Source organism: Roseovarius sp. MBR-78 (assembly GCF_040547535.1).
Taxonomy (GTDB): Bacteria; Pseudomonadota; Alphaproteobacteria; order Rhodobacterales; family Rhodobacteraceae; genus Roseovarius.
In genome coordinates this window covers 1-56,340 of record NZ_JBEPPX010000005.1, presented here as the reverse complement: position 1 = coordinate 56,340, position 56,340 = coordinate 1, and the positions used below count along the sequence as shown (strand labels likewise).

Genomic DNA, 56,340 nt, shown 5'->3' with positions numbered 1-56,340 from the left:
CGGCGCGCAGAAGCGTCAACTCGCCGCGCAGCCCGTCGGTGCCCAGCGCGAGGCTGAGCCGCGCGCAGTCGGTCAGGATCGCGTCGGGCGTGTCGGTGCCCGCCAGCGCCGCGCGTGCCGTCAGGATCGCGGCGCGCAGGTGCGCATCCTCGGCCCCCCAATGGGCCATGAAAGCGGCGGTATCGGTCTCGAAAGCGTGGCGGCGGCGGATCACCTCGACGCGTTCCTCGATATCGTCGGGCGAGCGCACCTCGACCGAAAGGCCAAAGCGGTCCAGTAGTTGCGGGCGCAACTCGCCCTCCTCCGGGTTGCCGGAGCCAACGAGCACGAAGCGCGCCGGGTGGCGGATCGACAGGCCCTCGCGCTCGACGATATTGACGCCGCTTTGCGCCACGTCGAGCAGCAGATCGACGATGTGATCCTCCAAGAGGTTGACCTCGTCCACGTAGAGATAGCCGCGATTGGCGCGCGCCAGCAGCCCCGGCTCGAACGCCTTTTCGCCGCGCGTCAGCGCCCGCTCGATATCGAGCGCGCCGGTCACGCGGTCCTCGGTCACGCCCAAGGGCAGGTCGATCACCGGGGTGGGGCGCTCGGTCATCGCGGGGTCGGTGACATTTGCCCAATCGGGGCAGTCCTCGGGGTGCTCGGAATTGACCGGGCAGGCGGCGACCTGCCGGATGGGCGGCAGCAGCGCCGCGAGCGCGCGCACGGCGGTGGATTTGCCGGTGCCCCGGTCGCCGAAGACAAGCACGCCGCCAAGGCCCGGATCGATCGCGGTCAGGATCATGGCGCGTTTCATGTCGGATTGTCCGACGATGGCGGAGAAGGGGAAGGCAGAGGTCATGCGGTTTCTTTCAGGTCTGCTAGGGGGTCTTGGCCGTGCCATGTGCCCCGCGCGCCGGTGACGCGGAAGCGGGCGTAAAGCTCTTCGGCGAACCAGTCGCCATCGCGCACGGCGCGGATGGCGCGGGCATGGGGGCCGTCGGCGCGGGCGAATTGCGCCATCGCGGCGGCGGAGGGCCAGATCGAGAAGGTGACCTGGTGCAAAAGCGGCACCTCGCCGATGCCGATCTTGAAGGCGACATGTGGATCATCGCCGATCACCGCGCTGATATCGGGCACGCGCCGCCAGAATCGCAGCGCGCGGGAGGGGCGGACCGTGGCGCGGGTGAGCGCGGCAAGCGGGCCGCTTTTGGTATCGGCACCTGCGTGGAACGGGGCCGCGCCCGCCCATGTGCCGCGCACTGAGACGGGGCGCAGGAACACCGTCCAGTTTTCAAGCGCGCGGGCGTGGTAGCGGGTAAAGGCGGGGGCGGTGACGGTTTGCGCCTCGGCGGTGGCGCGGTCGGGCCACGTGGCGAGGATCGCGTAAACGGCGGTGTTGGGGCGCGGGGTGAACCCCTCGCCAGTGCCCGAGCCGCAAAGTTTCCAGAAGCCGATGCCGGGGGTGGCGGCCAATGCGCGCCGCGCCAGCCCCATCATCGCAAAGGCCCAGAGCCGATGCGCGGTCGGGCCGAAGCGGAAAAAGCTCAGGCTGACGGTCTGGGTCTGGGGTGTAATGGTCCTGCTCCGTCGATTTGCCTGCGTGCAAGTGTGCCACGGCTTGTGTTGTCATGAAAAGCCGTCAATCGCCGATTGTCAACTTAACTTGACAGGTGTAGGCTGATCTCATGTTGACACGTCTTGATCCCGCGCTGAGCCCCGACACCGCCCATCCCGTCACCCCGCACGCGGCGGTGATCGGGGCGGGGCTTGGCGGGCTTGCCTCGGCCATGCGGCTGGGGGCCAAGGGCTATCGCGTGACGGTGTTCGACCGGTTGGATAGCCCCGGCGGGCGCGGCTCGCACCTGATTCGCGACGGCCACCGGTTTGATCTGGGGCCGACGATTGTCACCGTGCCGCAGGGCTTGCGCGATCTCTGGGCCGCGTGCGGGCGCGATTTCGATGCCGATGTGGACCTGCGCGCGCTCGATCCCTTCTACGAGATTCGCTGGCCCGATGGCAGCCGCTTTGCCGCGCGGGCCAAGCCGGAGGCGATGCGCGCCGAGGTGGCGCGGCTCTCTCCCGGTGATCTGGCGGGCTATGACCGGTTCGTGCGCGATGCCGAGGCGCGGTATCGCTTTGGCTTTGTCGAGTTGGGGCGGCGGCCCATGCACCGGCTGTGGGATCTTATCAAGGTGCTGCCGAAATTCGCCTGGCTGCGGGCCGACCGTTCGGTCGCGGCCCATGCCGCGCGGCGGGTGCGCGATCCGCGGTTGCAAATGGCGCTGTCGTTTCATCCGCTCTTTATCGGCGGCGATCCGTTCCACGTCACCTCGATGTATGCGCTGGTCAGCCACCTGGAAAAGGAATTCGGCGTGCATTACGCCATTGGCGGCGTGGCGGCGATTGCCGAGGCGATGACGCGCGTGATCGCCGGGCAGGGCGGCATCGTGCGCCAAAATGCGGAAGTGGATGAAATCCTTGTGAAAGACGGGCGCGCGCGGGGGCTGCGGCTGGTCTCGGGAGAGGTGGTGCCCGCCGACATCGTGGTGTCCAACGCCGATGCAGGCCATACCTATGACCACCTCATGCGCAACCATCAAAAGCGGCGCTGGACGCCCGCGCGGCTGCGGCGGTCGCGCTGGTCGATGGGGCTTTTCGTGTGGTATTTCGGCACCAAGGGCACGGCGGGGATGTGGCCCGAGGCGGGCCATCACACCATCCTCAACGGGCCGCGCTACAAGGGCCTTGTGCGCGACATTTTCATCAAGGGCAGGCTGGCGGATGACATGAGCCTTTACGTGCATCGCCCCTCGGTGACCGATCCGACGGTCGCGCCCGAGGGCGATGACACGTTCTATGTTCTCAGCCCGGTGCCGCATCTGGGCCATGGCGATCCGGTGGACTGGCAGGCCGAGGCCGAGCCCTATCGCCAAAAGGTGCAGAACGTGCTGGAGGATCAATTGCTTCCAGGCCTTGGCGCGCATCTTGGCCCGTCCGAGATATTCACCCCCGAGACGTTCCGTGACCGGTATCTGAGCCCGCATGGCGCGGGGTTCTCCATCGAGCCGCGCATCCTGCAAAGCGCGTGGTTCCGGCCTCATAACCTGAGCGAGGAGGCGCGCGGGCTATACCTCGTGGGGGCGGGCACGCATCCCGGCGCGGGCGTGCCCGGTGTCATCATGAGCGCCGAGGTGTTGGCGCAGGTGGTGCCCGATCCGGTGGTCGCGCGATGATTGCCGCAGGCGACATGGCGCATTGCGTGGCGGCCATCAAGCATGGCTCGCGGTCGTTTCACGCCGCGTCCCGGCTCTTGCCCCGGCGGCTGCGCGATCCGGCGCTGGCGCTCTATGCGTTTTGCAGGCTGGCCGATGACGCGGTGGATTTGCAGGAGCACAAGGCCGAGGCGGTGCTGCGCCTGCACGAGCGGCTTGACCTCGCCTATCGCGGTCGCCCGCGCAACGCGCCTGCCGACCGCGCCTTTGCCGCCGTGATCGCGGATTTCGACATGCCGCGCGCCCTGCCCGAGGCGCTTCTGGAGGGGCTGGCCTGGGATGCCGAGGGGCGGGTTTATCAGGATTTGCAAGGGCTTAGGGCCTATTCGGCGCGGGTGGCGGCGGCGGTGGGGGCGATGATGTGCGTGCTCATGCGCGAGCGCCGCGCCGAGGTGCTGGCGCGGGCCTGTGATCTGGGTGTGGCGATGCAGCTTACCAATATCGCGCGCGATGTGGCCGAGGATGCCGGCGAGGGGCGGCTTTATCTGCCGCTTGACTGGATGACGGCGGAAGGCATTGATCCCGAAGCGTTTCTGGCCCGCCCTGACAGCTCTCCCGAGCTGCGCAGGCTGGTTGCGCGGCTGTTGCGCGAGGCCGATGGTCTCTATACCCGCGCCGAGGCGGGGATCGCGGCGCTGCCGGTCGATTGCCGCCCCGGTATCTATGCCGCGCGGCTCATCTATGCCGGGATCGGCGGCGCGGTGCGGCGTGGCGGCTGCGATCCTTTCGCCGGGCGGGCGCGCACCACGGGGGGGCAGAAACTGGGCTGGCTGGGGCTGGCGGGGCTGCGGGCGGGGGCGAGCATGGTCATGCCCGGCCCGGCGCTGCTATATGCCAAACCATTGCCAGAGAATGATTTTCTGGTCGAGGCGGCGGCTACCGAAGGGCGGGCGACGCGCGATTGGTCGGATACGTTGCACGCGACGCTTGCCAATCTCAAGCACCGCGATGCCGAGCGTCTGGCCGCATTGCAGCGCCGCGCCGATCCGGCTATGTCACGCGCATGATATATGTGATTTTCGCCATTTTCCTCGCCGCCTGTTTCGCCGCCGGATCGACCGGCGGGCTGTTTCCGCCCGGAGACTGGTATGCGCGGCTGAAAAAGCCGTGGTGGACGCCGCCCAACTGGCTGTTTCCTGCGGCGTGGACAATACTTTACCTCTGCATGGCCACCGCCGGGGCGCGCGTGGCGATGAGCCCCGACAACGCGCTGGCAATGGCGCTCTGGGCGTTGCAGATCGCGCTGAACGGGCTGTGGACGCCGGTATTTTTCGGGCTGCGGCGGATGGGCTTGGGCCTTGTGGTGCTGGGCGCGCTGTGGCTGTCGGTGGCAGCGACGCTGGTGGCGCTGTGGCAGGTCGACACGATCGCGGGGCTTTTGTTCGTGCCCTATCTTGTCTGGGTATCGGTGGCGGGCGCGCTGAACCTGTCGGTTCTGCGGCTCAACCCGGACGTGGCGCGCTAGGCTCGTCGAACCGCCAGCGCGCCCGGCGCGGCACCCGCATTGCCAGCATCGGCTTGAGCATCGCCGCGCGAAAGCGGTCGAGGTCGAGCGCCTCGTGGACGCCCACGATATCCTCTCCGTCGATCCGGGTTTGCACCGCCGCGCGGCAATAGAACGGCGCGTCGAGCATCGGCAGCACCTGCCGGGGGATGTGGCCCGGATCGGCGCGGGTTTCGCGTGCCAGCGCCCAGAGGCTGCGGCGGAGCCGCGCCTTGGGGGGCGGGGTGATCTCCTGCGCGCTGCCACCAGCGTCAAAGCGTAGCCCGAGGGCGAGGCTACTGCCATCGCGGCGGGTGGCGTCGTAGAAACAGGTGGCCCCGGCGGCGGTTGGAAAGCGGCCCCATGTCCAGCGGCTGAAATCGGCCTCGAGCGCGCGGGTGCCGAAATTGGCGTCGAAATAGCCGTGGCCGGACCAGTGCCAACCCGGCGCCTCGAGCGCGACGGTGATATCGCAGACCGGGGCGAAGGGCCGCCAGACATGCGCCCCGTCGGGGCTGAGCGCGACCTCGACCCCGGTGATGGCCGCAGGCGTGACGGTGACGCGCCCGCGCACGCGCGACACCATTGGCGGCGCGCCGATCTCGTCGATCTCGACGATGAGCTGGCCATCCTGCCAGCGCATCGAGGAGGGGCCGACAGTGAGGCAATCGGCGCTCTGGCGCAGGGCGCTGCTGCCCCGGTCGGTCATGGTAAAGCGCCCGCCGGGGCCGTAGGTGGCGACGTTGATGCAAACGTGGTTCGCAGGGTCGCGGCGGCCCGACCACGCATACCACGGCGAGAACACCGAGCCGATGAAGCCGATGACCGAGATGGCGCGGGTGCCGTCCTCGCTCAGCCCGTCGAGATACCACCAGGCATAGCCGTCGGGCGGCACGGCGATGTCGAAATTCGGTCGCTCAAGATCGCCTCTGCCGCGTGCCGTGCGGAGAGCGCCGCCATCGGCACCCCCGCCCCCGGATGCGCCCCCCCGCCCGCGAGGTAGAGGCCCGTCACGCCCGTGCGTGCCGTCGGGCGCTGAAAGGCCGCCATCGTGCCATGCGGGCTCTGCCCGTAGAGCGCACCGAGCGAGGCCGGGAAGAGGCGGGCGAACCCCTGCGGCGTGGTCAGGCTTTGCGTCGTCGGTGCGGGGGTGAAGCGCAGGCCGAAGCGGGCCAGTGTCGCGAAGATCCGAGTCGGGCATGGGGACTCCTTGGTCGGGGCTGTGTCCGCCGGGAGGGGCGGGGCGTTGGCGATGATCTCGAAGCGCTCGGGCGCGGGCGGGGCGGTGCCCATCCCGCGATCCATCGCGCAGACATAGAGCGTGGGATCGGGGGCCGTTTCGCCGCGCGCGAGGGCGGCGAATTCGGGGGCCGGGTCGGCGCGGAAAAAGACGTTGTGATGGGCGAGGTCGGGGCCGTTGGCGCGGGCCGCGAAGGCCCAAACCTCGGCCGAGAGGCTGCGCGGCGCGGTGCGCGTGGCGGGCGCAACCTGCGCGCAATCGGGGCCGAGCGCGCCGGTGGCGAGCGCGCGGGGATCACCGTTGAACACCACGTTTGTGCAAGGCAGGTGGCGGCCATCTTCAAGCGTGACGCCGGTGACCGCGCCGTCGGAAATGTCGATGCGCGCGACATGGGTGCCGGTCTCGATCACGGCACCTTGGCGGCGGGCAAGATCGGCGAGGGCTGCCGCGAACATGTGCATTCCGCCCGCGACCGCCCAGACCCCGGCAGACTCGGCGCGCCAGATGAGCGACAGCAGCGCCGGCACGCCCGCAGGCATCCCGCCAACATAGGTGGCGTAGCGTCCGAAGAGTTGCGCGAGGCGCGGATCGTCGAAGCTGTGCCGCAGCAGGGCTGCGAGGCTTTGATGCGGGGCCATGTGGCGCAAGAGGCCGGGATGGGCCATGACGTGGCGCGCGAGGTCGAGGGGCCGGGGCACGGCGGCCTGCATCATCGGCGCGTCGAACCCGTCAAAGAGCGCGCGGGTGCGGGCATCGAAGGCGCGGAACTGTGCCGCCGCGCGGGGGCCTGCGAAATCGGCGATGGCCTCGGCGCTGCGATCCGCGTCATCGTAGAGGTCGAGGCGGCTGCCATCGGGCCAGAAATGCCGCGCCAGCAGCGGTTGGCGGATAAGGGTCAGGTGGTCGTCGAGCCGCTCGCCACATATCTCGAACAGCGCGTCAAAGACGTGGCGCATGGTCAGAACCGTCGGCCCCGCCGCGACCGGCCCCGCATCCGAGGGCAGCGCGCGCATCTTGCCGCCCAAATGGGCGTGGCGCTCGATCACGGTGACGGCCAGCCCGGCATGGGCCAGCCGCGCCGCCGTGGCCAGCCCGCCCACGCCCGCGCCCACGATCACGGTGTGATCGGCGCGGGGCGGGGGGGAGGCGGCGAATGTCATGGGAGGATTGTTGACTCGCGCGCGCAAACTGTCCAGTATGATTTACATATGTAGTGTCATTTATAAATGACAGTGGCGACGCGGGAGGCCCCACATGCCCATTTCAGACCGGATCGAGGCCGCCATTGGCGCGGCGCTGTGCCATGCCTCGGGCGCGCGCGCGCCGCGCCGCCTGTCGGGCGCGCTCACCCATGCCGTGACGCCCGGCGGCGCGCGGATACGGCCCACGATCCTGTTATCGGTGGCGCGCGCCTGTGGCGAGGATCGCCCGGCGCTCTCGGACGCCGCCGCCGCCGCGCTGGAACTCATTCACTGTGCGAGCCTCGTGCATGACGATCTGCCCTGTTTCGACGATGCCGATCTGCGGCGGGGCAAGCCCTCGGTGCATCGCGCCTATTCCGAGCCGCTGGCGGTGCTGGCCGGTGACAGCCTGATCGTGCTGGCCTTTGACGTGCTGAGCCGCGCGGGGGCGGAGGATCCGGGGCGGGCGCTGGCCCTTGTGGGGGTGTTGTCGCGGCAGACCGGGATGCCGCATGGCATTTGCGCGGGGCAGGGCTGGGAGAGCGAGGCGGCGATTGACCTCGCGGCCTATCACCGGGCCAAGACCGGCGCGCTCTTTATCGCCGCCACGCAGATGGGGGCCATCGCCGCCGGACAGGAGCCGGAGCCGTGGCACGATCTGGGCGCGCTGATCGGCGAGGCGTTCCAGGTGGCCGACGATCTGCGCGATGCGCTGCTCGACGAGGCGAGCCTGGGCAAGCCGGTGGGGCAGGACGATCTGCACGGGCGGCCCAATGCGGTGGCAGAGCTGGGTGTTTCGGGGGCGGTGGCGCGGCTGAACGATATCCTGGCCGGGGCCATCGCGTCGATCCCGTCCTGCCCCGGCGAGGCCGCGCTCGCGGCGATGGTGCGCGCGCAGGCCGAGCAGATCATGCCCAAGCTGCCCGCCCGCGCGGCGACGGCCTGACCGGCGTGGCGATGCCGGAGGCAGTGCCGGCCCCGCGCCGCCCGCGCGCGGGGATGGTCGCGCGGCTGCTGGCCAATCCGCGATTTCAGAGCCTTGCGGCGCGCGTGCCGGTCATCCGCAGCATTGCCCGGCGCGATGGGGCGGTGCTGTTCGATCTGGTGCAGGGATTCGTGCAATCGCAGGTGTTGTTCGCGCTGGTGGAGCTGGGCGTGTTGCGGCGGCTCTATCATCAGGGCGCGCAAGAGGCCGGGGCGCTGGCGCGCACCTGCGATGTGCCGCCCGACCGCATGGCCTATCTGGTGCAGGCGGGTGCGGCGCTGGGGCTGCTCAGGCGCCGCCGTGACGGGCGATTCGTGCTGGCGCGGCGCGGTGCGGCGCTGCTGGGGGTGCCGGGGCTGGAGGCGATGATCCGCCATCACCGCGCGTTTTACGCCGATATGGCCGATCCGGTGGCGCTCCTGCGGGGTGAGGGCGAGACCGAGTTGGCGCGGTTCTGGCCTTATGTTTTCGGGGCTGGCAGCGGCATCGCGCCGGAGGTGGCAGAGCGTTATTCCGACCTCATGGCGCAATCCCAAGGGTTGGTGGCCGAGGATGTGTTGCGCATGGTGCCCTTGCGCGGGCTGCGCTGCCTGATGGATGTGGGCGGCGGCTCTGGCGCGTTCATCGCGGCTGTGGCGCGGCGCTACCGGGGCATGGGCCTGCGGCTTTACGATCTGCCCGAGGTGCGCCCCGAGGCCGCGCGGCGGCTGGGCGCGGCGGGGCTGTCGGGGCGGGTCGAGATGCTGGCGGGGTCTTTTCGCGAGGAGGCGCTGCCGGGTGGGGCCGATGCGATCTCGCTCATCCGGGTGCTTTATGACCACGAGGATGACACGGTGCGCGACCTGCTGGCCAAGTGCCACGCGGCGCTGCCGCCGGGCGGGCGGCTGATCGTGGCCGAGCCGATGGCGGGCGGGGCACGGCCCGAGCGCGCGGGCGACGTGTATTTCGCCTTCTACACGATGGCGATGGGCACGGGCCGCGTGCGGTCGGCGGCGCGTATCGCGCAGATGTGCCGCGAGGCGGGATTCGCGCAGGTGAGCATCCCGCGCGCGCCACGCCCCTATATCACCGGCGCACTAAGCTGTGTGAAGCCCGGTTGACAACTTTTACGCGGAAAAGTGTCACGCAAACTTGACACATGTAATTGTCCGGTTACACTGACATCAATCGCTCGCATCACGGCACCCGAATCTATCGGGACGCGGATCGGGCAAGCTGGGAGGCGATCATGGAAACCCGCGCTGTCTTTTTGAACGGTCCCGAGGACCTTCATCTTGGCAGGCTTGCGCTCAAGACGCCGGGGGCGGGGGATATCGTCGTGGAGATCGCGCATTCGGGGATTTCCACCGGCACGGAGAAGCTTTTCTGGACTGGCACGATGCCGCCCTTTCCGGGCATGGGCTATCCGCTGGTGCCCGGCTATGAGGCCGCGGGCGAGGTGGTCGAGGCAGACCCGGCCACCGGCTATCGCCCCGGCGATCATGTTTTCGTGCCGGGGGCGAATTGTTTTGAGGGGGCGCATGGCCTCTTTGGTGGCGCGGCGGCACGGCTGGTGAGCCCTGCCGAGCGCGTGACGCGGATTGATCCCGCGATGGAGGCCGAGGGCGCGCTTTTGGCGCTCGCCGCCACCGCGCGGCACACGATGGCGGGGCTCGACAAGTCCATGCCCGATCTTATCGTCGGTCACGGCGTTCTCGGTCGGCTTCTCGCGCGGCTGGCGATTGCGGCGGGCGCGCCCGCGCCGGTCGTGTGGGAGGTCGAACCCGGTCGGCGCAGCGGGGCCGAGGGCTATCAGGTGATCGCCCCCGAGGACGACCCGCGCCGCGATTATCGCGCAATCTACGATGCCTCGGGCAATGCCGCGATCCTTGACGATCTGATCGGGCGGCTGGCCAAGGGCGGCGAGATCGTGCTGGCGGGATTTTATCCTGCCGGTCTGAGCTTTGCCTTTCCGCCCGCCTTCATGCGCGAGGCGCGGCTGCGGGTGGCGGCAGAATGGACACGAGGGGATCTGGTCGCGGTGCGCGACCTGATCGAGACCGGCGCGCTGTCGCTGGGCGGTCTCATCACCCATCAGGCGCGGGCCGAAGATGCGCCCCAAGCCTATCGCACGGCCTTCGGTGATCCCGACTGTCTCAAGATGATTCTCAACTGGAAGGACGCCGCATGAAAGACGACGTGCCCAATCTCAAGGCATTCGACAAGCGGCTGCGCGACGAGGCGGCCCAGGAGCCGACCCTTGAAGTGCCGCAGGCCCCGCCCACCAAGAAGACGCAGATCATCGCGATCTACGGCAAGGGCGGGATCGGGAAATCCTTCACGCTGGCCAATCTCAGCCACATGATGGCCGAACAGGGCAAGCGCGTGCTGCTCATCGGCTGCGATCCGAAATCGGATACCACCTCGCTGCTATTTGGCGGCAAGGCGTGCCCCACGATCATCGAGACCTCGACGAAAAAGAACCTCGCCGGAGAGCCGGTGAAGATCGGCGACGTGTGTTTCAAGCGCGGCGGTGTTTTCGCGATGGAGCTTGGCGGGCCGGAAGTGGGCCGGGGCTGTGGCGGGCGCGGGATCATCCACGGGTTCGAACTCCTGGAAAAGCTGGGCTTTCACGACTGGGATTTCGATTACGTCTTGCTGGATTTCCTCGGCGACGTGGTTTGCGGGGGCTTTGGCCTGCCGATTGCGCGGGACATGGCGCAGAAGGTCATCCTGGTGGCCTCGAACGATCTGCAATCGCTTTACGTGGCCAACAATGTCTGCTCGGCGGTGGAATATTTCCGCAAGATGGGCGGCAATGTTGGTGTCGCGGGTCTTGTGATCAACAAGGACGACCATTCCGGCGAGGCGCAGGCCTTCGCCAAGGCGGTGGACATCCCGGTTCTGGCCGCGATCCCGCAGGATGACGACCTGCGCAAGAAATCCGCCAATTACCAGATCGTCGGCACCATGCAGAGCCAGTGGGGCGATCTCTTTGCCGGGCTGGCCGAAGCGGTCGGCGTGGCCCCGCCGGTCCGCCCGAACCCGCTCGATCAGGATGGGCTTCTGGCGCTTTTCGACAGCAAGGATACGGGCGGCGATATCGTTCTGGAGCCTGCGACCGATGCCGATATGCGCGGCAAGCATTCCGCGCCCAAGGCCTCGCTGGAGGTGATCTATGACGAGGCATGAGGATGGCGGCGACGGTGGAGGGGGGCTTTCCGCCCCCCGCGCCCCTGCGGAGCGCCCCCCCGAGGATATTTCGGCCAAGGTGAATGAGGGCGATGGCGCGGGCTGTCACGCCAAGGATGAGATGACCGAGGCCGCGCGCAAGGCGGGGCAATCGGACCTGCTTGACCGCTATGCCGCCGATTACCCCAAGGGCCCGCATGACAAGCCGCAAAGCATGTGCCCGGCGTTCGGCTCGCTGCGGGTGGGGCTGCGGATGAAGCGCGTGGCGACGGTGCTGAGCGGGTCTGCCTGCTGTGTTTATGGCCTGACATTCGTGTCGCATTTCTACGGGGCGCGGCGCTCGGTTGGCTATGTGCCGTTCAATTCCGAGAGCCTCGTGACCGGCAAGTTGTTCGAGGATATCCGCGAGAGCGTGCACGAGATGGCCGATCCCGAGCGTTATGACGCGGTGGTGGTGACCAACCTCTGCGTGCCCACGGCAAGCGGTGTGCCGTTGCGGCTGTTGCCCAAGGAAATCAACGGGGTGCGGATCGTGGGCATCGACGTGCCCGGATTCGGTGTGCCGACCCATGCCGAGGCCAAGGATGTGCTGGCCGGCGCGATGCTGAATTATGCGCGCAAGGAGGTCGAGGCGGGGCCGGTGGCGGCACCCGAGGGTGGCGTGTCGGACAGGCCCACGGTGACGCTCTTGGGCGAGATGTTTCCGGCAGACCCGATGATGATCGGGGCGATGCTGGCGCCCATGGGGCTGGCCGTCGGGCCGGTGGTGCCATGCCGCGAATGGCGCGAGCTTTATGCCGCGCTCGATTGCGGGGCGGTGGCGGCGATCCATCCGTTCTACACGGCGGCAGTGCGTGAATTCGAGGCCGCCGGGCGGCCCATCGTGGGCTCTGCACCGGTGGGGCATGACGGCACGGCGGCGTGGCTGGCCGGGATTGGCGAGGCGTTCGGGTTGGCGGCTGACAAGGTGGCGGCGGCGCAGAACGCGTTTTTGCCCGCGATCAAGGCGGCGCTGGCCAAGGCCCCCGTGAAGGGCACGATCACGCTTTCGGGCTATGAGGGCAGCGAGTTGCTGGTGGCGCGGCTGCTGATCGAGAGCGGGGCGCATATCCCATACGTGGGAACGGCTTGCGCGAAATCACCGTGGTCGGCGGCGGATGCCGAATGGCTGGCCGCGAAGGGCGTGAAGGTAAAATTCCGCGCCTCGCTGGAGGATGATTGCGCCGCGATGGAAGCGGTGCAGCCCGACCTCGCCATCGGCACGACGCCGGTGGTGCAAAAGGCCAAGGAGCGCGGCATCCCGGCGCTTTACTTCACCAACCTCATTTCGGCGCGGCCCCTGATGGGACCGGCTGGCGCGGGAAGCCTTGCCGAGGTGGTCAATGCCGCCATGGGAAACAAGGCGCGCATGGGCAAGATGCGAGAATTTTTCGAGGGTGTGGGCACCGGCGATACGGCGGGTGTGTGGGAGGCCGATCCGAATATCCGCGAGGACTTCCGCGCGACGAACCTCAAGAAGATCGAGAAAAAGGCGCGCGCCGCCAAAGCGCAGGAGATGATCTGATGCTGATCCAGGATCATGATCGCGCGGGCGGCTATTGGGGGGCGGTCTATGCCTTCTGCGCCGTCAAGGGATTGCAGGTGGTGATCGACGGCCCCGTGGGCTGCGAGAACCTGCCGGTGACCTCCGTCTTGCATTACACCGACGCGCTGCCCCCGCATGAGTTGCCCATCGTGGTGACGGGGCTGGGCGAGGGCGAGATGGGCGCGGGCACGGAAGAGGCGATGAAACGCGCCTGGGGCACGCTCGATCCGGCGCTGCCCGCCGTGGTTGTCACCGGCTCGATCGCTGAGATGATCGGCGGGGGTGTGACGCCTCAGGGCACCAATATTCAGCGGTTCCTGCCGCGCACCATCGACGAGGATCAATGGCAGTCCGCTGACCGGGCGATGACCTGGATTTTCACCGAGTTCGCCATGACCAAGGGCCGGATGCCGCCCGAGAAGAAGCGCGAAGAGGGCTGCGCGCCCCGCGTCAATATCCTCGGGCCGATGTATGGCACGTTCAACATGCCGTCCGATCTCGCCGAAATCCGGCGTCTGGTCGAGGGGATCGGGGCCGAGGTCAACATGGTGATGCCGATGGGCGCGCATCTCGCGGAGATGCGCAATCTGGTCAACGCGGACGCCAATATCGTGATGTATCGTGAGTTTGGCCGTGGTTTGGCCGAGGTTCTGGGCAAGCCCTATCTGCAAGCGCCGATCGGTGTCGAGTCGACGACGTTGTTTTTGCAAAAGCTTGGCGAGATGCTGGGGCTTGACCCGGAACCGTTCATCGCGCGCGAAAAGCATTCCACGCTGAAACCGGTCTGGGATCTGTGGCGCTCGGTCACGCAGGATTTCTTTGCCACGGCGAATTTCGGCATTGTCGCGAACGAGACCTATACGCGCGGCATCCGCGCCTATCTCGAGGGTGATCTGGGGCTGCCTTGCGCCTTTGCCATCCCGCGTCTTGCGGGCAAGAAGACCAATAACGACGAGGTGCGCGCCCTGATCCACGGCAAGCGCCCGCTGATCCTGATGGGGTCGATCAACGAAAAGATGTATCTGGCCGAGATGAGCGCGGGCCATGGGCCGCGCCCGGCCTTCATCCCCGCAGGATTTCCCGGTGCCGCGATCCGGCGCGCCACGGGCACGCCGATGATGGGCTATGCGGGGGCGACGTATCTATTGCAGGAAGTGTGCAACGGGCTTTTCGATGCGCTGTTCCATATCCTGCCGCTGGGATCGGAGATGGATGCAGGCCCGGCCACGCCCACGCCCTTGCGCCGCGATCTGCCATGGGATGTGGAGGCGAGCGCCGCGCTGGCGCGGATCGTCGAGAGCCATCCCGTGCTGACCCGGATATCGGCGGCCAAGACGCTGCGCGACAGCGCCGAGGAAGCAGCCCTTAACCATGGCGAAGGGCGCGTGACGCTTGCCGCCCTTCACCGCGTGACCCCGAACATACCGTCCGAAAGGGAGGAACTGACCGATGACTGACATGACATCCAGCGCCCCGGTGCGCCGCCGCGCGCCCCGCCGCAGCAGCGCCGAATACCGGGTGTATTTCTTCTGCATCTTCTTTTTCGCGATCCCCTTCGCCGCCGTGCGTTGGGTGCGTGACGTGATCCGTCAGCGCACGCTCAACCTCAACGGGCCGCTGGCGCGCGCCTGGCTTGAGGCGGACCGGATCACGCCGATGATTTTCTCGGTCTGAGGCCCATGGCCCCTGACCGAAATCCGAGACTGCACGCCCGAAAGGGCGGACAGACCCTGAAGGGCCATCCGGCCCCGAGGGACCCGGCCGCGGGGTGCCGCGGCGTCAGCATAACATTCCGGAGGAAAGTTCATGGCTGATAAATCCGACCTGTCGTTCACAGGTCTCACAGACGAGCAGGCCCAGGAACTGCATTCAGTGTATATGAGCGGCCTCTGGCTGTTCTCGCTGGTTGCAGTGGTCGCGCATATCGCGACCTTCATCTGGTTCCCGTGGTTCTGAGGAAAGGGGTAGAAAATGGCTAAGTTTTACAAAATATGGCTGATCTTCGACCCCCGCCGCGTTTTCGTGGCGCAGGGCGTGTTCCTGTTCTTGCTGGCGGTGATGATTCACCTCGTGCTTCTGAGCACCGACGGTTTCAACTGGTTTGAAATCGCGGCCCAGAAATACGGGCGCTGATCGCGCTGTTACCAGAGAAAAGCGCCGCGGGCGGGTTTCTTGCCCGCGGCAAACCACACCAGTCAACAGTCAGGCCCGAGGGGCGCATATGCATGTGCCGGGGCCGCGCAACGCGGAGGCAGAGACATGGCTTTGCTCAGTTTCGAACGCAAATACCGGGTCCGGGGGGGGACGCTCGTCGGCGGTGATCTGTTCGACTTCTGGGTCGGGCCTTTCTACGTCGGCTTTTTCGGGGTGACGACGGCGTTTTTCGCCGTGCTCGGCACCATTCTGATTTTCTGGGGGGCCTCGCAACAGGGCACCTTCAACCCGTGGCTTATCAATATCGCGCCGCCCGACCTGAGCTATGGCCTCGGGCTGGCACCGCTGCTGGAGGGCGGGCTTTGGCAGGTTATCACGATCTGCGCGACCGGCGCTTTCATAAGCTGGGCGCTGCGCGAGGTGGAAATCTGCCGCAAGCTGGGGATGGGCTATCATGTGCCCTTTGCCTTCAGCTTTGCGATTTTGGCCTATGTCACGCTGGTGATCTTTCGCCCGCTCCTGATGGGGGCCTGGGGGCATGGCTTTCCTTACGGCATTTTCAGCCATCTCGATTGGGTGAGCAACACCGGCTATGCCTATCTGCATTTCCATTACAACCCGGCGCATATGCTGGCGGTGACGCTGTTTTTCACCACCACGCTGGCGCTGGCGCTGCATGGCGGGCTGATCCTGTCGGCGGCCAATCCCGAAAAGGGCGAGGAAATGAAGACGCCCGATCACGAGGATACGTTTTTCCGCGATTTCATCGGCTATTCGGTGGGCACGCTGGGGATTCACCGGCTGGGCTTTCTGCTCGCCATCAACGCGGTGTTCTGGTCGGCGGTATGCATCATCATTTCCGGCCCGGTCTGGACCAAGGGCTGGCCCGAATGGTGGAACTGGTGGCTTGATCTGCCGATCTGGCCCTCTCAGGTGGGGATGTGATCCATGATTGAATATCAAAATATCTTTACGCAGGTGCAGGTGCAGGGCAGGCCCGAGATGGGCATGGACGACACCGGCGGGCGCCTGTTGGCCGAACGCGCGGGCACGCCGTTCTTTTCCAAGCTGGCCGGCTGGATGGGCAATGCCCAGATCGGGCCGATCAACCTCGGGATGCTGGGGGTGGTGAGTCTTGCCAGCGGGCTGATGTGGTTCTTTGTCGTGGGGCTGAACATGCTGGCGCAGGTCGGCTGGTCGATCCCCGAGTTTCTGCGACAGCTTTTCTGGCTGGCGCTGGAGCCGCCGGGGCCGGAGCATGGGTTGTCGATGCCGCCGTTGAATGACGGAGGGTGGTATATCATCTCGTCCTTCTTCCTCTTGGTAGCGGTGATGGCCTGGTGGGCGCGCAGCTATCAACTGGCGGCAAGCCACAAGATGGGCAAGCATGTGTTCTGGGCGTTCGGCTCGGCCATTTGGCTCTTTCTGGTGCTGGGCCTCTTCCGGCCCGTGCTGATGGGGTCGTGGTCGGAGGCGGTGCCTTATGGGATCTTCCCGCATCTGGACTGGACCACGGCGTTTTCGATCCGCTACGGCAACCTCTACTACAACCCGTTCCACGCGCTCTCTATCGTGTTCCTCTATGGCTCGGTGCTTTTGTTCGCGATGCACGGGGCGACCATTCTGGCCGTCACCCGCTATGGCGGCGACCGGGAGCTGGAGCAGATCGTCGATCGTGGCACGGCAAGCGAGCGCGCCGCCCTCTTCTGGCGCTGGACCATGGGATTTAATGCCACGATGGAGGGTATCCACCGCTGGGCGTGGTGGTTCGCGGTGCTGACCCCGATCACGGGGGGCATCGGTATCCTGCTAACCGGCACCGTGGTGGATAACTGGTTCATCTGGGCACAGGAGCACAATTTCGCGCCCATGTATGACGGCTCTTACGGCTACGAGGCTTACGGCTCCTACGAAGCCTTTATCGGACAGGGGGAATAAGCCATGTTTCCGAAATGGTTTGACAAATGGAACCGCGAGAACCCGCGTGACATCTACGGCCCCGCCATCGCCATCGGCGTGGTGGGGGGGGCGGTGTTCGCCGCCACGATGCTGGTGGCTTTCGGTCAGCCCTATGCCACCGACAGCCTGCAAACCGGCCCGCGCGGCACCGGCATGTCGCGCCCCGAGTTCAAGGCCGATCTGGCGCGGCCCGATCCCGGCATCGAGGGGTTTCTTGCCAGCACCTCGGCCCCCGTGGTGCCGCAGGGCGGCGAAGAGACCGCCGGGGCGGCACGCGAGAATGTGCCGCCGGGGCTGGAGGATCTGACGGTCGAGAATTACGACCGACTGCTGGCGGCGATGCGCGAATGGACGGGGATACCCGATCTGTTCAACGACATGGCAAGCTATCAGACCAGCGTCGGCTATGTCATGATCGGCATGACCCAGAACCTCAACGAAAACTGGGATGGGCATGTCAACGCCAACAAGCAGGTGGGCGTCACCTGCTATACCTGTCACCAGGGCAAGCCGGTGCCGAGCGGTATCTGGTTTGATCCGGGGCAGGTGTCCGAGACGATGGCCGGATGGGGGGCCGTGCAGAACCGGGCCACCCCCGTCAGCCAATACACTTCGCTGCCGTCAAGCGCGCTCATGGCCTATCTTGTCGAGGGTGAGCCGGTGAACGTCCACAGTCTTGAAAGCCGCGTTGCGGGTGTTCCGGGCAAGGACGATTACGCGTCGATCCAGAAGGCCGAGCAGACCTATTCGCTGATGAACTATTTTGCGAACTCGCTGGGTGTGAATTGTGTGCTCTGCCACAACAGCCGCGCGTTTTACGATCCTGCCCAGGTCACTCCGCAATGGGGCACGGCCTTGCTGGGGCGGCAGATGGTGAACGAGTTGAACAACACCTATATCATGCCCGCCGGTGCGCTCTTGCCGGAAACGCGGCTTGGACCGAACGGTGATGTGCCCAAGGCCGGCTGCACGACCTGCCACAAGGGCTATCAACAGCCCCTGCAAGGCACCAATGTGATCGGTGACTGGCCGGAACTGGCGACCACCGGCGCACCCGATTACGGCAACTGACCAAGACGCAGGGGCGCGCGTGCGTGACGCGCCCCTGCTCCCCTTCTCGCCGCCCTCGCGCGGGTGGCGCTGCGCCACCTGAGAGGAGGCCCCGAGATGACCCATCCCAGACCAGACACCCCCGTTCTTGACCGCGTGGCAGGCCCTTCGGATTTGCGCCGATTGTCGGATAGTGACTTGCGCGCGCTTGCCGATGAGCTGCGCGCCGAGGTGATTTCCGTGGTCTCGGAGACTGGCGGGCATCTGGGATCGTCGCTTGGGGTGGTGGAGCTGAGCGTGGCGCTGCACGCGGTGTTCAACACGCCGATGGACAAGCTCATCTGGGACGTGTCGCACCAATGCTATCCGCACAAGATCCTCACCGGGCGGCGCGACCGGATGCGCACCCTGCGCCAGAAGGACGGGTTGTCGGGTTTCACCAAGCGCAGCGAATCGGCCTATGACCCGTTCGGCGCGGCGCATAGCTCGACCTCGATTAGCGCCGCGCTTGGCTTTACCGTGGCGCGCGACATGGGGCAGGCCACGGGCGACGCCATTGCCGTGATCGGCGACGGGGCGATCAGTGCGGGCATGGCCTATGAGGCGCTGAACAACGCCGGTGCCGAGGGGCGGCGGCTGTTCGTCATTCTCAACGATAACGAGATGAGCATCGCGCCGCCGGTGGGGGCGATGTCGTCCTATCTCAGCCGGATGTATGCCAGCGAGCCGCTGGCGCGCATGTCCTCTCTGGCCGAAGGGTTCGAGGCGGCGCTGCCCGCGCCACTGCGCGAGAGCGCCAAGCGCGCGCGGCAATTGGTGACGGGTCTGACCGGGTCGGGGACGCTCTTCGAGGAATTGGGATTTCAATATGTCGGGCCCATCGACGGGCATGACATGGGCCAGCTTCTGCCGGTGCTGCGCGCGGCGCGGGCGCGGGCGACGGGGCCGGTGCTCATTCATGTCTGCACCGTGAAGGGCAAGGGCTATGCCCCCGCCGAGGGGGCGGCGGACCGGGGCCATGGCGTGTCGAAATTCGACCCCGCCACCGGGGCGCAGGCGAAATCCGCGCCTGCCGCGCCGTCCTATACCGGCGTCTTCGGCAACGCACTGGCCGACGAGGCCGCGCGGGACGAGCGCATCGTCGCGGTGACGGCAGCGATGCCCGATGGCACCGGCGTGGGCAAGATGGCGGACCGCTTTCCGTCCCGTGTCTTTGACGTGGGCATTGCCGAGCAGCATGGCGTGACCTTTGCGGCGGGGATGGCGGCAAGCGGGCTGAAGCCGTTTTGTGCGATCTACTCGACCTTCCTGCAACGCGCTTATGACCAGGTGGTGCATGACGTGGCCTTGCAACGCCTGCCGGTGCGTTTCGCCATTGATCGGGCGGGGCTGGTGGGCGCGGATGGCGCGACCCATGCCGGGGCGTTCGACATCGGATATCTTGGCAACCTGCCAGGTATGACGGTGATGGCCGCCTCGGACGAGGCGGAATTGGTTCACATGGTCGCCACGGCGGCGGCGCATGATGAGGGGCCGATTGCCTTTCGCTATCCGCGAGGGGCGGGGACCGGCGTGGCGCTGCCCGAGCGGGGGCAGGTGCTGGAGATTGGGCGGGGCCGCGTGATCGAGGAGGGGTCCGATGTGGCGATCCTGTCGTTCGGCGCGCATCTCTTTGAGTGTCAGGTGGCCGCCGACATGGTGGCTGACGAGGGCATTTCGGTGACGCTGGCCGATGCACGCTTTGCCAAGCCGCTTGATACCGACCTGCTGATGCAGTTGGTGCGCCATCACCGCGCGATCATCACGGTCGAGCAGGGGGCCGAGGGCGGTTTCGGCTCCCTCGTGCTGCACGAGCTGGCGCGGCGCGGGGCGTTTGACCGGGGGCTGGTGATCCGCAATATATGCCTGCCCGACCGGTTCATCGAGCAGGCAAGCCCTGCCGAGATGTATTCGGACGCCGGCATGACGGCGGGCGATATCGCCGCAAGCCTGCGGGAGGTGATGCAGGTGCGGCGCGGCGACGTGGTGCCGCTCAGCGTGGCGCGGTAGGCGCCGCGCCGGTTTTCATGGATGAGAAGCGATGTGGCGGGAGGTCCTCGGGTCAAGCCCGAGGATGACGGCGTGTGTGGGGTGGGAGGTCCTCGGGTCAGGCCCGAGGACGACGGAGGACTACGCCACCGCGTGGGCCAGCGCGCATTGCCGCCAGAGCGAGCCGAGCGCCTCGACCAGCCGGTCGATATCGGCCTCGCTGTGCAGCGGCCCCGGCGTGAAGCGCAGCCGCTCGGTGCCCTTGGGCACGGTGGGATAGTTGATCGGCTGCACGTAGATGCCAAAGTCGCGCATCAGGATATCGGAGATCATGCGGCATTTGACCGGATCCTTGATCATCACCGGGATGATATGGCTCGGGTTCGGCAGATGCGGGATGCCTGCCGCATCAAGCCGGGCGCGCAGATAGGCCACGCGCGCGCGCTGCAACTGCCGCTCGCTATCCGACTGCTTGAGGTGGCGCATGCTTGCAGTAGCGGCGGCGGCGACGGCGGGGGGCAGGGCGGTGGTGAAGATGAAGCCCGACGCAAAGCTGCGGATGAAATCACAAAGCGCGTGCGAGCCCGCGATATAGCCGCCCATGCAGCCATAGGCCTTGCCCAGCGTGCCCTCGATCAGGGTGATGCGGTGAGCCAGCCCGCGTTCCTCTGACACGCCGCCGCCGCGCGGACCATAGAGGCCCACGGCATGCACCTCGTCGAGATAGGTCATCGCGCCGTGACGCTCGGCTACCTCGACGATCTCCTCCATCGGGCAGATATCGCCATCCATGGAATAAACCGACTCAAATGCCACGATCTTGGGCGTATTGGCGGGCAGGGCGGCCAGTTTGCGGTCAAGGTCTTCGGGGTCGTTATGCTTCCAGATCACCTTTTGCGCGCGCGAATGGCGCATCCCCTCGATCATGCTGGCATGGTTGAGCGCGTCCGACAGGATCACCGCGCCCGGAAGACGGCTGCCCAGCGTCGAGAGTGCCGCCCAGTTCGAGACATAGCCGGAGGTGAAGAGAAGCGCCGCTTGCTTGCCGTGCAGATCGGCGATCTCGCGCTCCAGCACGATATGATCATGGGCGGTGCCCGAGATGTTGCGCGTGCCGCCCGCGCCGGTGCCGCAGCGGTCCACCGCGTCCTTCATCGCCGCGCGCACGCCCTCATGCTGTCCCATGCCGAGATAGTCGTTCGAGCACCAGACGGTGACCTCGTCGGGGGCCTCTGCATCGTGGTTGCGCGCGCGCGGGAAATCGCCGCAGCGGCGCTCCAACTCGGCGAAGATGCGGTAATTGCCCTCGGTTTTCAGCGCGTCAAGCTGTGATGAAAAGAGCGTGTCAAAATCCATGGGGTCCCTCCGGTCTTTTGTCCTGTTTGGGCGCGGGCATCATCCAGCGCCAGAGTTTCGCATCGGGCAATGGCAGAACCATCAGCCAGTGTTCAAGAAGCGCCAGGCCCGTGATCGCCGCCAAGAGCGCGTGGCCTGTGAGCGCGCCCGCATCCCCGGCCGCGATGGCGCGCTCGATCCAGCAGGCGAGCGCCAGGGTGAGGCCGGTCACCGCCACGGCAAACACCCAGCCGGGGCGGCGCAGGCGGAAATGGCTCGCCATGTGGCGCAGATGGGCGGGGATGAATTCCACGTTGATGCGCGGCACGCCCGCGTAAAGATTGAGCTTGGCCGAGACGCGCGCGGCATAGAGCATGGTAAAGGTCCAGAGCCCGGTGGGGTTCGCCGCGCCTGCGCCGGTGGCCCACATGAGGCCCAGCACCGCCACGAGCAGGATCTCGTGAAACGCGAGCGTGCCCCAGGCGCGCACGAACCGCTCCCATTCGGGGACATCCGCAGGGCAGGCATGGGCATTCGGGCCGGTGATGACGCCCAGAAGAAAGGCAAGCTCGATCCAGCCCCAGATCGCCAGCGCCGAGAGGAACGCGCCATAGGCCGCGCCCGCCGATCCCGCGCCAAGCGTGGTCTCATAGCCCCAGATGCCAAGTCCCATCACCGGCAGCGCGGCCACCACCACGGCGCGGCGCGCGGCCTCGCCCCGTCGCTCCATCAGGCGCACCACCACGAGGATCGCCCCGGTGGAGAACCACCAGAGAAACAGCGCCGCAAAGGCCGCGATCCAGGGGCTGTGCACGTCTTGTTCCTTCATCTTGCCGGAAATATCACGGGGGGTGCGGGGGGCTGGCCCCCCGCGCGTATCAGTAAGCGGGTTCCATCCGCGTGCTGGCGGGCACGGAGTGCTTTTTCGCGGGGATGGTCAGCAGGTTGAGGAAGGCCGCCGCCGCGCGGGTCTGTGCGCCGAGGCGCTTGAGCCATGCGCCAGGGCCCGTGCCCGCCCGCGCCTGTGCCAGATCGGCATTGGCCACTTGCAGCCGCTTCAGCCCACGATGCCAGCGCGGGTGCTCGATATCGAGGGTGATGGGGAAAATCTGCTTCGAGATCGCGGAGGTTTTTGTGAAGACTTCGTGCCCATACCAGTCGGGATCGACGCCAAGGGCGGCGTGAAAGGCCGGGCGCTGGTGGTCGCGCACATGCATGGTGGCGTAGACCGCGGTGAGGAAGAACTTGATCCAGAGCACATTGGTGCCCGAGGTCAGTTTCGGGTCTGATTTCATCAACAGGGCAAAGGCCTCGCCATGGCTGAACTCGTCATTGCACCACTCGCGGAACCATTTGAAGATCGGGTGGAAGCGATGTTCGGGATGCGCCTCCAGATGGCGAAAGATGGTGATGTAGCGGGCATAGCCGATCTTTTCGCTGAGGTAAGTGGCGTAATAGATGAATTTGGGCCGGAAATAGGTGTATTTCTTCTTTTGCGTCAGAAAGCCCAGATTGACCGCCACGCCAGCCTCGCGCAGCGCGTCGTTGATGAAGCCTGCGTGGCGGGCCTCGTCGCGGGCCATGAGCTGGAAAAGCTGCGTGATGTCGCGGTTGTTGCCGCGCCGCTTCATCTCCTTGTAGAGGACGCAGCCCGAGAACTCGGCGGTGCAGCTTGAGATCAGGAAGTCGATGAATTCCTTGCGCAGCCCCGGCTCCATCCCGTCCCAATCGACATGGTCCCAGTCCTCGTTCTTCTTGAAATGGCCCTTGTTGGGGTCGCTTTCCATCTGGTCAATCAGGTGGTCCCAATCCTCGCGCACCGGGGTCACGTCGATGGCGTCCATCTCGTCGAAATCGGTGGTGTAGAAGCGCGGGGTCAGAAGCGTGTTCTGCATCGCCACGTCGGTCGCGGCCTTGCTGTCGAATTTCGCCTGCTCTTCCTGGATGGCCAGCCCTTCCTCGGCGGTGGTGGCGTCGGCGGTGTGTTTCAGGGGCATGTTCATAGCGTGACCTCCTCGGAGAATGAGAATTCGCACAGTTCCATCACCTCGAAATCGCCGGTCCACCGGGTCCAGAGGCGCTCGAGCGCGCTTGCGCGGATGATGGTGGCTTGCCGCGCCTCGCGGACCACCTCGCCATAGGGGGCCATGATCTCGGCACCGTGAACCTTGACCTCGTCGCCGGGATGGATGACCGCCCCGTTGTCAAAGCGCACATGCGCGTGCAGGCTGTCGAAGCAATGGCTTACCTCGACGGTGCAGGGGGCGTGTTCCACGTCTCTGGTCAGAAGTCCCATGGCAGTCTTCCTTTCTATTGCGCGAGCAGCCGGACGAAGGCGCGGGCATTGTCCTGCCCGAAGCCCATGAGATCCGCGCCCCAGCCGGTCGAGGGGTCATGGATGGAGACGCGGCCATCGGCGCGGCCGGTGATGATGACGGGGCCGGTAAGGGCCACGCCGTGCTTGGTGCGCTCGCGGTCGAGCACGCGGCCGACACCGGCGAGAAAGCCGCCCTTTTCGGGCGACATCCGCGCGATCAGCGTGCCGTTCGCGTCAAGCACGGTGGCGGCGCCGCTCATCTCGCCCTTGAGGAACACGGTGCGCTCCAGCATCACCTCGGCCTTGGGCGGGGTCGACGTGACCGGGCGGCCCGAATAGACCGCAAGGCTCACCAACGCCAGCACCGAGAGCACCAGCCCCAGCATCGCGCGCACCATGACGCGCGGCACGAGATCGCGGTCGGGCGGTGCCTTGTAGCGGGGGGCGTAGGTGTCGGTCATGGCTCAGGCTCCTATTCGGCGGCGATGGGGGCAGGCGCGGCGCGGCGCGCGATCTGCGGGGTGGCGATCCGCGTCTCGGCGGCCTCAGCCAGCAGGGCCGCGATCTTTTCGGCCTCGGGGATGGCGCGCAGCGCAGGCTGCGTGCGGCGCATCACCCAAGGGCGCACATGCGGCCAGCATACCAGGTAGCTCAGTTGCGTGTCGCCCAGCAGGTCGAGCGCGATGGTGCCGGTGCCGCCGCGCCCGCGCCGGAAATCGGCCTTGGCAATTTGGGTGAAGGGCAGGTTGAGCGTGACGGTCAGCGCGGCACCGATGCGCATGGCGACGCGCCGGTTGGTGATGGTGTAGACGGTGGCGCGCGCCTGCACGTAGCCCACGATCAGCAGCATGGCGATGACGATCGCGCCCATGATGACGAAGGGCAGCGACAACGCCACCGCCTGCATCAGCGGCACCTGGTCGATCACGCTGACAAAGCGCCAGATCGTGAGGATCGCAAAATACCCCGCGACCCAGGGCAGGCTGAGCGAGTCCCAGCTCAGCCAGAAACCATGCGGGCGGCCCTGCCAGAGGATCTGCTCGCCCTCGGGCGGCGTCTCGGGGAGGCCGCGCACCGGCTCGCTTGCGAAATCGTCGTGGCTCATCGTCTTTCCCCCTTATCCCAGTTGCGGCTCGAGCCGCGCCTCGGAGGCGTAAAGCGTGCCGCCGCCATAATAGGCGCTGATCTTTTCTTCCTCCAGCAGGGTCACCTGCCGGGGCGACGCATTCTGCGGCACGCCCGCGAAATGTTTGCCGAAGATCGAGCGCACCTTGACCTTGCCGCCCCAGATACGCGCGAAGGTCATCGGCACCAGCCGCTTGCCGCCGCCATGGCCCTCGTCGAGGGCGATTTCGAGATAGCGGACAAGCTGTTCCGGCTCGTCGATCCACATATCGCTGATTGTGCCGACGGTCGCGCCATCGCCTGCCACCACGGGCATCCCGCGCGGGTCGCGCCCGGCGGAGACGTGGAAGTGATCGGTGGCCGACATCGGCACGATCTTGGGATGCCCGTGGCCGTCAAGCTCGGGGATGTCGCGTCGCGGTGCCCAGGAGGCGGGGCCGACACCATCGGCCATCGCGTCACCCGTCGGCTCGAACGGGAAACCGTTGCCCGCGGCGGTCTTGCGCAGGGCGAGATCCTTGCGCTCGGGGGTCTGGCCCGAGGGCACGGTAACCTCGCCACGCCCGTGGGGCAGGCGGAATGTCTTGTCATCGGGCAGCGGGAACAGGCCCTGATTGGCCGAAGCGTTGCCGTCATCATCCTCGAGCGGGTAGCCCTCGCGCATGTTCTCGCGCTGGATATAGAAGATCAGCAGCGCGAAGAAGCCCCAGAAGAGCCAGAGCGACAGGCTCGCCAGGTCAAAATTTCCAAAGAAGGGTTCGGTCATGTCAGGCTCCTTTTGAGCGAACGGGTATCATGTGGGGAAATCGGCCAGCCCGAGGCGGCCTTGTCCCGGTGCGCCCCTGCCACCCTGCACCCCGTGGCGCACAAGCGGCCCGAGAATGACAAGCGTGACGAAAAGAAACGCGATTTCTATGTGGTAGACGGTGGAATAGCCGGTGGCGGGGGTGGCGAGCGCCTCGCCCCATGTGCCCGACAGCGCAAGGTGGTTGACAAGGTCGCGGACGCCGCCGCCGATGGCGATGGCAAGCCCCGCCGCCGTGGCCTGCGCCGCGCCCCAGGCCCCGAGCGCCAGGCCGTTGCCTGCCGTGCCGCCTGCCGCCAGCGTCATCGCGGCGGTGAGTGTCGAGACGGCGAAAAGCCCCGCGCCAAGCCCGATCAGCGCCGCGCCGCAAAAGAACAGCGTGGGTGCCTGCATCGGCGCGGCAAAGATCACCGTGGCAAAGGCGGCAAGCCCGATCAGCAGCCCGTTCCCGGCCATGCGGTAGGTGTTGGCCCCGCGCAAGAGCGCGCGGCCCGCGATGGCAAAACCCGCCAGCGCCCCCATGGCCCAGACCGCCGTCAGAACCGTGGTGGCCGAAACCGACAGGCCCAGCACCTCGCCGCCATAAGGCTCGAGCAGCACATCCTGCATGTTGAAGGCGAGCGTGCCAAGGAACACCACCGCCAGAAGCCGCCCCGCCGTGCCGCCTGCCATCAGGTCGGCCCAGGCGTCGCGGAATTGGGGGCGCGGGGCGGCGCGTTCGGCGCGGCTCATGGGCGCGAGTTTTTCCTGTTTCCAGAGCGCGATCAGGTTGAGGATGATCCCCACAAGAGCCGCGCCCTGCACCACGCGCACCAGCGTGAAGGGCGCGAAATCGCGCAAAAGCCAGCCGATCACGATGGCCGAGACGGCCATGCCCAAGAGGAACATCACGTAGAGCAGCGCCACCACGCGCGGGCGCGTCTCGTCGGTGGCGCGGTCGCTTGCCAGCGCAAGGCCCGCGGTCTGCGTCATGTGCAGGCCCAGCCCGGTCATGAGAAAGGCCATCGCCGCCAGCACCTCGCCCGCCCATGTCGGGCCGACCGCCTGTTGCCCCGAGAGCACCAGAAGGGCAAAGGGCATGACCGCAAGCCCGCCCATCTGCCAGAGCGATCCGAACCAGAGATATGGAATGCGCTTCCACCCCAGCGCGCTGCGATAGGTGTCAGAGCGAAAGCCCAGAAGCGCGCGGAAGGGCGCGATCAGCACCGGAAGCGCGATCATCGCCGCCACCACGAGCGCGGGCACGGATAATTCAACGATCATCACGCGGTTGAGCGTGCCCAGAAGCAGCACCGTGGCCATGCCGACCGAGACCTGAAAGAGCGACAGCCGCAGGAGTTGGCCCAGCGGCAGGCCCTCGCTTGCAGCATCGGCAAAGGGCAGGACGCGCGTCGTCGCCACCATCAGCCTTGCGTTGATGCGCTTCCAGGTGTGCCCGATCATGGCCGTAGCTCCATCGCCTGAGAGATGTAGAAGCCGCGCGCCACCCGGTCCAAGGGCGCAAGCTGCGCCGCGCTGCCCGCGTCGCGCAGCGCGCGCGCCAGACGGGGGGCGGAATGCGGCACCATGGTGGGCGAGCGGTCGGCGCGCGGGAAAAGCCTGCCTGCGCGCCACATCGCCATCAACAGGGCCGTGCGCGGCGCGACGGTAAAGACCATGCCGTGACGGCTGCGCGAGGCCAGTGCGTCAAGCGCAAGGGCAAGGTCCGGCTCGGCGTAATAGATCAGGCTGTCCATCGCCATGACGTAATCGAACCGCCCAAGGCTCGGATCGAGCATATCGCCCGCGTGAAAGGTCACACGGGGTTTCAGGGGATAAGTCAGCCGTTCGCGCGCGATCTCGACAAGCGCCGGAGAGATATCGCAGGCCAGCACATCGGCCCCGCGCGCCGCCAGTTCCGCGCTCATCTGCCCGGCGCCGCAGCCCGCATCGAGCACCCGCGCGCCGCGCAGGTCAGCAGGCAGGCGCGCCAGCATGGCCGCGCGCATCGTGTCGCGGCCCGCGCGCACGGTCTGGCGGATGCGCGATACAGGCGCATCCGAGGTCAGCCGCGCCCAGACCTGCGTGGCGGTGCGGTCGAAATAGGTCTCGACCCGGTCGCGTGTGGCCTCGTAGCTCATCAATCGAATCCCAGCATTTCGAAAATGTCGCGATCCTCCATCGGCGCGGGGGCAAGCCCTTCGGTGCCGTTCCAGAGCGTTTCGGCAAGGCGCACATATTCCTTGCGGCACTCGATCACGTCCTCGTCGTCGGGCATCTCGAAAAGCGTCTTTTTCTTGAGCCGCGAACGGCGGATGCAATCCCTGTCGGGCATGTGCGAGATCCGGTTGAACCCCACCTCGCGGCAGTAGCGATCCACCTCGTCGGTATCCTTGGAGCGGTTGGCGACACAGCCCGCGAGGCGCACCTTGTAATTGGCCGATTTGGCCTGCACCGCTGCAATGATCCGGTTCATCGCGTAGATCGAATCGAAATCATTGGCGGTGACGATCATCGCCCGGTCGGCATGTTGCAGCGGCGCGGCAAAGCCGCCGCAGACCACATCGCCCAGCACGTCAAAGATCACCACATCGGTATTTTCCAGCATGTGGTGCTGTTTCAGCAGCTTCACCGTCTGCCCCACGACATAGCCGCCGCAGCCGGTGCCCGCAGGCGGCCCGCCCGCCTCGACGCATTGCACGCCGCCCCAGCCAGTCGTGACGAAATCCTCGGGGCGCAGTTCCTCGGCGTGGAAATCCACCTCCTTGAGGATGTCGATGACGGTAGGTTGTAGCTTGCCCGTCAGGGTAAAGGTGCTGTCATGCTTGGGATCACAGCCGATCTGCAACACCCGCTTGCCCATCTGGGCAAAGGCGGCTGAGATGTTCGACGAGGTGGTGGATTTGCCGATCCCGCCCTTGCCATAGACCGAGAACACCTTGGCCCCCTCGATCTTCATCGAGGCGTCCTGATGCACTTGCAGCGAGCCCTCGCCATCCTGTCCGCGCAGCACCGGCGGCGCGGCAACCGATCTGCGGGCCTCGAGCCCGGCGGCCTCGCGCATGTTGGCCCGCGCGGCGGGCGGCTGTTTGATGTCCAGTGGGCTCATGGGTGTCTCCTCCCGGTTCGGGTGGTGCGACCGTCCGTTGGGCGCGTTTCAAGGGTGCGGGGATGGGTCATTCGGCGGCCACCCCCTCCATCCGGTCCTCGAGCGCGTCGGCGGCGGCGTGAAGCGCCGCAAGCGTGGCCGCGTCGGGCTGCCAGTAGGATCGTTCGTGTGCCTCGATCAGGCGGTTGGCCATGCGCGACGAGGCCGCCGGGTTGAGCGCGGCCATGCGCGCGCGCATCTCCTCGTCAAGCACGAAGGTCTCGGACATGCGCTGATAGATCCACGGCTCCACCTGCCCGGTGGTGGCCGACCACCCCAGCGTGTTGGTGAGCGCGCTTTCGATCTGGCGCACGCCCTCGGCCCCGTGTTTCAACAGCCCCTCGTGGAATTTCGGGTTGAGCTGGCGCGAGCGTGTCTCGAGCGAGACCTGTTCGGAGAGGGTGCGCACCTTGCCGGTGCCGCGCGTCGTGTCGGAGATGTAGATCGCCGCCTCCTGCCCGCCGCGCGCGCGGCGAACGGCGCGGGAAATCCCGCCCAGCGTGTCGAAATAGTGATCGACCGTGGTCACGCCAAGCTCGACCGATTCGAGGTTCTGATAGGCGAGGTCCACATCGCGCAGCGCCTGGCCCAGAAGCGCGGTGTTCTGCACCGCCTGACCGTTCACGCCATAGGCAAAGCTCTTGCGCGCCTCGTAGGCGTCGGCCAGCTCGTCCTCATCGCCAAAGGCGGAGCTGTCGACCAGTTGGTTCACATTCGCGCCATAGGTGCCTTCGGCATTGGAAAACACCCGCAGCGCCGCTGTTTCCATGTCGCAGCCCAGGTGCTCGGCATAGGCGAGCGCATGGGCGCGGATGAAGTTCTGCGCGGGGTCTTCCTCGGCGGTGGCGGCCTTGAACGCGGCCTCGGCCAGAAGGCGGGTTTGCAGCGGAAGCAGGTCGCGGAAAATGCCCGAAAGCGTCATCAGCACGTCGATGCGCGGGCGGCCAAGCGCCTCCAGCGGGATGAGATCGGCCCCGGCAAGCCGCCCGAAACTGTCAAAGCGCGGGCGCGCGCCCAAGAGCGCCAGCGCCTGCGCAATCGGCGCGCCGTCGGATTTGATGTTGTCGGACCCCCACAGCACCAGCGCCACCGTGCGCGGCAGGCGGGCATGGGTCTCGAGCAGGCGCGCGGCCTGCGCGGCCCCCTCGCGGCAGGCATGGGCGCTGGGCATGCGGAACGGATCGAACGCGTGGATATTGCGCCCGGTGGGCAGGATGCCGGGAGAGCGGATCAGGTCGCCGCCGGGCACCGGCGGGGTAAAGCCCGCGTCGAGCGCGTGCAGCAGCGCCGGTATCTCGTGATCCTCGGCCAGAAGTTTCGCGGCGCGCGCGCGGCCTGCGGGATCGGTCTCGGCGATCAGGTCGAGATATCCGTTGCGCGCCGCCTCGGCCATCGGCTGGCCCACGATGTGCAGCCCCTCGGGGATAAGCGCCTCTTCGGTCTCGAGCAGGCTGCGCCAGAGCGTATCGGGATCGCCGCCATCGAGATCGACCGCCTGCGCCTGCTCCTTGATGAGCGCGGCAAGCTCGACCCGGTCGGGCGCGTCAGCGGGCGTGGCGCGCCAGCGGGTGAGGCTGTCGCGCAGATCGGCGAGCCCGCGATACAGCCCCGAGGCCGAGAGCGGCGGCGTGAGATGCGTCACCGTCACCGCGCCCGAGCGGCGCTTGGCAAGGCTGGCCTCGGACGGGTTGTTGGCGGCGTAGAGATAGACATTGGGCATGTCGCCGATGAGCCGGTCGGGCCAGCAGCGATTTCCCGGCCCCGATTGCTTGCCCGGCATGAATTCGAGCGCGCCATGCATCCCGAAATGCAGCAATACATCGGCGGAAAAGCTGTGGCGCAGCCAGAGGTAGAACTGGGCAAAGGCATGGGTGGGGGCAAAGCCGCGCTCGAACAAAAGGCGCATCGGGTCGCCCTCGTAGCCAAAGGCCGGTTGCAGCCCGACAAAGACATTGCCGAACTGCGCCCCGAGGATGAACACGCCGCGCCCGTCCGATTGCACGCGGCCCGGTGCCGCGCCCCATTGGCTCTCTATCTCCGAAAGCCACGGGGTGTTTGCCACCATCTCGGCGGCGGGGACATGGGCGGCGATATTGGCCTCTTGCCCGTATTGGGCGGCGTTGCCCTCCAGCACGGTGCGGCGCAGCGCCTCGACCGTCGGTGGCGGCGTGAGATCATAGCCGCGCGCGGCCATCGCGTGCAGCACGTTATGAAGCGAGCGGAACACGTCGAGATAGGCCGCCGTGCCCGCCGCGCCCGCATTGGGCGGAAAGCCGAAAAGCACGATGCCCACCCGGCGCGCGGCGCGTTCTGAGCGGCGCAGCGCCACCTGTTTTGCCACCCGGCCCGCGAGCCGCTCCACCCGCTCGGGGCAGGGGGCCATCACCTTGTCGGTGCCCACGCCCTGGCAGGCCTCGGCGCAGCCGTCGCAGCCCCCCGGCCCGTGCCGCCCGCCAAAGACGCAAGGATCGGTGGCGCCGTCGATCTCGGGCAGGGCGACGAGCATGGTGGTCTCGATCGGGCCAAGCCCCTGCGCGGCCCCCGCCCATTCGCCCAGCGTCTGGAATTCGAGCGGATGCGCGGCGATATAGGGCACGTCGAGTGATTTCAGCACCTCGACGGCGGCGGCGCTGTCGTTATAGGCGGGGCCGCCCACAAGGCTGAACCCGGTGAGCGACAACAGCGCATCGACGCGCGGGCCATCCTCGCCACGAAAGAAGCCGTCGATCGCGGGGCGGCCATCCAGCCCGCCGGCAAAGGCCGGAAGCACCCGCAGGCCCCGCGCCTCGAGCGCGCGGATGACAGCATCGTAATGCGCGGTATCGCCCGAGAGCACATAGCTGCGCATCATCAAGAGGCCCACCGTGCCGCGCGCGCCGCCGGGATGCGGCAGGGCCTTGGGATCGGTGGTGATGCGGGCAGGCAGGTCGGGGTGATAAAGCCCGGTATCGGGATAATCGAGCGGCAGCGCCGCGCCGCCCCCGCGCCAATCGGCATGGCGGCAATAGCGCCCGATGAGAAAGCGCACCATGCCCTCGATATTGTCATCCGACGCGCCAAGCCAGTATTGCATGGTCAAAAACCACGCGCGCAGATCCTGCGCCTTGCCGGGGATCAGCCGCAGGATGCGCGGCAGGCGGCGCAGCATCTTCATCTTGCGCGCGCCATCGTCGGTGCCGCTCTTGCCCGCGCCGCGCAACCGCTTCATCAGGCGCGAGAGCGCGCCATCGGGGCGCGACATATCAAGCGTGCCCATCCGCGTCAGCCGAACGATCTGCGCATCGGCGATCACCCCGATCATGGCGTCGCATCCGGCGCGCCGGGCCTGAAGCGCGGGCAGGATCGCGGCGACATGCTCTTCGAGAAACAAGAGGTTGGCGATGACCATATCGGCGCGGCCAATCGCGGCGCGTGCAGCCTCAAGCGCCTCGGGATGTGTGCCCCATTCGGCGGCGGCATGAACCTCGAGCTGAAGGCCGGGGAAATCCTGCGCCAGCCGCGGTGCCGCGCGCGCGCAAGGCCCCGCGGCATGGGCATCCAGCGTCAGGATCACCACGCGATAGGCGGGGGCGGCGGTTATGGTGCGGTCAACGAGCATAATGGGCCTTGGCCTCGTAAAGCGTGTCGATGTCGATCTCGGTCATCCCGCGTTCGGCGGCGAAGGTCTCGGTGTTGCGTTTGGCCTTGCTGCGCACGAAGAAGGGGATTTTCCTCAGTTCGCGCTCGGCGGCATCGAGCCAGATCACCTCGCCCGCCGTCATCTTGCCGGAAATATCCTCGGGGGGAGTCGCGCCCGTGGCGCGACGGGGGGCAGACGGCCCCCCTTCGTCGCGCGCGACATGCGCGGCCCCGTGATGGCTGGCACCCGCGTCGTCGTGAAACTCTGGGTCTTCGCGGAACATGTGGAGAAGGTGCTCCTCCAGCCCCATCACCAGCGGATGCACCCAGGTGTCGAAAATCACGTTGGCACCCTCGATGCCCATCTGCGGGCTATAGCGGGCGGGGAAATCCTGCACATGCACGGGCGCGGAGATGACCGCGCAGGGGATGCCGAGGCGCTTGCCGATCATCCGCTCCATCTGCGTGCCGAGGATCATCTCCGGGGCCAGCGCCTCGATCGCGGCCTCCACTTCGAGATAATCATCGGTGATCAGCGGCTCGACCCCGAAATCGCGGGCGAGCGCGCGGATCGGGCGGGCCATCTCGCGATTGTAGCAGCCAAGCCCCGCCACCTCGAAGCCGATCTCGTCGCGGGCGATGCGGGCGGCGGCGGCCACATGGGTGCCATCGCCGAAGATAAAGACGCGCTTGCCGGTCAGATAGGTGCTGTCGACGCTCGCGGCATACCACGGCTGGCGCAGGCGGCTGTCGTCGAGGCAGGGCGCGGTGCCGGTCAGGTCTGCGACCTCGGCCACGAAATCGCGGGTCGCGCCCGCGCCGATGGGCACGGTGCGAGTATAGGGCAGGCCAAGCTCGCGCTCCATCCAGCGGCAGGCGCTATCGCCCGTTTCTGGATACATCAGCACGTTGACATGCGCCGCGCCCAGAAGGGCGATGTCGGCGGGCGTGGCCCCATAGGGCGCGCAGACATTGACCGCGATGCCCATATCCGCCAGCAGCCGCGTCACCTCGGTGATGTCGTCGCGGTGGCGAAAGCCAAGGGCGGTGGGGCCGATCAGGTTGGCGGTGACATCGGGCGTCTTCTCGACCGGTTTGGCCAGCGCGCGGGTGATTTGGTAAAAGGTCTCGTCCGCGCCGAAATTCTCCTTGCGCTGGTAGCTGGGCAGTTCCAGCGCGATCACCGGGCAGGGCAGGCCCATCTGTTCGGCCATGCCGCCGGGATCGTCCTGAATGAGCTCGGCGGTGCAGGACGCGCCGACGATCATCGCCTGCGGCTTGAACCGGTCATAGGCCGACTGGCAGGCGGTCTTGAAGAGGTTGGCGGTATCCGCCCCCAGATCGCGCGCCTGGAACGTGGTATAGGTCACCGGCGGGCGGTGGTTGCGGCGCTCGATCATGGTGAAGAGAAGATCGGCATAGGTATCGCCCTGCGGGGCGTGCAGCACGTAATGCAGCCCCTTCATGGCCGTGGCCACGCGCATCGCGCCGACATGGGGCGGGCCTTCATATGTCCAGAGGGTGAGCTTCATGGCCGGCCTCCGACCCCCAAAAGGATATTTATGGCAAGATGAAGGGCGGTCATTCGGCGGCCTCGCGGTTCAGCAGCGCGCGGCGGTTGAGGGGCCGGGCGAAAAGCGCGGCGAGATCGCCCGCCTGTTCGTAGAAATGCACCGGGGTGAAGACCAGTTCGATCGCCCATTTGGTGGTGAGCCCTTCGGCCTCGAGCGGGTTTGCGAGGCCAAGGCCGCAAACGGTGAGGTCGGGGCGGGCGGCGCGGCAGCGGTCAAGCTGGCGCTCGACATGCTGGCCCTCGGCGAGGGTGGGGCCGTCTTCGAGCTGCGTGAGATCGGGGCCGACCAGCGCTTTGTGGATATAGGGCGCGCCCACCTCGATGGCGGTCATGCCGCATTCGCGGGTGAGAAAGCGCGCGAGCGGGATTTCCATCTGGCTGTCGGGGAAGAAAAACACCGAGCGGTCCTTGAGCGGGGCGCTGGCGCGGGCGATGGCCTGTCTTGCGCGCGCACGGGGCGCGGCGGTGACGGCGTCAAAGGTCTCGGGCGAGACGCCGAAGTCCTGCGCGATGGCCCAGAGCCAGGCGGTGGTGCCCTCTTCCCCAAAGGGAAAGGGGGCGGCGATATGCTGTGCGCCGCGCCGGGTGAGCGCGCCGTGGGTCGCGCCGAGAAAGGGCTGGGTGAGCGCGAAGCGCGTGTTGGGGCCGATGGCCAGCGTGTCGCCCGCGTGGCGCGTGGGCAGCACATGCACCGGGCCGATGCCCATCTGCGCCAGCAGGCCAAGCGCCTGATCCTCGACCACATCGGGGAGCGCGCCGACCATGACCAGCGCGCGGGCGTCGGTTTCGGGCAGGTCCGGCACCATGGCGGCAAGGCAGGCATCCTCGCCCTCGGTGAAGGTGGTCTCGATGCCCGACCCGGAATAGCTCAGCACGCGCACCGAAGGCCCGTGGCGCGCCGAGAGCCGCTCGGAGGCGCGCGCGAGATCGAGCTTTATCACCTCCGACGGGCAGGAGCCGACAAGGAACAGCCGCCGGATATCGGGGCGGCGCGCCAGCAGGCGGGCCACTTCGCGCTCCAGCTCTTCCTGTGCGTCGGCGAGGCCCGCGAGATCGGTTTCCTCGAGAATCGCTGTGCCGAATCGCGGCTCGGCAAAGATCATCACGCCCGCCGCCGATTGCAGCAGATGCGCGCAGGTGCGCGAGCCGACGACGAGAAAGAACGCATCCGGCATCTTGCGGTGCAGCCAGATGATTCCCGTCAGCCCGCAGAACACCTCGTGCTGGCCGCGTTCGCGCAGCACCGGCGCGTCAAGGCAGCCGGTGGCGGGGAGGGGGGCCGCGCTCATGCCGTCACCCCCGCCTGAAGCCGGGCCGCGCGCAGCTTGAGCAGGAATTGCCCGGCATTGACGACATAGGCGGTATAGGCGGCCAGCGCGATGCCCATCTCCTGCGCCGGGGCGAGGGCACCGCTCAGCAGCGCCCAGACATAGGCGCTGTGCAGCGCGATCACGGCAAAGCTGAACACGTCCTCCCAGAAGAAGGCAGGCGCGAACAGGTATTGGCCGAACACGACCTTTTCCCAGATCGCGCCGGTGACCATGATGAGGTAGAGAAAGCCGGTCTTGACGAGGATCGACAGCGTCGCCGCGTCGTAGCCCGCGCCGGTCAGCAGAAAGCGGATCACGAGGGCGAGCGAGACCAGGAATACGAGGAATTGCGCCGGCGCGAGCAGCCCCTGAACCAGCGTCCAGCGGGTGGCGTCACGGCGCGCGCGCTGCTCTGCGGTATAGAGCGCCGTTTGGTGCGATTTGCGGGCCGTGCCACGCGTCATTTCCCGCCCTCTCGTTTCGGGGTGCATTGCAGGAATGCTAGGGGGCAGGGGGGTAAACTGTCAACTATAATTTACACATTGCCGATTTGAATTCTGTCTCTGTTTCCTGACAATCTCGGGGTCGTGATGATCGCCATTCTAAGGCAGGCATCCGTGATTCCCCTTGTTTTCAAGTGCTCCAGGGGTGGCGATGATTTCGTATTCCATCATCAAACCAGCGTCTTGGAGGAAGAGTTCCCAAGAATATGTCAGTTTGTATTGACAGCTTGATGTTGGAAGCGCACAGTTTAACTACCCGAGCACACCGGGCATTCTCCCGGCAGCCGGCGCAAAGACCGGTTTCTGATCGAACCAATACCTGCTTTGACGGGAGGGTGTCATGAAGCGCCAGTCAACCTCGGATCAGTCGTCCCCAGGCCAATCAGTGGGCCAATCAACGGGCCAGCCCGAGTCGGACCCGCCGATGCAGGGTAGCGGAGAGATGATGGGGGACGCGCCGCGCGGTGCCGCGATCCGGTTTCTGGTGGAATCGGCGTTGCGCAAGGTCGCCTCGGATTACGGGGATCGCAGCCCCAAGGACCGCGATGCCTGGATAGACCGGCTGTGTGCGGCGCTGACATCCGATTCGGAAACCAGCCATCAAAGTGTGATCGGGGCGCTGATCGCCAATGGTGTGTCGTCGGAACAGGTTTACCAGGACTACGTGCCCGCGGCAGCGCGACGGCTGGGCGAGATGTGGATTTCGGACCGCGCGAGTTTTGTCGATGTGACGCTTGGCGCGGCGCGGCTTCAAGCGCTGTTTCGCGCGGCGGGGGACGCGAGCGGCGCAAGTATGCTGGGCCGCAGCATCCCGCTGGGGCAGGAAATCCTGATGGTGATCCCGTCCTTCGAGCAGCATTCGCTCGGGGCCTTTGTCGCGGCGGACACGTTTCGCCGTCACGGCGTCTGGGTCCGCATGGCCATCGGCATGGAGGCGGCGGAATTGGCGCAATTGCTCCGCGAGGGGCGGTTTGCGGCGGTGGGGCTGTCGCTCTCGACGCGGAAATCGGTTGAAAGCGCCGGTGAATTGATAGAATACCTGAGAAACAAACTGGGATCGCTGCCGCCCGTGTTGGTGGGCGGCAGGTGTGTGGCCGAAAACGATGATGTGCTGGCCCTTTGCGGTGCCGATCTGGCCGTGCAATCGGTGAGGGAAGCGATCGAGCGGTGCGGCTTGGCGACGGTGACGGAGCGTCTGACGATGCGAGAGAACACCTGAGACGCGGCGCAACGCGCGCCGGGCCGGGATGGATGTAGGAGCGTGACGAGGCCGTGAGCAGGCAAGAGCAGACATCCCAAAGGCTTCGGGCCGGTCGACTGCCGGAGATTGCCGATGTTCCCGGCCTCGTGGAGCAGGTCGCCGATATGGCCGTTCTGCTGAGCGCGGATGGTATCGTCGAGGGTATTTCCACCAATCCCGAAAGCCCCGCGCTTGGCTGTCTCGATCACTGGGTCGGGCGGCTCTTCAGCGATTTCCTGACCGACGAGAGCCGCTCGAAATTCACCGCACGGCTCGCGATGATGCGCGACGCGCCCGAAACCGATCCGCGCCCGGTAGAGATCAACCACGTCGACAATGCCAATTGGGAGGCACCGGTGCGCTATTCGCTGCACCGGGTGGGCGAGAGCGGGGTGATCCTGCTGATCGGGCGCGACATGCAGCCCTTTGCCGATGTGCAGCAACGCCTGCTGAGCGAGCAGGTGGCGCGCGAGCGCGACGCGCAGGCGCTGCGCGGGGCAGAGACGCTCTATCGCGTGGTGCTCGAGGCGTCCGAGACGCCGCTTGTGCTCATCGAGCCCGAGCAGGGCAGCATCCGCGACCTCAACAGCGCCGCAGCACAGCTTTTGGGGAGCAAGGTGGACACGCTGCGCGGCACGAGTTTCGCGCAGGTCTTCGAGGGGCGCAAACGCGGCGAATTCGCCGAGGCGCTGAAATCTGCCGCCACGGCGGACGGGGCGGGCGGCCTTGACGTGGTGGCGCGGCGCAACGGGCGGGTGTTGCAGATTGTGCCGAGTTATTTTCGCGCGGCGGGCGAGTTGTGCCTGATGGCGCGCGTGGTCGCGATGGACGAGAGCGACGGCGCTGGCCCCGAATTCACCAATGCGCTGGCCATGCTTTATGCCGAGACCGGCGATGCCATCGTGCTGACCGATGCCAAGGGCCTGATCCGCGATGCGAACGAGGCGTTCCTGGAAATGGTGGACGCGCCGCAGCTTCGCACGCTCAAGGGCGAATCGCTGGCCGATTGTCTGGTGCGGGGGGCTGTCGATCTCAAGCTGATGATCGAGGGAAGCGCGCGGCGCGGGCGGGTGCGGCGCTATGCGGCGCAGGTCAAGAGCGTGGTGGGCACGCGTTCGGCGGTCGAGATATCGGCGACGCGGCTGCGGCTTGGCGGCACCGAGATCGGCTATGGATTCGTGTTCCGCGATGTGGCGCTGCGCGAGGCAGGCGAGGCGGCGGGCGATGCCGTTGCCGTCGATGACGAAGCGATGAAGAGCGTGATGGATCTGGTCGGCACCGCCTCGCTCAAGGAGCTGGTTTCGGCCACCTCGGATGTGGTGGAGAAGCTGTGCATCGAGACGGCCGTGCGCCTGACCTCCAACAACCGCGTCGCCGCCGCCGAAATGCTGGGCCTGTCGCGGCAGAGCCTTTACGTGAAGCTGCGCAAATACGGGTTGCTCAACAGTTCCGATTGAGCGGCGGCGCGGGCGACGCGAGAAAAGCCTTTCCGCGACTCGAAATGTATAGTTTAATTGACACCATGAGTGTCATTGAAAACTTACACCCCTCCCGCCGCTATCCCGAACCGCGCGCGCTTCTGACGCTGCTGAAGCCGGTGACGTGGTTTCCCCCCATCTGGGCCTATCTCTGCGGTGTTGTGTCCTCGGGCGTGCCCATCGGCTCTGCCCCGTGGCTCGTGCTCTTGGGCATGGTGCTGGCAGGGCCGGTGGTCTGCGGGATGAGCCAGGCGGCGAATGACTGGTGTGACCGGCATGTGGACGCGATCAACGAGCCGGACCGCCCGATCCCCTCGGGCCGTGTGCCGGGGCGGTGGGGGCTTTGGGTGGCGCTGGCGATGAGTGTTCTGGCGCTGGGCATGGGCGCGGCGCTGGGGCCTTGGGGCTTTGGCGCGACCGTCTTCGGCGTGCTGGCCGCCTGGGCCTATTCGGCAGAGCCGGTGCGGCTCAAGCGCTCGGGCGTCTGGGGGCCGGGGCTTGTGGGGCTCTGCTACGAGGGCTTGCCGTGGTTCACCGGGGCCGCCGTGCTGGCCGCAGGCGCGCCCGCGTGGGAGGTGGTCACGGTGGCGGCCCTATATGCCATTGGCGCGCATGGTATCATGACGCTCAACGATTTCAAGGCGCTGGAGGGCGACCGGGTGATGGGGGTCAATTCCCTTCCGGTGACGTTGGGGCCTGAGCGCGCCGCGCGGGTGGCCTGCGTGGTCATGGTGGTGCCGCAGCTTCTGGTGATCGCGGTTCTCATTGCGCTGGGGCAGGTCTGGCACGCCGGGGCGATTGCCGCGCTTGTCGTCGCGCAGGGGCTGGCGATGCGCGTGCTTCTGTCCGATCCCAAGGGCCGCGCGCCGTGGTATAATGGCACCGGCGTGATGGCCTATGTCAGCGGCATGATGGTGGCCGCCTTTGCGCTGCGCGGGATTGGAGGGATCGGATGAACCTGAGTTGGGTGCAGATCGTGCGCATGGGGCTGGTGCAGTTGTGCCTGGGCTCCGTGGTGGTCCTGACGACTTCGACGCTCAACCGGCTGATGGTGGTGGAACTGGCGCTGCCGGCGGTATTGCCGGGGCTGCTGGTCGGGCTGCATTACGGGATTCAAATCACCCGGCCCAATTGGGGGTTCCTGTCGGACACAAGCGGGCACCGCACGCGCTGGATCATCGGCGGCATGGCGGTGCTGGGCGGCGGCGCGTGGCTGGCAGCACTGGGCGTGGTGTGGATGGCGACGAGTTTCGCGCCCGGTTTGGCGCTGTCGGTGCTGGCCTATGCGCTGATCGGGCTGGGGGCGGGGGCCTCGGGCACCTCGTTGCTGGCATTGTTGGCAAGCGCCTGCGCGCCACGGCGGCGCGCGGCGGCGGCGACGATCACATGGCTGATGATGATCGCGGGCATTGCGGTGATGGCAACGACGGTCGGACATTTCCTTGATCCCTACACGCCTGCGCGCCTGCTGGAGATCGTCGGTATCGTCGGGCTTGGCGCGGTCGCGGTCACATCGCTGGCCATTGCCGGGATCGAGCGGCGCACGGGGGCCGCGCCTGCGCCCGAGGCGCGACCGATGCGGTTTCGTGAGGGGCTGGCGGAGGTCTGGGCGGAACCCGCCGCACGCAATTTCACCATTTTCGTGTTCCTGTCGATGACCGCCTATTTCATGCAGGAACTGATCCTTGAGCCTTATGCGGGGCTGGTTTTCGGCATGACGCCCGGCGAATCGACGCAGCTTTCGGGGGCGCAGAATGGGGGCGTTTTCCTCGGCATGTTGATCGTCGGCATCGCCGCGACGGGGCTGCGGCTTGGCTCGTTGAAGCACTGGGTCGTGGCGGGATGCCTTGGCTCGGCGGTGGCGCTGTCGGTGATTGCCTTTCTCGGCGCGGCGGGGCTGGCGGCGGCGCTGGTGCCTGCGGTGGTGGCGCTGGGGCTATTCAACGGCATGTTCGCGGTCGCGGCCATCGGCGCGATGATGGCGCTGGCGGGGCAGGGGCGCGCGGCGCGCGAGGGCACGCGGATGGGCCTTTGGGGCGCGGCGCAGGCCATCGCGGCGGGGTTCGGCGGGCTGACGGGGGCGGCGGCGGCAGATGTGATGCGCGCGGCGCTTGGCAATGACGCCGCAGGTTTCGGCACGGTGTTCTACGCCGAGGCGGGGCTATTCGTGCTGGCGGCGCTTCTGGCGCTGCGGGTGATAGATCATGGGCACGCGCGCGGCGCGGTGCCAGTGCCGGGAGAATGAGCATGTATGATGTGGTGGTGGTGGGCGGCGGGCCTTCGGGGGCCATAGCGGCCGAGGATCTGGCGCGGTCGGGGCACAAGGTGGCGCTCCTGGATCGGTCGGGGCGGATCAAGCCTTGCGGCGGGGCGATCCCGCCGCGCCTGATCGCCGATTTCGACATCCCCGAGGATCAGCTTGTGGCGAAGATCACCACGGCGCGGATGATCTCGCCGACGGGGCGGCATGTGGATATTCCCATCGAGAACGGCTTTGTCGGGATGGTGGATCGCGAGGGGTTCGACGAATTCCTGCGCGCGCGTGCGGCGAGCGCGGGGGCCGAGCGGCTGACCGGCACATGGCTGCGGATCGAGCGGGACGAGTCGGGCACGGCGGTGATCTGGCGCGACAAGGCCAGCGGCGAGGAGCGCCGCGCGCTGACGCGGCTTGTGATCGGCGCGGACGGCGCGCGCTCGGGTGTCGCGCGGGCCGAGGTGCCGGGGGGCGACCGGATTCCTTATGTGATTGCCTATCATGAGATTATTGAGGCACCGGCTGCGGTCGGGGCCTATGATCCGGCGCGCTGCGACGTGATCTATGACGGGCGGATTTCGCCGGATTTCTACGGCTGGGTGTTCCCGCACGGGAAATCGGCCAGCGTCGGCATGGGCTCGATGGTCAAGGGGGTGGACCTCAAGCAGGCCACCGCCGATCTGCGCGCGGCCTCTGGCCTGAGCGATTGCCCGACGATCCGGCGCGAAGGTGCGCCGATCCCCCTCAAACCGCTCGACCGCTGGGACAATGGGCGCGACGTGGTGCTGGCGGGCGATGCGGCGGGGGTGGTGGCACCCTCCTCGGGCGAGGGCATCTATTACGCCATGGTCGGCGGCCGCGTGGCGGCGACGGCGGCGAGCGCCTGCCTTGCCTCGGGGCGCGTGCGCGATCTGCGCCTCGCGCGCAGCCTTTTCATGCGCGAGCACAAGACCGTGTTCCGGGTGCTGGCCTCGATGCAGAATGCGTATTACAGATCGGACGAGCGGCGCGAGCGGTTTGTCTCGCTCTGCCATGACATCGACGTGCAGCGGCTGACATTCGAGGCCTATATGAACAAGAAGCTGGTGCGTGCGCGGCCCATGGCGCATGTGAAGATCGGGTTGAAGAACCTTGCCCACCTGACGCGGCTGGTGCCTGCGGGCTATACATGAGCGAGATGATTCCAACATGGCTCGGCGGTGATCTGGTGGCCGTCGAAAAGCTCGAGGCGCATCGGCGCGGGCTGCGGCACAAGGCGGTGTCGGTCTTCGTGCTCCATGGCGAGGAGGTGCTCATTCAGCGCCGCGCGCTGGGGAAATATCACACGCCGGGCCTCTGGGCGAATACGTGCTGCACCCATCCGCGCTGGGGTGAGGACGGTGCGGCGTGCGCGCGCCGCAGGCTCGGCGAGGAGCTGGGCATCACCGGGCTCACGCTCGTGCCGCGCGGGCAGGTGGAATATCGCGCCGATGTCGGCGGCGGCCTGATCGAGCACGAGGTGGTGGAGGTGTTCGTGGCGCAGGTTGCGCGGCGCATCAAGACCCGCCCCAACCCCGACGAGGTGATGGCCGTGGACTGGGTGAGCCGTGACGCGCTGATGCTGCGGATCGCCAACACTCCCGCTGCCTATACGCCCTGGCTGCGCATTTATTTGCAAAACCACGCCGCGCAAATCTTTGCCGGGGTGGAAAAACTGCCGGAGTTTCCGGCCTGACTTGATCCATGTCAATTTTTTGAAGCTCTCAAGATGTCAGCTTAAGTTGACAGATTGGAGGCGCTCATGCGACTGGTTCTCATACATCCGAATTATCACTCTGGCGGGGCAGAGATTGCCGGCAACTGGCCGCCTGCATGGGTCGCCTATCTTGTCGGGCCGCTCAAGGCCGCCGGATATGACGACATCCACTTCATCGACGCGATGACGCATAATGTCGAGGAGGACGAGCTGCGCGCCCGCATTACCGCGCTGCAACCCGATATCGTTGGCTGCACCGCGATCACGCCCTCGATCTACCACGCCGAGCGGGTGCTGGAGATCGCGCGCGAAGTGGTGCCGGAGGCGGTGACGGTGCTGGGCGGCGTCCATGCCACGTTCATGTATCGGCAGGTCCTGTCGGAGGCCCCGCATATCGACGTGATCGTGCGCGGCGAGGGTGAGCAGGTCTTTCTCGATCTGGTGCGCGCCATCGTCGATGGGCGCTGGCAGAGCGACCGCAAACGGATCAAGGGCATCGCCTACACGCAGGGGGGCGAGATCATCGCCACCGCCGCCGCGCCGACGATTGCCGATCTTGATACGATCACGCCCGACTGGTCGATCCTCGACTGGGAGAAATACATCTATATTCCGCTGAATACGCGGCTCGCGATCCCGAGCCTTGCGCGCGGCTGTCCGTTCACCTGTTCGTTTTGCAGCCAGTGGAAATTCTGGCGCGATTACCGCGTGCGCGACCCGCAAAAGGTGGTGGACGAGATCGAGGACCTTGTGAACAACCACGGGGTCGGCTTTTTCATCCTCGCCGATGAGGAGCCCACGATCAACAAGCGCAAATTCACCGAGTTCTGCGAGGAATTGATCCGGCGCGGCCTGCCGGATCGCGTGAAATGGGGCATCAACACCCGCGTCACCGATATTCAGCGCGACAAGGACATGCTGCCGCTCTGGCGCGAGGCGGGGCTGGTGCATGTCAGCCTCGGGACGGAAGCCGCGGCGCAGATGAAGCTTGATCTCTTCAACAAGGAGACACGCGTCGAGGAGAACAAGGAGGCCATCCGCCTGCTGCGCGAGGCCGATATCTTCACCGAGGCGCAGTTCATCGTGGGGCTGGATAACGAGACGGTGGAGACGCTGGAGGAGACCTATCGTTTCGCCCGCGACTGGAACCCGGATCTGGCCAACTGGACGATGTATACGCCCTGGCCGTTCACGCCGCTGTTCCAGGAATTGCGCGACAAGGTCGAGGTGTTCGACTTCGAGAAATACAATTTCGTCACCCCGATCATGAAGCCCGCGGCGATGGACCGCGCCACGCTTCTGGACCGGGTGATGCATAATTACCGCCGCTTCTACATGAACAAGGCGCTGTTTCACTACCCGTGGCGGGGCCGGGGCTTCCGGCGGAAATACCTGCTGGGCTGTCTCAAGGCGTTTGCCAAGGCGGGGTTTGCGCGGACCTTCTACGATCTGGGCAAGGTCGGCTATTGGGGGCCGCAATCCAAGGGTCAGGTGGATTTCCATTTCGACGAGACGCGCGGCATCGCCGATGCGCAGATGGCCGATTGGGACGCGCTGGCCGATCGCAAGCGCCGCGCGCAGGAGCGCAAGGCCAGCGTGCGCGAGCAAATTCGGGCGAAGAAGGCGGATCTGGCCTCCGTGCAGGCCGGGGTGCGCGCCTGTGGCGGGGGCGATGAGGGCGGCGAGCGGCCCTTCGTGCTGCCGGGCACGGCGGCGGAATGACCACCGGCGGGACTGGCGCTGCGGTCGTCGGCCCGAACACGATCCTTCAGCTTGCGCTCGCGCTGGAGGCGCAGGGGGGGCGGGCGCTGGCGCGGCAGGTTTTCGAGGCGGCGGAGCTTGGCGCGTTGCTCGATGCGCCGCCCGGCGCGATGGTGCCGGAACGCCAGGCCGCAGCGGTGATGCGGGCGGTGCATGCCTCGCTGCCGCCCGCGACGGCGGCCCGCGTCTCTCACGAGGCGGGGCGGCGGACCGGCGATTATATCCTGCGCCACCGCATCCCGCTGCCTGCGCGGGTGGTGCTGCGGCTGCTGCCTGCGCGGCTGGCGGCGCGGCTGTTGCTGCGGGCGATCTTGGCCCATGCCTGGACATTCGCCGGATCGGGCCGGGTAGAACTGCGCGCGGGCGAGCCTGCGCGGCTGATGATCCACGACAACCCTCTGTCGGTGGCGGGCAGTGGCTGGCATCGCGCGGTGCTGGAGACGCTGTTCCGGGGCCTTGTGGACCCGCGCGCGCAGGTGGTGCAGACCGCGTGCTGTGCGACTGGCGCGGGGGCCTGCATCTTCGAGATCGTGCCCCGGCCCAGAGCCCGTGGCGCAAGGGTTGCGGGGCCGCATCCATCGGCCTAAAACGCACGGGCAGTATCACGCCGGAGACACCATGCCCGCCCCTGTGCCCGCCCCTGTAATCTTGTGCATTCTCGATGGCTGGGGGGTGAGTGACCGGCCTGAGGCCAACGCCCCGCATCTTGCCGCGACGCCCAACATGGACCGGCTGATGGCCACCTGCCCCAATGCCACGTTGATCACGCATGGCCCCGATGTCGGCCTGCCGCGTGGGCAGATGGGCAATTCCGAGGTGGGCCATACCAATATCGGCGCGGGGCGCGTGGTGGCGATGGACCTGGGCCAGATTGATCTGGCGGTTGAGGATGGCAGTTTTGCCGGGAATGCTGCGCTGGGCCGGTTCATAGAGCGGCTGAAGGGCACGGGCGGCACCGCGCATCTACTGGGGCTGGTGTCGGACGGGGGGGTGCACGGGCATATCACCCATATTGCCGCCGCCGCGCGGGCGATTGCCGGGGCGGGCGTGCCGGTGGTGCTTCATGCGATGACCGACGGGCGCGACGTGGCCCCGAAATCGGCGCGCACCCATCTGGCGGCCTTGCAGGAGATGCTGCCCGAAGGCGCGCGCATTGCCACCGTCACCGGGCGCTATTTCGCGATGGACCGCGACAACCGCTGGGACCGGGTGCAGGAAGCCTATGACGCGATCACCGCCGCGAAAGGCCTGCGCGCGACGGACGCGCGCATGGCGGTGACCAATGCCTATGCGCGCTCGGAGACCGACGAATTCATCACCGCCACGGTGATCGGCGATTATGCGGGCGTGGCGGCGGGGGACGGCCTTTTCTGCCTGAATTTCCGCGCCGACCGCGCGCGAGAGATATTGCAGGCGCTGGCCGATCCCGGTTTCAGTGCTTTCACGCGCGCGGTGGTGCCCGACTGGGCGGCGCGCCTTGGCCTTGTGGAATATTCCGAGGCGCATAACGCCTGGTTCGACACGGTGTTTCCGCCCCGCGTGATCGTCAACACGCTGGCCGAATGGGTGAGCCGCGCTGGCCTGCGGCAATTCCACATCGCCGAGACCGAGAAATACCCCCATGTCACGTTTTTCCTCAACGGCGGGCGCGAAGACCCCGAGCGCGGCGAGGATCGATACATGGCGCCCTCGCCCAAGGTAGCGACCTATGACTTGCAACCCGAGATGTCGGCGGCGGAGGTGACCGATCACCTCGTGGAGGCCATCGCCGAGCGCTATGACCTGATCGTGGTCAACTATGCCAACCCCGACATGGTCGGCCATACCGGCGATCTGAGGGCGGCGATGGCGGCCTGTGCGGCGGTGGATGCCGGGCTTGGCCGCGTGCTGGAGGCGCTCGAGGCGGCGGGCGGGGCGATGATCGTGACGGCGGATCATGGCAATTGCGAGGTGATGGTCGATCCCGAGAGCGGCGGGCCGCATACCGCGCACACGCTCAACCCGGTGCCGGTGATCCTTGTGGGCGGGCCTGAGGGGGCGCGGCTGCGGATGGGCGGACGGCTTGCCGATCTGGCACCGACGTTGCTGGAGTTGATGGGGCTGGAGGTCCCGCCCGAGATGACCGGCCAGAGCCTGCTGGCATGAGGATATGGGCGGCCTGTCTCGCGCTTGTGCTGCTGGCGGTATCGGCCCCGGCATTCGCGCAGGGCACCGACCCGTCATCGGATGCGCGCGCGGCGGCGGCAGAGCTTGACGAGGCGGCGGCGGCGCTCGCGGAGGCAGAGGGCGCGCGCAACCGCGTGAAGGCGCTGACCGGGGTGATCCGCGCCTATGAGCGCGGCCTCGAGGCGATGCGCGAGGGGATGCGCCGCGCGGCGCTGCGCGAAGAGGTGCTGGCGGCGCAATTGCGCACCCGCGAGGACGAGATCGCGCAGCTTCTGGGGGTGTTGCAGGTGATGGGCCACGCGCCGGTGCCGGTGCTGATGCTGCACCCGTCGGGGCCGGTAGGCACGGCACGCGCAGGCATGATCCTGTCGGAGGTGGCCCCCGCGCTTGACGCGCGCGCGCTCGATCTGCGGGCCAAGGTGCAGGATATCGCGGTGCTGCGCGCGCTTCAGCAAAGTGCGGCGTCGACGCTGGAGGAGGGCTTGCGCGGCGTGCAGGAGGCGCGCGTGCGCCTGAGCCAGGCCATCGCCGCGCGCGGCGACCTGCCGCGCCGCTTTACCGAGGATCCGATCCAGACCGCGCTGCTCATCGCCTCGGCGGAGACGCTCGAGGGCTTTGCCAGCGGTCTGAGCAATATCGCCGTCGGCGAGGTCGCGGGCAGCCTGCCTGATATCGGGCCGCGCAAGGGCAGCCTGCCCTTGCCCGTCGAGGGGGTGATCCTGCACCGCGCGGGCGAGGCCGATGCCGCCGGGATCACCCGCCCCGGCATCGTTCTGGCCGCCCGCCCACGCGCGCTCGTCACCACGCCGGTGCCTGCGACATTGCGCTATCGTGGCCCCTTGCTCGACTACGGAAATGTGATCATTCTGGAACCGCAGGCCGGGATTCTGATGGTATTCGCCGGGCTTGATACCGTCTATGGTCGCATCGGAGAGGTGCTGCCCGGCGGCAGCCCCGTCGGCCTGATGGGCGGGGCCGGGGATGGGCGCGACCTGCTGGCCGCGGCCGAGACAGGCTCCGGGGACGGGGCAGGCGGCAATGACAGGGGTGCCGGACGGGAGCAGACGCTCTATATCGAGGTGCGGAAAGATAATTCACCGGTGGACCCGCTTGCGTGGTTCGCGACCGACAAGGAAGGTTGAGACATGAAGAAAATCCTGATGGCCACGGCGCTGGGGCTGCTCTCGGGGGCGGTGGTGACGACGCAGGTCGCGGCCCCGCTTCTTGCGCAGGAAAACGATGGATCGTCCAGCGTCTACGAGCAGCTTGATCTTTTCGGCGACATCTTCGAGCGGGTGCGCGCGCAATATGTCGAGGATGTGGACACGAAAAAGCTGATCGAGTCGGCGATCAACGGGATGCTGACCTCGCTCGACCCGCATTCGAGCTATCTCTCGCCCGATGATGCCGAGAACATGCAGGTGCAGACGCGCGGCGAGTTTGGGGGCCTCGGCATCGAGGTCACGCAGGAGGACGGGTTCGTCAAGGTGGTCTCGCCCATGGATGGCACCCCCGCCGATCAGGCCGGGATCGAGGCGGGCGATTTCATCACCCATGTCGATGGCGAGAGCGTGCTTGGCCTGACCCTCAACGAGGCGGTGGACCTGATGCGCGGCCCGGTGGGCAGCGAGATCGTCATCACCGTGGTGCGTGAGGGCACGGCAGAGCCGTTCGACGTGTCGATCATCCGCGACACCATCAAGCTTACGGCGGTGCGCGCGCGCACCGAGCGCGATGCCGTTGTGCTGCGCGTTACCACCTTCAACGACCAGACCTATGCCAATCTCGAATCGGGCCTTGCCGAGCAGATCGAGGCGCTGGGCGGTATGGACAAGGTGAGCGGGGTCGTGCTTGATTTGCGCAACAATCCCGGCGGGCTTTTGACGCAGGCGATCAAGGTGTCGGATGCGTTCCTCGACAAGGGCGAGATCGTGAGCACGCGGGGCCGCGAAGTGGCCGATGGCGAGCGGTTCAACGCCACGCCCGGCGATCTGGCAGGCGGCAAGCCTATCGTCGTGCTGATCAATGGCGGGTCTGCCTCGGCCTCGGAAATCGTGGCGGGCGCGTTGCAGGATCATCGCCGCGCGATCGTTGTCGGCACCAAGAGCTTTGGCAAGGGATCGGTGCAGACGGTGATGCCGCTGCGCGGTGGCGGGGCGATGCGGCTCACGACCTCGCGGTATTTCACGCCCTCGGGCCGGTCGATTCAGGCGCTGGGTGTCAGCCCCGATATCGTGGTTGCCCAGCCGCGCCGCACGGCAGAGGCCGAGGGTGAAGAGGCGCAGCGCGAGCGCCCGACGCGATCCGAGGCGCAATTGCGCGGACGGCTCAACAATGACAGCCTGACCGAGGACGAGCTAAAGCAGATCGAGGAAGAGCGCGAACGCGCCGAGGAGATCGCCCGCCTGCGCGAGGAGGATTACCAGCTCGCCTATGCCGTCGATATCCTGCGCGGCCTGTCGGTGATGGGCAACGCGGCGAAGTGATCTGAGGCGTAAATCCAGCCCGATCCCCCCGTCCGCGTTGCGGGCGGGGGCGATTTCATGAAACGGTCTACATAGTGTCATGCGGGTGGTTGGCGGCTGACGAAACGTGCCCATGGCTGCAAGGGGGACGTTATTGGCCTTGAGCCGCCACTTGCGGTTTACCCCCGCGCGGAATCAAGGCGTGCTTGCACGCCGCCGCGCGAGCGCCCGCCCGGACGGGCGGGCGCTTTTGCCACGTCGAACTTCTTACGATCGTTCAAGTATTTGGCAGGCATAAACTGCCACGCGCAACCGTTGAAGCGCCCACTCGCGGTCGGGCACTCACGCGGCTTATCGCATCATATCGAATGGCAGCAACAGATCCCTCGCATCGCCTCCCGCCCCACATTGCTCCGGAGGGCGCGGCCTTGCAGTGCCACCGGACGCGCGCCACGCAGCGGTTCCCTCACACCGGCTCGGCCATGAGCCAGACGCCGCCCTGTGGGCGTAGCGTGAGGATCATCACCGGATCGGGCGCGCGCCCCGGCACCAGCGTGAAACGGAACCGCGCCAGGAGCGTCGCGAGCACGATCACCGCCTCTTGCAAGGCAAAGCTTGCGCCGATGCAGATGCGTGGCCCGTCGCCGAAGGGCAGGTAGGCATAGCGCGGCACCGCCTTGCGATCAGCGAAACGGTCGGGGCGAAAGCTGTCGGGCGCGTCCCACAGCATATGATGGCGGTGCAGCGCGTAGATCGGGATGATGACGGTATCGCCCGCGCGGATTTCGCGCCCGCAGAGCGTATCGGCCTCAAGCGCCGTGCGCGAGACCATCCCGGCGGGCGGGTAGAGGCGCAGCGCCTCGTCGATGATCTGCCGGATGAGGGGCAGGCGTGCCACGTCCGCGCCGGTGGCCGCGCCGCCCGAGATCACCGCCTGCGCCTCGGCGCGGGCGCGGTCCTGCACGCCTTGGTCATGGGCGCAGAGATAGAGCGACCAGCCAAGCGCGAGCGCGGTGGTCTCGTGGCCCGCGACGATGAAGGTCAGGAGGTTGTCGCGCAACTCTGCCGTGTTCATGCGGCGCTTGGTTTCGGGGTCTTCGCCGTCGAGCAAGAGATCGAGCAGGTCGGGCACGCCATCCGGCCCGCGCGCGCGCCGCGCCTCAACCGCCGTGTCGGCCACGCGCTTCATCTCCGAGACCGCGCCGCCCGCCATGAGCCGCCCCGGACGCGGCACCCAATCGGGCAGGCCGAGGATGTCGAAAAGCGAGATGCGCCCGGCCTCGGCGATATAGGCGTCGATGCCGCGATGCACGCCGTCGGCGTCGAACATGCCATCGCCGGAAAAGGTCACATCGGCGATCACGTCGAATGTGGTGCGCACCATGTCGGCGGCCATATCGACAGCGCGCGGGCCTGCGGTCTCGATGCGTTCGGCGCTGCGGCGGGCGGCCGCCGTCATCACCGGCGCGAGGTTCATCACGTTGCGATGCGAGAAGACGGGCGCTGCCGCGCGCCGCTGCCAGCGCCAATGCGCCCCCTCGGCGATAAAGAGCGAGTCGCCGATGGCGGGGCGCAACAGGTTCTTGGTGACCAGAGATTTGGGGTAATTGTCGAGGTTTTCCAGCAGCATCCGGCGGATTGCGTCGGGGTCCATCACCATGTGCCAGCGTTTGCCGGTGCGCCCCGAAACCATCGGCTGGCGGGTGGCGATCTCGGGGATGATCGACAGCACGTTGGCGCGCGCCGCGCGCAACGAGCCGAGCACGCCCAATGGCTCTGTCACCAACGGCACGCGCGCGGGCGGCGGTGTGGGCGGCGGGGCGGTGTCGGTGTCTGTCATGGCGGTGCCTCCGGGCGTGTGGATCTGATATAGAGCCGGGCGGCGCGGGCGGCAAATCGTTGCGCCGGGGGGCGCGCTGCGCTATGGCTGCGCGAGTTTATCATAGCCGGAGGCCGCTAATGCGCCGTTTCATGGTCCTGTTCGGCCTTTTGGTCGCGACCGCCTGCACCAATGCCAACGATCTGGACGAAGAGCCCACCTATCTGGGCAATTTCCGGCTTGGGCATAACGTGGTGGTGGCCCCCAACCTGACCAAGGGGCCGGCCTCGCGCGCGGCGACCAAGGAAGAGTGGATCGGCGCGATGACCGAAGCGATGACCGCGCGGTTCACCCGTTACAAGGGCGACAAGCTTTATCATCTGGGGGTGAGCGTCGAGGGCTATGTTCTGGCCATACCGGGCGTGCCGGTGGTGGCGTCGCCGAAATCGGCGCTGATCCTGAACGTGACGGTGTGGGATGACGCGGCGGGCAAGAAGCTCAACGACGAGCCGGAACTTGTCACCGTGGTCGAGACCATCTCGCCCAGGACGGTGATCGGGTCGGGGCTGACGCAGAGCAAGGAGGTGCAGATGGAGCATCTCAGCCGCAACGCCGCCAAGCTCATCGAGACATGGCTCAACCGGCAGAACGACAACCTTGGCTGGTTCGAGGATGACGGGCGCCCCGCCAAGGAAAAGATCGGCCTGTTTTCGGGGCGGCCCGTGGACGAGGCGGCAAAGGCAGCGGGGACCGAGGCCGAGGCCACGGAGGCGGCGGAGGCCGTGGACGAGGCGGCAGAGGCCGTAATGCCCCCCGAAGCAGAGGCGGGGGAGGCCGCGACGCCCGCGAAGACCGTGCGCGAGGAGATCGTGCCGGAGTGAGGCCCCGCCCGCCCTACTCGCGCGCCCTGATTTCTGCTTGCCCTCGGCCCCGGTCTGGGGTCACTTGCGCCGCAAAAGCGACCTGTGGGAGAGACCATGCCCTTCACCCTTGCCACCTGGAACATCAATTCGGTGCGCCTGCGCGCGGACCTTGTAGCCCGGCTCTTGCGCGAGGAGGGGCCGGATATCCTGTGCCTTCAGGAATGCAAAAGCCCGGTCGAGAAAATCCCCGCCGAGATATTCGCGGGCCTTGGCTATCTCCACATGGTCGCGCGCGGCGAGAAGGGCTATAACGGCGTGGCGATCCTGTCGCGGCTGCCCATCGAGGAGGCGGGCGCGCTCGATCTGGCGGGGCTGGGCCATGCGCGCCACATCGCCGGGCGGCTGGAAAACGGTGTCACCATCCACAATTTCTATGTGCCTGCGGGCGGCGATGTGCCCGACCGCGAGGTGAACGTGAAATTCGGCCAAAAGCTCGATTACCTCACCGATATGCGCGATTTTTTCCGCGACAGCCGACCGGAGAAATCCATCCTCGTGGGCGATCTCAACATCGCCCCGCGCGAGGATGACGTGTGGTCGCACAAGCAGCTTTTGAAGATCGTGAGCCACACGCCGGTGGAGGTCGATCACCTTGGTGGCGTGATGGAGGCGGGCGGCTGGTGTGACGTGACCCGCGCGGATATCCCCGAGGGCCAGCTTTATAGCTGGTGGAGCTACCGCGCGCGCGACTGGGACGAGGCCGACAAGGGCCGCCGTCTCGATCATGTCTGGGCGAGCGGCGATATCGCTGCGGCGGGGCATGGGAGCCGCATTTTGCGGGCGGCGCGCGGCTGGGACAAGCCAAGCGATCATGCGCCGGTTTTCGCGACATTTGATCTTTGACAGCGGTGAATGCGCCCTCATATACGGGGCGTTCGGATAGAGGGAGCTTCGACATGCTGGAACTTGGCAAAAAGGCGAACGGGCCTGCGGCGGGCGATCTTGTCCGCGACGTGACCGAGGCCGATTTCATGGCCGAGGTGATCGAGGCCAGCCAGAGCGTGCCGGTGATCGTCGATTTCTGGGCGGGGTGGTGTGGGCCGTGCAAGCAGCTTGGCCCCATGCTCGAGGCGGCGGTGGCGCGGGCCAAGGGCGCGGTGCGCATGGCCAAGGTGGATGTGGACCGCAATCAGGCCATTGCCGCGCAACTGCGCATCCAGTCGCTGCCCACGGTCTATGCGTTCTGGCAGGGCCAGCCGATTGACGGCTTTCAGGGCGCGCTGCCGCAATCGGAGGTCGATGCCTTTGTTGCCCGCGTGATCGAGGCGGCGGGCGGCGCGGGCGGCGAGGATGACGGGCTTGAGGCCGCGCTGGATGCCGCCGACGAGATGCTGGAGCAGGGCGCGCTGGCGGATGCGATGCAAACCTTTGCGGCAATCGTGCAGGAGGATGGCACAAGCGCGCGCGCCTTTGCCGGGATGGCGCGGGTGCAGGTGGCGGCGGGTGATCTCGATCAGGCCGAAGCGATCCTCAACGGTGCCCCCGCCGAGATCGCAGACCGGCCCGAGATCGAGGCGGTGCACGCGCAGATCGCGCTTGCGCGGCAGGCGCAGGATGCGGGCCCCGTGGCCGATCTGCGCGCCGCTGTGGAGGCCGATCCCGAGGATCATCAGGCGCGCTTCGATCTTGCGACCGCGCTTTATGCCTCTGGCGAGGTGGAGGCGGCGGTGGATCAGTTGCTTGATCTGTTCCGCCGCGACCGCGAGTGGAACGACGGCGCGGCCAAGGCGCAGCTTTTCACCATCTTCGAGGCCTTGAAGCCCAATGATCCGATATTGCTCAACGGGCGGCGCAGGCTCAGCTCGATGATATTTGCCTGAGGCGGCCAGCGGGCTAGACTACCGTTTATGGAACAATGTTTTGACCTGCCGGAGATCATCCCGGTTTTCCCTCTGCCCGGTGCGCTGCTCTTGCCGCGCGCGCGGCTTCCGCTGCATCTGTTCGAACCGCGATACCTCGCGATGCTTGATGATGCGCTCAAGACGCGCGAGCGGCTGATCGGCATGATCCAGCCCAACCGCGTGCCGGGCCGCGAGGGCGGCACCGGGCTGCACCGGATCGGATGCGTGGGGCGTGTCACGCAGTTCTCGGAGACCGAGGACGGGCGCTACATGATCACCCTCACCGGGCTGTCGCGGTTTCGTCTGCTGGAAGAGGTCGAGGGTTTTACCCCGTATCGGCGGGCGCGGGTGTGCTGGCAGAGTTTCGGGCGCGACATGGGCCCGGTCGAGAGCGATCCCGGCTTTGACCGGGCGGGGTTCATGAACCTGCTGTCGCGCTATTTCAGCGCCCGCGCGCTCGAGACCGACTGGGAGTCGCTGGGGCAGGCGGAGGACGAATTGCTGGTGAATTCGCTGTCGATGATGCTGGGATTCGAGCCGGAGGAGAAACAGGCGCTGCTCGAGGCGCCATCGCTCGGCACCCGGCGCGAGACGCTGGTGACGCTTCTGGAATACGCCCTGCGCGGCGGCAATAACGAGGATATCGTGCAATGACCGACGACCAAGAGGCCCCCGCGCCCGCCTTTGATCGCCGGATGCTGGAGGCGCTGGTTTGCCCGCAGACGCAAGGGCGGCTCGACTATGACGCCGACCGCCAAGAGCTTGTGAGCAAGGCCGCCGGGCTGGCGTTTCCGATCCGGTCGGGGATTCCGGTCATGCTCATCGACGAGGCGCGCGCGCTCGACTGACGCGGCGGCGGTTTTCCGGCCCGTGGATGCTTGACGCCCGAGGCGAAAGCCAATAACACCCTGGTCACGATAGGGGTATAGCTCAGCTGGTAGAGCGACGGTCTCCAAAGCCCTAAATTTATTTCATAATATCAAAAGCCTGGATTTTTTTGTTATCACTTTTTATGTGTGTCAGGCTGGCAAAATGATAACCGTTCTTTCGAGAATGTTTGTCTTATCTTCTCGCTTTTTGCATCGGGAAATTTCGTTCATAGCGGGTTCTGGATTTTTCCCTCTGACCAACCCTTTTCCCGCTGAACATGGAAGAGGCGGGTCTCTTATCAGGCTTCTTTGCCAACGCCTGACACGTCGGGAACAATGTAGCCACGTTTTGGCTCAGTGTGATGATTAGGCAGCACACCCATTAATTCTTGTTTAGAGGCATATGTTTATGATTCATTTCGTCCAAACAACGGGCGGGAGGATGCAAGTGGCGCGATCAGACATGAGCGATCTGGAATGGGAATTCATCAAAGCTGTCTTGCCTAACAAAACGCGCGGCAAGAAGCGGGTGGATGACCGCCGCGTGATCAATGGCATTTTCTACGTCCTGCGCACCGGCATCCCTTGGGCCGATCTGCCCAGCGAATATGGCCCACCGACAACGGTCTATAATCGCTTCAACCGATGGAGCTATGCGGGCCACTGGGACCGGATCATGGACGCCATCGCCGACGCGCATAACGTGGACATGGTCATGGTGGACGGCACGAGCATCCGGGCGCATCATTCCGCCACGACTCTCAAAAAAAGACCCGCGCCGCTGTTTAGGTCGCTCACGGGGCGGATTAGGCACGAAAATACATGCACTTACCAATCAGGATGGGCTGCCGATCCGATATGAATTGACACCCGGCCAAGCTCATGACGCGCCGCCGTGCAAGACGCTACTGGACAATTTGCAACCTGGTCAACATGTGCTCGCGGACAAAGCATATGACGCAGACTGGATCAGAGATTTGATCTGGGAACAGGGCGCTATCGACGTGATCCCTCCCAAGGCCAACCGCAAACTGCCCGCCGAATTTGATGCTGAAATCTACCGAGAACGCAACAAAATCGAGCGCTTCTTTGGTAGGCTGAAAGTCTCGTTCCGCCGTATCGCAACCCGATACGAGAAGACGTCACGCAATTTCCTGTCGATGATCAAATTGGCATCGGTCAGGCTGTGGATCGAGTTTTATGAGTCGGCTGCCTAGAGACATACAGACCATGCGCGTTTTCCCAAATTGACAGGAACCGCTTCCGGGAAATTCCCGGTCAAAGCCATTGCAAAGACCTCTGCATAACGGGGATTCCCGCCCGCTACCTGCGCTGGTATAGTTTGCCGGTGGCAATTTGAGGCGGCTGATGGACCTTTTCTTGCGTGAAGCGTCGGGGCGGATTAATCCTGATGATGTGCTCTCGAAGATCGACGCACTGAGGTGTAAATCGGCATGCGAAAGTGACCCACCTGGTTGGGTTATGATCATCCAAAAATGACCCACCTGCCACGTTATCATCCGTGCGTCATGCACGGAGGAAGAGCAGGTGTTGGTGATGGAAACTGCAATGAAGGTTCGTGGCTGGATTTTGCGTGATGGCCGCGGCATACGGGCCGTGGCGCGCGAGACGGGCCTGTCGAGACCCACGATCAAGAAGTATCTGAAGGACGACGCGCCGCCGCAGTACCGACGGTCTCGTGAGCGCGCGGGTCTCAAACTGAGTGCGGAATTCGAGGAGCGTCTTCGAGAGCTTTTCAAACACGATCTGCAGCTTCGCCGCCGTGAGCGTCGCACCGCGAAGAAGCTTTATGAGGCGCTTGTCGCGGAAGGCTACACGGGGTCCCTATTCGCCGGTTCAGCGCTTTGTTCGAGAGCTCAAGCAGACTACGGGAACCGGCACGGGCGACGCGTTCATTCCCCTGCATTTCGCGGCGGGCGATGCGCTCCAGTTCGATTGGAGCGAGGAATACGTCATGCTGGG

Annotated in this window: 51 protein-coding genes and 1 pseudogene (1 of these 52 only partly in view); 33 read left to right on the top strand and 19 right to left on the bottom strand. The window is 66.5% G+C overall.

Annotated features, from left to right (window positions below):
- Window positions 1–844: the 5' portion of a magnesium chelatase ATPase subunit I gene (gene bchI / locus ABIE58_RS05380; RefSeq protein WP_354543664.1), read on the bottom strand. Its footprint begins 161 nt before the window's first position; 844 of the gene's 1,005 nt are visible here — the first part of the coding sequence; the start codon lies at window positions 842–844; its stop codon lies beyond the left edge, outside the window.
- Complete coding sequence (gene crtA / locus ABIE58_RS05375) at window positions 841–1,533, bottom strand: spheroidene monooxygenase (RefSeq protein ID WP_502950067.1); 693 nt, start codon at window positions 1,531–1,533, stop codon at window positions 841–843. The genes bchI and crtA overlap by 4 nt, the downstream gene beginning before the upstream one ends.
- 137 nt (window positions 1,534–1,670) lie before the next feature.
- Between crtA and ABIE58_RS05370 the strand changes: the two genes are divergently transcribed.
- The 3 genes from ABIE58_RS05370 to tspO are packed head-to-tail and all read left to right on the top strand — an operon-like array spanning window position 1,671 to window position 4,722.
- Window positions 1,671–3,218 carry a phytoene desaturase gene (locus tag ABIE58_RS05370; protein ID WP_354543663.1) on the top strand — a complete coding sequence of 516 codons (1,548 nt, stop codon included), beginning with the start codon at window positions 1,671–1,673 and terminating at the stop codon, window positions 3,216–3,218.
- On the top strand, window positions 3,215–4,264 hold the full coding sequence (gene crtB, locus ABIE58_RS05365) for a 15-cis-phytoene synthase (protein WP_354543662.1): 1,050 nt from the start codon (window positions 3,215–3,217) through the stop codon (window positions 4,262–4,264). The genes ABIE58_RS05370 and crtB overlap by 4 nt, the downstream gene beginning before the upstream one ends.
- Window positions 4,261–4,722 carry a tryptophan-rich sensory protein TspO gene (tspO, locus tag ABIE58_RS05360; protein ID WP_354543661.1) on the top strand — a complete coding sequence of 154 codons (462 nt, stop codon included), beginning with the start codon at window positions 4,261–4,263 and terminating at the stop codon, window positions 4,720–4,722. The genes crtB and tspO overlap by 4 nt, the downstream gene beginning before the upstream one ends.
- Here the strand turns inward: tspO and crtC are convergent.
- Together crtC and crtD are read right to left on the bottom strand one after the other, a co-directional pair.
- Complete coding sequence (gene crtC / locus ABIE58_RS05355; protein ID WP_502950065.1) at window positions 4,700–5,635, bottom strand: carotenoid 1,2-hydratase; 936 nt, start codon at window positions 5,633–5,635, stop codon at window positions 4,700–4,702. The two genes, tspO and crtC, sit on opposite strands and share 23 nt — an antisense overlap.
- Window positions 5,593–7,140, bottom strand: coding sequence for a 1-hydroxycarotenoid 3,4-desaturase CrtD (crtD, locus tag ABIE58_RS05350; RefSeq protein ID WP_354543660.1), 1,548 nt, complete (start codon window positions 7,138–7,140; stop codon window positions 5,593–5,595). The genes crtC and crtD overlap by 43 nt, the downstream gene beginning before the upstream one ends.
- 94 nt (window positions 7,141–7,234) lie before the next feature.
- Here crtD and ABIE58_RS05345 point away from each other — a divergent pair, with 94 nt between their 5' ends.
- The 13 genes from ABIE58_RS05345 to dxs all read left to right on the top strand — a co-directional run bounded on the left by ABIE58_RS05345 (window position 7,235) and on the right by dxs (window position 20,114).
- Window positions 7,235–8,107, top strand: coding sequence for a polyprenyl synthetase family protein (locus tag ABIE58_RS05345; protein WP_354543659.1), 873 nt, complete (start codon window positions 7,235–7,237; stop codon window positions 8,105–8,107).
- 11 nt (window positions 8,108–8,118) lie between these two features.
- On the top strand, window positions 8,119–9,246 hold the full coding sequence (locus tag ABIE58_RS05340; protein ID WP_354543658.1) for a methyltransferase: 1,128 nt from the start codon (window positions 8,119–8,121) through the stop codon (window positions 9,244–9,246).
- A gap of 128 nt (window positions 9,247–9,374) precedes the next feature.
- Window positions 9,375–10,316, top strand: a complete 942-nt coding sequence (gene bchC / locus ABIE58_RS05335) for a chlorophyll synthesis pathway protein BchC (protein ID WP_354543812.1) — start codon at window positions 9,375–9,377, stop codon at window positions 10,314–10,316.
- Window positions 10,313–11,317 (top strand): chlorophyllide a reductase iron protein subunit X, encoded by a 1,005-nt coding sequence (locus tag ABIE58_RS05330; protein WP_354543657.1) that lies wholly within the window; start codon window positions 10,313–10,315, stop codon window positions 11,315–11,317. The genes bchC and ABIE58_RS05330 overlap by 4 nt, the downstream gene beginning before the upstream one ends.
- Window positions 11,318–11,438: 121 nt before the next feature.
- Window positions 11,439–12,881, top strand: coding sequence for a chlorophyllide a reductase subunit Y (bchY, locus tag ABIE58_RS05325; RefSeq protein WP_354543811.1), 1,443 nt, complete (start codon window positions 11,439–11,441; stop codon window positions 12,879–12,881).
- Window positions 12,881–14,359 carry a chlorophyllide a reductase subunit Z gene (gene bchZ, locus ABIE58_RS05320; RefSeq protein WP_354543655.1) on the top strand — a complete coding sequence of 493 codons (1,479 nt, stop codon included), beginning with the start codon at window positions 12,881–12,883 and terminating at the stop codon, window positions 14,357–14,359. Before bchY ends, bchZ begins: the two co-directional genes overlap by 1 nt.
- Window positions 14,352–14,576, top strand: a complete 225-nt coding sequence (pufQ, locus tag ABIE58_RS05315; RefSeq protein ID WP_354543654.1) for a cytochrome PufQ — start codon at window positions 14,352–14,354, stop codon at window positions 14,574–14,576. Before bchZ ends, pufQ begins: the two co-directional genes overlap by 8 nt.
- Before the next feature lie 132 nt (window positions 14,577–14,708).
- Window positions 14,709–14,858, top strand: a complete 150-nt coding sequence (gene pufB, locus ABIE58_RS05310) for a light-harvesting antenna LH1, beta subunit (RefSeq protein ID WP_354537205.1) — start codon at window positions 14,709–14,711, stop codon at window positions 14,856–14,858.
- A 15-nt stretch (window positions 14,859–14,873) separates the two neighbouring features.
- Window positions 14,874–15,035, top strand: coding sequence for a light-harvesting antenna LH1, alpha subunit (gene pufA / locus ABIE58_RS05305; protein WP_354543653.1), 162 nt, complete (start codon window positions 14,874–14,876; stop codon window positions 15,033–15,035).
- A 126-nt stretch (window positions 15,036–15,161) separates the two neighbouring features.
- The gene (gene pufL, locus ABIE58_RS05300; RefSeq protein WP_354543652.1) at window positions 15,162–16,001 is read left to right on the top strand and encodes a photosynthetic reaction center subunit L; all 840 of its coding nucleotides are present in this window, start codon (window positions 15,162–15,164) and stop codon (window positions 15,999–16,001) included.
- 3 nt (window positions 16,002–16,004) lie between these two features.
- The gene (pufM, locus tag ABIE58_RS05295; protein WP_354543651.1) at window positions 16,005–16,994 is read left to right on the top strand and encodes a photosynthetic reaction center subunit M; all 990 of its coding nucleotides are present in this window, start codon (window positions 16,005–16,007) and stop codon (window positions 16,992–16,994) included.
- A 3-nt stretch (window positions 16,995–16,997) separates the two neighbouring features.
- Complete coding sequence (gene pufC, locus ABIE58_RS05290; RefSeq protein ID WP_354543650.1) at window positions 16,998–18,086, top strand: photosynthetic reaction center cytochrome PufC; 1,089 nt, start codon at window positions 16,998–17,000, stop codon at window positions 18,084–18,086.
- A 96-nt stretch (window positions 18,087–18,182) separates the two neighbouring features.
- Window positions 18,183–20,114, top strand: a complete 1,932-nt coding sequence (gene dxs, locus ABIE58_RS05285; RefSeq protein ID WP_354543649.1) for a 1-deoxy-D-xylulose-5-phosphate synthase — start codon at window positions 18,183–18,185, stop codon at window positions 20,112–20,114.
- A gap of 120 nt (window positions 20,115–20,234) precedes the next feature.
- Here the strand turns inward: dxs and hemA are convergent, their stop codons facing one another.
- The 14 genes from hemA to bchF form a co-directional block, all read right to left on the bottom strand.
- Window positions 20,235–21,449: a 5-aminolevulinate synthase gene (gene hemA, locus ABIE58_RS05280; protein ID WP_354543648.1), complete on the bottom strand. Its 1,215-nt coding sequence runs from the start codon at window positions 21,447–21,449 to the stop codon at window positions 20,235–20,237.
- Window positions 21,439–22,257: a putative photosynthetic complex assembly protein PuhE gene (gene puhE / locus ABIE58_RS05275; RefSeq protein ID WP_354543647.1), complete on the bottom strand. Its 819-nt coding sequence runs from the start codon at window positions 22,255–22,257 to the stop codon at window positions 21,439–21,441. The genes hemA and puhE overlap by 11 nt, the downstream gene beginning before the upstream one ends.
- 49 nt (window positions 22,258–22,306) lie before the next feature.
- Window positions 22,307–23,431, bottom strand: coding sequence for a magnesium-protoporphyrin IX monomethyl ester (oxidative) cyclase (acsF, locus tag ABIE58_RS05270; protein WP_354543646.1), 1,125 nt, complete (start codon window positions 23,429–23,431; stop codon window positions 22,307–22,309).
- A complete protein-coding gene (locus tag ABIE58_RS05265) occupies window positions 23,428–23,724 on the bottom strand; it encodes an O2-dependent cyclase accessory protein (RefSeq protein WP_354543645.1) in 297 nt (98 codons plus the stop codon). The genes acsF and ABIE58_RS05265 overlap by 4 nt, the downstream gene beginning before the upstream one ends.
- A gap of 14 nt (window positions 23,725–23,738) precedes the next feature.
- Window positions 23,739–24,206 (bottom strand): photosynthetic complex assembly protein PuhC, encoded by a 468-nt coding sequence (puhC, locus tag ABIE58_RS05260; RefSeq protein ID WP_354543644.1) that lies wholly within the window; start codon window positions 24,204–24,206, stop codon window positions 23,739–23,741.
- A gap of 11 nt (window positions 24,207–24,217) precedes the next feature.
- Window positions 24,218–24,850, bottom strand: a complete 633-nt coding sequence (gene puhB, locus ABIE58_RS05255) for a photosynthetic complex putative assembly protein PuhB (RefSeq protein ID WP_354543643.1) — start codon at window positions 24,848–24,850, stop codon at window positions 24,218–24,220.
- Window positions 24,851–24,862: 12 nt separating this feature from the next.
- A complete protein-coding gene (gene puhA, locus ABIE58_RS05250) occupies window positions 24,863–25,636 on the bottom strand; it encodes a photosynthetic reaction center subunit H (protein ID WP_354543642.1) in 774 nt (257 codons plus the stop codon).
- A 27-nt stretch (window positions 25,637–25,663) separates the two neighbouring features.
- Complete coding sequence (locus ABIE58_RS05245; RefSeq protein ID WP_354543641.1) at window positions 25,664–27,118, bottom strand: PucC family protein; 1,455 nt, start codon at window positions 27,116–27,118, stop codon at window positions 25,664–25,666.
- Window positions 27,115–27,795 carry a magnesium protoporphyrin IX methyltransferase gene (bchM, locus tag ABIE58_RS05240; protein WP_354543640.1) on the bottom strand — a complete coding sequence of 227 codons (681 nt, stop codon included), beginning with the start codon at window positions 27,793–27,795 and terminating at the stop codon, window positions 27,115–27,117. The genes ABIE58_RS05245 and bchM overlap by 4 nt, the downstream gene beginning before the upstream one ends.
- Complete coding sequence (bchL, locus tag ABIE58_RS05235; RefSeq protein WP_354543810.1) at window positions 27,795–28,718, bottom strand: ferredoxin:protochlorophyllide reductase (ATP-dependent) iron-sulfur ATP-binding protein; 924 nt, start codon at window positions 28,716–28,718, stop codon at window positions 27,795–27,797. The genes bchM and bchL overlap by 1 nt, the downstream gene beginning before the upstream one ends.
- A gap of 112 nt (window positions 28,719–28,830) precedes the next feature.
- Window positions 28,831–32,400, bottom strand: coding sequence for a magnesium chelatase subunit H (locus tag ABIE58_RS05230; protein WP_354543639.1), 3,570 nt, complete (start codon window positions 32,398–32,400; stop codon window positions 28,831–28,833).
- Window positions 32,390–33,952 (bottom strand): ferredoxin:protochlorophyllide reductase (ATP-dependent) subunit B, encoded by a 1,563-nt coding sequence (bchB, locus tag ABIE58_RS05225; protein ID WP_354543638.1) that lies wholly within the window; start codon window positions 33,950–33,952, stop codon window positions 32,390–32,392. Before bchB ends, ABIE58_RS05230 begins: the two co-directional genes overlap by 11 nt.
- Before the next feature lie 49 nt (window positions 33,953–34,001).
- Window positions 34,002–35,282: a ferredoxin:protochlorophyllide reductase (ATP-dependent) subunit N gene (locus ABIE58_RS05220; protein ID WP_354543637.1), complete on the bottom strand. Its 1,281-nt coding sequence runs from the start codon at window positions 35,280–35,282 to the stop codon at window positions 34,002–34,004.
- The gene (gene bchF / locus ABIE58_RS05215; RefSeq protein ID WP_354543636.1) at window positions 35,279–35,767 is read right to left on the bottom strand and encodes a 2-vinyl bacteriochlorophyllide hydratase; all 489 of its coding nucleotides are present in this window, start codon (window positions 35,765–35,767) and stop codon (window positions 35,279–35,281) included. Before bchF ends, ABIE58_RS05220 begins: the two co-directional genes overlap by 4 nt.
- A gap of 379 nt (window positions 35,768–36,146) precedes the next feature.
- Between bchF and ABIE58_RS05210 the strand changes: the two genes are divergently transcribed.
- From ABIE58_RS05210 to ABIE58_RS05160, 11 genes are all read left to right on the top strand, one after another.
- Window positions 36,147–37,025, top strand: a complete 879-nt coding sequence (locus tag ABIE58_RS05210; RefSeq protein WP_354543635.1) for a cobalamin B12-binding domain-containing protein — start codon at window positions 36,147–36,149, stop codon at window positions 37,023–37,025.
- Window positions 37,026–37,078: 53 nt separating this feature from the next.
- Window positions 37,079–38,503, top strand: coding sequence for a transcriptional regulator PpsR (gene ppsR / locus ABIE58_RS05205; protein WP_354543634.1), 1,425 nt, complete (start codon window positions 37,079–37,081; stop codon window positions 38,501–38,503).
- A gap of 65 nt (window positions 38,504–38,568) precedes the next feature.
- Window positions 38,569–39,480: a chlorophyll synthase ChlG gene (gene chlG, locus ABIE58_RS05200; protein ID WP_354543633.1), complete on the top strand. Its 912-nt coding sequence runs from the start codon at window positions 38,569–38,571 to the stop codon at window positions 39,478–39,480.
- On the top strand, window positions 39,477–40,769 hold the full coding sequence (locus ABIE58_RS05195) for a BCD family MFS transporter (protein ID WP_354543632.1): 1,293 nt from the start codon (window positions 39,477–39,479) through the stop codon (window positions 40,767–40,769). The genes chlG and ABIE58_RS05195 overlap by 4 nt, the downstream gene beginning before the upstream one ends.
- Before the next feature lie 2 nt (window positions 40,770–40,771).
- A complete protein-coding gene (locus ABIE58_RS05190) occupies window positions 40,772–41,950 on the top strand; it encodes a geranylgeranyl diphosphate reductase (RefSeq protein WP_354543809.1) in 1,179 nt (392 codons plus the stop codon).
- Window positions 41,947–42,492, top strand: coding sequence for an isopentenyl-diphosphate Delta-isomerase (gene idi / locus ABIE58_RS05185; RefSeq protein ID WP_354543631.1), 546 nt, complete (start codon window positions 41,947–41,949; stop codon window positions 42,490–42,492). Before ABIE58_RS05190 ends, idi begins: the two co-directional genes overlap by 4 nt.
- Window positions 42,493–42,558: 66 nt before the next feature.
- Complete coding sequence (bchE, locus tag ABIE58_RS05180) at window positions 42,559–44,235, top strand: magnesium-protoporphyrin IX monomethyl ester anaerobic oxidative cyclase (RefSeq protein WP_354543630.1); 1,677 nt, start codon at window positions 42,559–42,561, stop codon at window positions 44,233–44,235.
- Entirely contained in the window at window positions 44,232–44,861 is a 630-nt protein-coding gene (bchJ, locus tag ABIE58_RS05175) for a bacteriochlorophyll 4-vinyl reductase (protein ID WP_354543629.1), read from the top strand. The genes bchE and bchJ overlap by 4 nt, the downstream gene beginning before the upstream one ends.
- Window positions 44,862–44,892: 31 nt before the next feature.
- On the top strand, window positions 44,893–46,419 hold the full coding sequence (gpmI, locus tag ABIE58_RS05170; protein ID WP_354543628.1) for a 2,3-bisphosphoglycerate-independent phosphoglycerate mutase: 1,527 nt from the start codon (window positions 44,893–44,895) through the stop codon (window positions 46,417–46,419).
- Window positions 46,416–47,582 (top strand): murein hydrolase activator EnvC family protein, encoded by a 1,167-nt coding sequence (locus ABIE58_RS05165; protein ID WP_354543627.1) that lies wholly within the window; start codon window positions 46,416–46,418, stop codon window positions 47,580–47,582. The genes gpmI and ABIE58_RS05165 overlap by 4 nt, the downstream gene beginning before the upstream one ends.
- 3 nt (window positions 47,583–47,585) lie before the next feature.
- Window positions 47,586–48,926, top strand: coding sequence for a S41 family peptidase (locus ABIE58_RS05160; protein ID WP_354543626.1), 1,341 nt, complete (start codon window positions 47,586–47,588; stop codon window positions 48,924–48,926).
- Between the two features lie 445 nt (window positions 48,927–49,371).
- Here ABIE58_RS05160 and ABIE58_RS05155 read toward each other — a convergent pair whose 3' ends face one another.
- Complete coding sequence (locus ABIE58_RS05155) at window positions 49,372–50,745, bottom strand: cytochrome P450 (protein WP_354543625.1); 1,374 nt, start codon at window positions 50,743–50,745, stop codon at window positions 49,372–49,374.
- Between the two features lie 119 nt (window positions 50,746–50,864).
- Between ABIE58_RS05155 and ABIE58_RS05150 the strand changes: the two genes are divergently transcribed.
- From ABIE58_RS05150 to ABIE58_RS05125, 6 genes and pseudogenes are all read left to right on the top strand, one after another.
- On the top strand, window positions 50,865–51,605 hold the full coding sequence (locus ABIE58_RS05150; protein WP_354543624.1) for a hypothetical protein: 741 nt from the start codon (window positions 50,865–50,867) through the stop codon (window positions 51,603–51,605).
- Window positions 51,606–51,701: 96 nt separating this feature from the next.
- A complete protein-coding gene (locus ABIE58_RS05145; protein ID WP_354543623.1) occupies window positions 51,702–52,490 on the top strand; it encodes an exodeoxyribonuclease III in 789 nt (262 codons plus the stop codon).
- 53 nt (window positions 52,491–52,543) lie between these two features.
- On the top strand, window positions 52,544–53,467 hold the full coding sequence (locus ABIE58_RS05140) for a tetratricopeptide repeat protein (protein ID WP_354543622.1): 924 nt from the start codon (window positions 52,544–52,546) through the stop codon (window positions 53,465–53,467).
- 27 nt (window positions 53,468–53,494) lie between these two features.
- Window positions 53,495–54,142, top strand: coding sequence for an LON peptidase substrate-binding domain-containing protein (locus ABIE58_RS05135; RefSeq protein ID WP_354543621.1), 648 nt, complete (start codon window positions 53,495–53,497; stop codon window positions 54,140–54,142).
- Window positions 54,139–54,336 (top strand): Trm112 family protein, encoded by a 198-nt coding sequence (locus tag ABIE58_RS05130; RefSeq protein ID WP_354543620.1) that lies wholly within the window; start codon window positions 54,139–54,141, stop codon window positions 54,334–54,336. The genes ABIE58_RS05135 and ABIE58_RS05130 overlap by 4 nt, the downstream gene beginning before the upstream one ends.
- 424 nt (window positions 54,337–54,760) lie before the next feature.
- Window positions 54,761–55,574, top strand: a pseudogene (locus tag ABIE58_RS05125) (IS5 family transposase).
- The last annotated feature ends 766 nt before the right edge of the window (window positions 55,575–56,340 follow it).

Coding starts and splice junctions, on each gene's coding strand:
- ABIE58_RS05370 (WP_354543663.1), top strand. CDS start 1,671: ATGTTGACACGTCTTGATCCCGCGCTGAGCCCCGACACCGCCCATCCC.
- crtB (WP_354543662.1), top strand. CDS start 3,215: ATGATTGCCGCAGGCGACATGGCGCATTGCGTGGCGGCCATCAAGCAT.
- tspO (WP_354543661.1), top strand. CDS start 4,261: ATGATATATGTGATTTTCGCCATTTTCCTCGCCGCCTGTTTCGCCGCC.
- crtD (WP_354543660.1), bottom strand. CDS start 7,140: ATGACATTCGCCGCCTCCCCCCCGCCCCGCGCCGATCACACCGTGATC.
- ABIE58_RS05345 (WP_354543659.1), top strand. CDS start 7,235: ATGCCCATTTCAGACCGGATCGAGGCCGCCATTGGCGCGGCGCTGTGC.
- ABIE58_RS05340 (WP_354543658.1), top strand. CDS start 8,119: ATGCCGGAGGCAGTGCCGGCCCCGCGCCGCCCGCGCGCGGGGATGGTC.
- bchC (WP_354543812.1), top strand. CDS start 9,375: ATGGAAACCCGCGCTGTCTTTTTGAACGGTCCCGAGGACCTTCATCTT.
- ABIE58_RS05330 (WP_354543657.1), top strand. CDS start 10,313: ATGAAAGACGACGTGCCCAATCTCAAGGCATTCGACAAGCGGCTGCGC.
- bchY (WP_354543811.1), top strand. CDS start 11,439: ATGACCGAGGCCGCGCGCAAGGCGGGGCAATCGGACCTGCTTGACCGC.
- bchZ (WP_354543655.1), top strand. CDS start 12,881: ATGCTGATCCAGGATCATGATCGCGCGGGCGGCTATTGGGGGGCGGTC.
- pufQ (WP_354543654.1), top strand. CDS start 14,352: ATGACTGACATGACATCCAGCGCCCCGGTGCGCCGCCGCGCGCCCCGC.
- pufB (WP_354537205.1), top strand. CDS start 14,709: ATGGCTGATAAATCCGACCTGTCGTTCACAGGTCTCACAGACGAGCAG.
- pufA (WP_354543653.1), top strand. CDS start 14,874: ATGGCTAAGTTTTACAAAATATGGCTGATCTTCGACCCCCGCCGCGTT.
- pufL (WP_354543652.1), top strand. CDS start 15,162: ATGGCTTTGCTCAGTTTCGAACGCAAATACCGGGTCCGGGGGGGGACG.
- pufM (WP_354543651.1), top strand. CDS start 16,005: ATGATTGAATATCAAAATATCTTTACGCAGGTGCAGGTGCAGGGCAGG.
- pufC (WP_354543650.1), top strand. CDS start 16,998: ATGTTTCCGAAATGGTTTGACAAATGGAACCGCGAGAACCCGCGTGAC.
- dxs (WP_354543649.1), top strand. CDS start 18,183: ATGACCCATCCCAGACCAGACACCCCCGTTCTTGACCGCGTGGCAGGC.
- hemA (WP_354543648.1), bottom strand. CDS start 21,449: ATGGATTTTGACACGCTCTTTTCATCACAGCTTGACGCGCTGAAAACC.
- puhE (WP_354543647.1), bottom strand. CDS start 22,257: ATGAAGGAACAAGACGTGCACAGCCCCTGGATCGCGGCCTTTGCGGCG.
- acsF (WP_354543646.1), bottom strand. CDS start 23,431: ATGAACATGCCCCTGAAACACACCGCCGACGCCACCACCGCCGAGGAA.
- ABIE58_RS05265 (WP_354543645.1), bottom strand. CDS start 23,724: ATGGGACTTCTGACCAGAGACGTGGAACACGCCCCCTGCACCGTCGAG.
- puhC (WP_354543644.1), bottom strand. CDS start 24,206: ATGACCGACACCTACGCCCCCCGCTACAAGGCACCGCCCGACCGCGAT.
- puhB (WP_354543643.1), bottom strand. CDS start 24,850: ATGAGCCACGACGATTTCGCAAGCGAGCCGGTGCGCGGCCTCCCCGAG.
- puhA (WP_354543642.1), bottom strand. CDS start 25,636: ATGACCGAACCCTTCTTTGGAAATTTTGACCTGGCGAGCCTGTCGCTC.
- ABIE58_RS05245 (WP_354543641.1), bottom strand. CDS start 27,118: ATGATCGGGCACACCTGGAAGCGCATCAACGCAAGGCTGATGGTGGCG.
- bchM (WP_354543640.1), bottom strand. CDS start 27,795: ATGAGCTACGAGGCCACACGCGACCGGGTCGAGACCTATTTCGACCGC.
- bchL (WP_354543810.1), bottom strand. CDS start 28,718: ATGCGCGAGGCCGCCGGGCTCGAGGCCCGCAGATCGGTTGCCGCGCCG.
- ABIE58_RS05230 (WP_354543639.1), bottom strand. CDS start 32,400: ATGCTCGTTGACCGCACCATAACCGCCGCCCCCGCCTATCGCGTGGTG.
- bchB (WP_354543638.1), bottom strand. CDS start 33,952: ATGAAGCTCACCCTCTGGACATATGAAGGCCCGCCCCATGTCGGCGCG.
- ABIE58_RS05220 (WP_354543637.1), bottom strand. CDS start 35,282: ATGAGCGCGGCCCCCCTCCCCGCCACCGGCTGCCTTGACGCGCCGGTG.
- bchF (WP_354543636.1), bottom strand. CDS start 35,767: ATGACGCGTGGCACGGCCCGCAAATCGCACCAAACGGCGCTCTATACC.
- ABIE58_RS05210 (WP_354543635.1), top strand. CDS start 36,147: ATGAAGCGCCAGTCAACCTCGGATCAGTCGTCCCCAGGCCAATCAGTG.
- chlG (WP_354543633.1), top strand. CDS start 38,569: ATGAGTGTCATTGAAAACTTACACCCCTCCCGCCGCTATCCCGAACCG.
- ABIE58_RS05195 (WP_354543632.1), top strand. CDS start 39,477: ATGAACCTGAGTTGGGTGCAGATCGTGCGCATGGGGCTGGTGCAGTTG.
- ABIE58_RS05190 (WP_354543809.1), top strand. CDS start 40,772: ATGTATGATGTGGTGGTGGTGGGCGGCGGGCCTTCGGGGGCCATAGCG.
- idi (WP_354543631.1), top strand. CDS start 41,947: ATGAGCGAGATGATTCCAACATGGCTCGGCGGTGATCTGGTGGCCGTC.
- bchE (WP_354543630.1), top strand. CDS start 42,559: ATGCGACTGGTTCTCATACATCCGAATTATCACTCTGGCGGGGCAGAG.
- bchJ (WP_354543629.1), top strand. CDS start 44,232: ATGACCACCGGCGGGACTGGCGCTGCGGTCGTCGGCCCGAACACGATC.
- gpmI (WP_354543628.1), top strand. CDS start 44,893: ATGCCCGCCCCTGTGCCCGCCCCTGTAATCTTGTGCATTCTCGATGGC.
- ABIE58_RS05165 (WP_354543627.1), top strand. CDS start 46,416: ATGAGGATATGGGCGGCCTGTCTCGCGCTTGTGCTGCTGGCGGTATCG.
- ABIE58_RS05160 (WP_354543626.1), top strand. CDS start 47,586: ATGAAGAAAATCCTGATGGCCACGGCGCTGGGGCTGCTCTCGGGGGCG.
- ABIE58_RS05155 (WP_354543625.1), bottom strand. CDS start 50,745: ATGACAGACACCGACACCGCCCCGCCGCCCACACCGCCGCCCGCGCGC.
- ABIE58_RS05150 (WP_354543624.1), top strand. CDS start 50,865: ATGCGCCGTTTCATGGTCCTGTTCGGCCTTTTGGTCGCGACCGCCTGC.
- ABIE58_RS05145 (WP_354543623.1), top strand. CDS start 51,702: ATGCCCTTCACCCTTGCCACCTGGAACATCAATTCGGTGCGCCTGCGC.
- ABIE58_RS05140 (WP_354543622.1), top strand. CDS start 52,544: ATGCTGGAACTTGGCAAAAAGGCGAACGGGCCTGCGGCGGGCGATCTT.
- ABIE58_RS05135 (WP_354543621.1), top strand. CDS start 53,495: ATGGAACAATGTTTTGACCTGCCGGAGATCATCCCGGTTTTCCCTCTG.
- ABIE58_RS05130 (WP_354543620.1), top strand. CDS start 54,139: ATGACCGACGACCAAGAGGCCCCCGCGCCCGCCTTTGATCGCCGGATG.